This window comes from Pseudomonas sp. FG29 (assembly GCF_057809355.1).
In genome coordinates this window covers 223,472-277,736 of sequence record NZ_JBMDJU010000001.1, presented here as the reverse complement: position 1 = coordinate 277,736, position 54,265 = coordinate 223,472, and the positions used below count along the sequence as shown (strand labels likewise).

The 54,265-nt window shown below is 63.9% G+C and carries 59 protein-coding genes (2 of these 59 cut by a window edge); 29 read left to right on the top strand and 30 right to left on the bottom strand.

The annotated features are described in order from the left end of the window. Together ACODS1_RS01395 and ACODS1_RS01390 are read right to left on the bottom strand one after the other, a co-directional pair. Positions 1–1,141: the 5' portion of a restriction endonuclease subunit S gene (locus tag ACODS1_RS01395; RefSeq protein WP_489084234.1), read on the bottom strand. 212 nt of this gene lie to the left of the window's left edge; only the first 1,141 of its 1,353 coding nucleotides appear in the window; its start codon is at positions 1,139–1,141; its stop codon lies off the left edge, out of view. After that, positions 1,138–3,060: a type I restriction-modification system subunit M gene (locus ACODS1_RS01390; protein ID WP_489084233.1), complete on the bottom strand. Its 1,923-nt coding sequence runs from the start codon at positions 3,058–3,060 to the stop codon at positions 1,138–1,140. Before ACODS1_RS01390 ends, ACODS1_RS01395 begins: the two co-directional genes overlap by 4 nt. 320 nt (positions 3,061–3,380) lie before the next feature. Here ACODS1_RS01390 and ACODS1_RS01385 point away from each other — a divergent pair, with 320 nt between their 5' ends. From ACODS1_RS01385 to ACODS1_RS01355, 7 genes are read left to right on the top strand one after another with little or no spacing between them, the layout of a single operon-like run. Further along, entirely contained in the window at positions 3,381–4,070 is a 690-nt protein-coding gene (locus ACODS1_RS01385) for a thermostable hemolysin (RefSeq protein WP_489084232.1), read from the top strand. Further along, on the top strand, positions 4,054–5,502 hold the full coding sequence (locus ACODS1_RS01380) for an AMP-binding protein (RefSeq protein WP_489084231.1): 1,449 nt from the start codon (positions 4,054–4,056) through the stop codon (positions 5,500–5,502). The genes ACODS1_RS01385 and ACODS1_RS01380 overlap by 17 nt, the downstream gene beginning before the upstream one ends. Then, a complete protein-coding gene (locus ACODS1_RS01375) occupies positions 5,499–6,158 on the top strand; it encodes an iron-containing redox enzyme family protein (protein ID WP_489084230.1) in 660 nt (219 codons plus the stop codon). The genes ACODS1_RS01380 and ACODS1_RS01375 overlap by 4 nt, the downstream gene beginning before the upstream one ends. A 4-nt stretch (positions 6,159–6,162) precedes the next feature. Next, positions 6,163–6,954: an SDR family oxidoreductase gene (locus ACODS1_RS01370; RefSeq protein WP_322981676.1), complete on the top strand. Its 792-nt coding sequence runs from the start codon at positions 6,163–6,165 to the stop codon at positions 6,952–6,954. A gap of 11 nt (positions 6,955–6,965) precedes the next feature. Further along, the gene (locus ACODS1_RS01365) at positions 6,966–7,616 is read left to right on the top strand and encodes a tetratricopeptide repeat protein (RefSeq protein ID WP_489084229.1); all 651 of its coding nucleotides are present in this window, start codon (positions 6,966–6,968) and stop codon (positions 7,614–7,616) included. A gap of 24 nt (positions 7,617–7,640) precedes the next feature. Then, positions 7,641–8,297 carry a response regulator gene (locus ACODS1_RS01360; RefSeq protein ID WP_159973319.1) on the top strand — a complete coding sequence of 219 codons (657 nt, stop codon included), beginning with the start codon at positions 7,641–7,643 and terminating at the stop codon, positions 8,295–8,297. Further along, positions 8,294–9,772 carry a sensor histidine kinase gene (locus ACODS1_RS01355; protein WP_322981674.1) on the top strand — a complete coding sequence of 493 codons (1,479 nt, stop codon included), beginning with the start codon at positions 8,294–8,296 and terminating at the stop codon, positions 9,770–9,772. The genes ACODS1_RS01360 and ACODS1_RS01355 overlap by 4 nt, the downstream gene beginning before the upstream one ends. Positions 9,773–9,999: 227 nt before the next feature. On the opposite strand, the gene ACODS1_RS01350 is transcribed toward ACODS1_RS01355, so the two are convergent. The 10 genes from ACODS1_RS01350 to ACODS1_RS01305 form a co-directional block, all read right to left on the bottom strand. Further along, the gene (locus tag ACODS1_RS01350; RefSeq protein ID WP_489084228.1) at positions 10,000–10,302 is read right to left on the bottom strand and encodes a ribbon-helix-helix domain-containing protein; all 303 of its coding nucleotides are present in this window, start codon (positions 10,300–10,302) and stop codon (positions 10,000–10,002) included. A 95-nt stretch (positions 10,303–10,397) separates the two neighbouring features. Further along, entirely contained in the window at positions 10,398–10,982 is a 585-nt protein-coding gene (locus ACODS1_RS01345) for a DJ-1/PfpI family protein (RefSeq protein WP_489084540.1), read from the bottom strand. Positions 10,983–11,059: 77 nt separating this feature from the next. Beyond that, a complete protein-coding gene (locus ACODS1_RS01340) occupies positions 11,060–11,668 on the bottom strand; it encodes a DUF2846 domain-containing protein (RefSeq protein ID WP_489084227.1) in 609 nt (202 codons plus the stop codon). Between the two features lie 291 nt (positions 11,669–11,959). Next, entirely contained in the window at positions 11,960–12,871 is a 912-nt protein-coding gene (locus ACODS1_RS01335; protein ID WP_322981671.1) for an SDR family oxidoreductase, read from the bottom strand. A 120-nt stretch (positions 12,872–12,991) separates the two neighbouring features. Further along, positions 12,992–13,333: a hypothetical protein gene (locus tag ACODS1_RS01330; protein ID WP_489084226.1), complete on the bottom strand. Its 342-nt coding sequence runs from the start codon at positions 13,331–13,333 to the stop codon at positions 12,992–12,994. Between the two features lie 102 nt (positions 13,334–13,435). After that, complete coding sequence (locus ACODS1_RS01325; protein WP_489084225.1) at positions 13,436–13,966, bottom strand: DUF1569 domain-containing protein; 531 nt, start codon at positions 13,964–13,966, stop codon at positions 13,436–13,438. After that, on the bottom strand, positions 13,945–14,856 hold the full coding sequence (locus tag ACODS1_RS01320; protein WP_489084224.1) for an alpha/beta fold hydrolase: 912 nt from the start codon (positions 14,854–14,856) through the stop codon (positions 13,945–13,947). The genes ACODS1_RS01325 and ACODS1_RS01320 overlap by 22 nt, the downstream gene beginning before the upstream one ends. Then, on the bottom strand, positions 14,853–15,629 hold the full coding sequence (locus ACODS1_RS01315; RefSeq protein ID WP_489084223.1) for a class II aldolase/adducin family protein: 777 nt from the start codon (positions 15,627–15,629) through the stop codon (positions 14,853–14,855). The genes ACODS1_RS01320 and ACODS1_RS01315 overlap by 4 nt, the downstream gene beginning before the upstream one ends. A 147-nt stretch (positions 15,630–15,776) precedes the next feature. Further along, entirely contained in the window at positions 15,777–16,463 is a 687-nt protein-coding gene (locus ACODS1_RS01310) for an LrgB family protein (protein WP_489084222.1), read from the bottom strand. After that, the gene (locus tag ACODS1_RS01305) at positions 16,453–16,833 is read right to left on the bottom strand and encodes a CidA/LrgA family protein (protein WP_489084221.1); all 381 of its coding nucleotides are present in this window, start codon (positions 16,831–16,833) and stop codon (positions 16,453–16,455) included. Before ACODS1_RS01305 ends, ACODS1_RS01310 begins: the two co-directional genes overlap by 11 nt. Positions 16,834–16,920: 87 nt before the next feature. Here ACODS1_RS01305 and ACODS1_RS01300 point away from each other — a divergent pair, with 87 nt between their 5' ends. Beyond that, complete coding sequence (locus ACODS1_RS01300; RefSeq protein ID WP_489084220.1) at positions 16,921–17,853, top strand: LysR family transcriptional regulator; 933 nt, start codon at positions 16,921–16,923, stop codon at positions 17,851–17,853. A gap of 110 nt (positions 17,854–17,963) precedes the next feature. On the opposite strand, the gene ACODS1_RS01295 is transcribed toward ACODS1_RS01300, so the two are convergent. Then, complete coding sequence (locus ACODS1_RS01295; protein WP_489084219.1) at positions 17,964–18,413, bottom strand: flavodoxin; 450 nt, start codon at positions 18,411–18,413, stop codon at positions 17,964–17,966. A gap of 101 nt (positions 18,414–18,514) precedes the next feature. Between ACODS1_RS01295 and ACODS1_RS01290 the strand changes: the two genes are divergently transcribed. Further along, positions 18,515–18,961: a PAS domain-containing protein gene (locus tag ACODS1_RS01290; RefSeq protein ID WP_276487160.1), complete on the top strand. Its 447-nt coding sequence runs from the start codon at positions 18,515–18,517 to the stop codon at positions 18,959–18,961. A gap of 38 nt (positions 18,962–18,999) precedes the next feature. After that, positions 19,000–19,635: a hypothetical protein gene (locus ACODS1_RS01285; RefSeq protein WP_489084218.1), complete on the top strand. Its 636-nt coding sequence runs from the start codon at positions 19,000–19,002 to the stop codon at positions 19,633–19,635. A 5-nt stretch (positions 19,636–19,640) separates the two neighbouring features. Here the strand turns inward: ACODS1_RS01285 and ACODS1_RS01280 are convergent, their stop codons facing one another. Further along, complete coding sequence (locus ACODS1_RS01280; RefSeq protein WP_276487162.1) at positions 19,641–20,594, bottom strand: MerR family transcriptional regulator; 954 nt, start codon at positions 20,592–20,594, stop codon at positions 19,641–19,643. Positions 20,595–20,683: 89 nt separating this feature from the next. On the opposite strand from ACODS1_RS01280, the gene ACODS1_RS01275 reads away from it, so the two are divergent. The 8 genes from ACODS1_RS01275 (at position 20,684) to ACODS1_RS01240 (ending at position 25,247) form a co-directional block, all read left to right on the top strand. Further along, complete coding sequence (locus tag ACODS1_RS01275; protein ID WP_489084217.1) at positions 20,684–21,121, top strand: thiol-disulfide oxidoreductase DCC family protein; 438 nt, start codon at positions 20,684–20,686, stop codon at positions 21,119–21,121. A gap of 113 nt (positions 21,122–21,234) precedes the next feature. Further along, positions 21,235–21,801 carry an antibiotic biosynthesis monooxygenase gene (locus ACODS1_RS01270; RefSeq protein ID WP_489084216.1) on the top strand — a complete coding sequence of 189 codons (567 nt, stop codon included), beginning with the start codon at positions 21,235–21,237 and terminating at the stop codon, positions 21,799–21,801. A gap of 319 nt (positions 21,802–22,120) precedes the next feature. Further along, complete coding sequence (gene folM, locus ACODS1_RS01265) at positions 22,121–22,831, top strand: dihydromonapterin reductase (protein WP_489084215.1); 711 nt, start codon at positions 22,121–22,123, stop codon at positions 22,829–22,831. Between the two features lie 21 nt (positions 22,832–22,852). After that, positions 22,853–23,413, top strand: a complete 561-nt coding sequence (folE, locus tag ACODS1_RS01260; RefSeq protein WP_322981659.1) for a GTP cyclohydrolase I FolE — start codon at positions 22,853–22,855, stop codon at positions 23,411–23,413. Beyond that, the gene (gene folX, locus ACODS1_RS01255) at positions 23,413–23,784 is read left to right on the top strand and encodes a dihydroneopterin triphosphate 2'-epimerase (protein ID WP_322981658.1); all 372 of its coding nucleotides are present in this window, start codon (positions 23,413–23,415) and stop codon (positions 23,782–23,784) included. The genes folE and folX overlap by 1 nt, the downstream gene beginning before the upstream one ends. An 80-nt stretch (positions 23,785–23,864) precedes the next feature. Then, the gene (locus ACODS1_RS01250; RefSeq protein ID WP_489084214.1) at positions 23,865–24,158 is read left to right on the top strand and encodes a DUF1244 domain-containing protein; all 294 of its coding nucleotides are present in this window, start codon (positions 23,865–23,867) and stop codon (positions 24,156–24,158) included. Continuing rightward, complete coding sequence (locus ACODS1_RS01245; RefSeq protein ID WP_489084213.1) at positions 24,155–24,496, top strand: HopJ type III effector protein; 342 nt, start codon at positions 24,155–24,157, stop codon at positions 24,494–24,496. Before ACODS1_RS01250 ends, ACODS1_RS01245 begins: the two co-directional genes overlap by 4 nt. A 163-nt stretch (positions 24,497–24,659) precedes the next feature. After that, a complete protein-coding gene (locus ACODS1_RS01240; protein WP_489084212.1) occupies positions 24,660–25,247 on the top strand; it encodes a putative glycolipid-binding domain-containing protein in 588 nt (195 codons plus the stop codon). Between the two features lie 8 nt (positions 25,248–25,255). Here the strand turns inward: ACODS1_RS01240 and ACODS1_RS01235 are convergent, their stop codons facing one another. The 4 genes from ACODS1_RS01235 to ACODS1_RS01220 all read right to left on the bottom strand — a co-directional run bounded on the left by ACODS1_RS01235 (position 25,256) and on the right by ACODS1_RS01220 (position 27,753). Further along, positions 25,256–25,585: an AzlD domain-containing protein gene (locus ACODS1_RS01235; protein WP_489084211.1), complete on the bottom strand. Its 330-nt coding sequence runs from the start codon at positions 25,583–25,585 to the stop codon at positions 25,256–25,258. After that, positions 25,585–26,295 carry an AzlC family ABC transporter permease gene (locus ACODS1_RS01230; protein ID WP_489084210.1) on the bottom strand — a complete coding sequence of 237 codons (711 nt, stop codon included), beginning with the start codon at positions 26,293–26,295 and terminating at the stop codon, positions 25,585–25,587. Before ACODS1_RS01230 ends, ACODS1_RS01235 begins: the two co-directional genes overlap by 1 nt. A 64-nt stretch (positions 26,296–26,359) precedes the next feature. Beyond that, a complete protein-coding gene (locus ACODS1_RS01225; RefSeq protein WP_489084209.1) occupies positions 26,360–27,181 on the bottom strand; it encodes a helix-turn-helix transcriptional regulator in 822 nt (273 codons plus the stop codon). Between the two features lie 2 nt (positions 27,182–27,183). Then, a complete protein-coding gene (locus ACODS1_RS01220; RefSeq protein WP_489084208.1) occupies positions 27,184–27,753 on the bottom strand; it encodes a GNAT family N-acetyltransferase in 570 nt (189 codons plus the stop codon). A 195-nt stretch (positions 27,754–27,948) separates the two neighbouring features. On the opposite strand from ACODS1_RS01220, the gene ACODS1_RS01215 reads away from it, so the two are divergent. The 3 genes from ACODS1_RS01215 (at position 27,949) to ACODS1_RS01205 (ending at position 33,974) form a co-directional block, all read left to right on the top strand. After that, positions 27,949–31,437: a hybrid sensor histidine kinase/response regulator gene (locus tag ACODS1_RS01215; protein ID WP_489084207.1), complete on the top strand. Its 3,489-nt coding sequence runs from the start codon at positions 27,949–27,951 to the stop codon at positions 31,435–31,437. 81 nt (positions 31,438–31,518) lie between these two features. Continuing rightward, positions 31,519–32,775: an MgtC/SapB family protein gene (locus tag ACODS1_RS01210; RefSeq protein WP_489084206.1), complete on the top strand. Its 1,257-nt coding sequence runs from the start codon at positions 31,519–31,521 to the stop codon at positions 32,773–32,775. A 251-nt stretch (positions 32,776–33,026) separates the two neighbouring features. Beyond that, positions 33,027–33,974 carry an alpha/beta fold hydrolase gene (locus ACODS1_RS01205; protein ID WP_489084205.1) on the top strand — a complete coding sequence of 316 codons (948 nt, stop codon included), beginning with the start codon at positions 33,027–33,029 and terminating at the stop codon, positions 33,972–33,974. Between the two features lie 184 nt (positions 33,975–34,158). On the opposite strand, the gene ACODS1_RS01200 is transcribed toward ACODS1_RS01205, so the two are convergent. The 4 genes from ACODS1_RS01200 to ACODS1_RS01185 all read right to left on the bottom strand — a co-directional run bounded on the left by ACODS1_RS01200 (position 34,159) and on the right by ACODS1_RS01185 (position 37,528). Further along, entirely contained in the window at positions 34,159–35,520 is a 1,362-nt protein-coding gene (locus tag ACODS1_RS01200) for a DNA recombination protein RmuC (protein ID WP_322981726.1), read from the bottom strand. Between the two features lie 178 nt (positions 35,521–35,698). Continuing rightward, positions 35,699–35,950: an SEL1-like repeat protein gene (locus ACODS1_RS01195; protein WP_322981647.1), complete on the bottom strand. Its 252-nt coding sequence runs from the start codon at positions 35,948–35,950 to the stop codon at positions 35,699–35,701. A 439-nt stretch (positions 35,951–36,389) separates the two neighbouring features. Then, positions 36,390–37,142 carry an RES family NAD+ phosphorylase gene (locus ACODS1_RS01190; protein WP_489084204.1) on the bottom strand — a complete coding sequence of 251 codons (753 nt, stop codon included), beginning with the start codon at positions 37,140–37,142 and terminating at the stop codon, positions 36,390–36,392. Between the two features lie 17 nt (positions 37,143–37,159). Then, positions 37,160–37,528, bottom strand: coding sequence for an antitoxin Xre/MbcA/ParS toxin-binding domain-containing protein (locus ACODS1_RS01185; RefSeq protein WP_322981646.1), 369 nt, complete (start codon positions 37,526–37,528; stop codon positions 37,160–37,162). Positions 37,529–37,661: 133 nt separating this feature from the next. Here ACODS1_RS01185 and ACODS1_RS01180 point away from each other — a divergent pair, with 133 nt between their 5' ends. The 3 genes from ACODS1_RS01180 to ACODS1_RS01170 are packed head-to-tail and all read left to right on the top strand — an operon-like array spanning position 37,662 to position 40,762. After that, the gene (locus tag ACODS1_RS01180; RefSeq protein WP_489084203.1) at positions 37,662–40,193 is read left to right on the top strand and encodes an intermembrane phospholipid transport YdbH family protein; all 2,532 of its coding nucleotides are present in this window, start codon (positions 37,662–37,664) and stop codon (positions 40,191–40,193) included. A 4-nt stretch (positions 40,194–40,197) separates the two neighbouring features. Next, positions 40,198–40,389, top strand: coding sequence for a YnbE family lipoprotein (locus ACODS1_RS01175; RefSeq protein ID WP_322981644.1), 192 nt, complete (start codon positions 40,198–40,200; stop codon positions 40,387–40,389). Positions 40,390–40,423: 34 nt separating this feature from the next. Next, entirely contained in the window at positions 40,424–40,762 is a 339-nt protein-coding gene (locus ACODS1_RS01170) for a YdbL family probable chaperone protein (protein WP_489084202.1), read from the top strand. Positions 40,763–40,827: 65 nt separating this feature from the next. Here ACODS1_RS01170 and grxD read toward each other — a convergent pair whose 3' ends face one another. The 3 genes from grxD to ACODS1_RS01155 form a co-directional block, all read right to left on the bottom strand. Then, positions 40,828–41,154: a Grx4 family monothiol glutaredoxin gene (grxD, locus tag ACODS1_RS01165; RefSeq protein WP_489084201.1), complete on the bottom strand. Its 327-nt coding sequence runs from the start codon at positions 41,152–41,154 to the stop codon at positions 40,828–40,830. Between the two features lie 226 nt (positions 41,155–41,380). After that, the gene (locus ACODS1_RS01160; RefSeq protein ID WP_489084200.1) at positions 41,381–43,489 is read right to left on the bottom strand and encodes a molybdopterin oxidoreductase family protein; all 2,109 of its coding nucleotides are present in this window, start codon (positions 43,487–43,489) and stop codon (positions 41,381–41,383) included. Positions 43,490–43,633: 144 nt separating this feature from the next. Next, on the bottom strand, positions 43,634–44,065 hold the full coding sequence (locus ACODS1_RS01155; protein WP_047588458.1) for a hypothetical protein: 432 nt from the start codon (positions 44,063–44,065) through the stop codon (positions 43,634–43,636). 335 nt (positions 44,066–44,400) lie between these two features. On the opposite strand from ACODS1_RS01155, the gene argF reads away from it, so the two are divergent. Together argF and ACODS1_RS01145 are read left to right on the top strand one after the other, a co-directional pair. Next, positions 44,401–45,321, top strand: a complete 921-nt coding sequence (argF, locus tag ACODS1_RS01150; protein ID WP_322981640.1) for an ornithine carbamoyltransferase — start codon at positions 44,401–44,403, stop codon at positions 45,319–45,321. Next, a complete protein-coding gene (locus tag ACODS1_RS01145; protein WP_489084199.1) occupies positions 45,318–46,421 on the top strand; it encodes an ABC transporter ATP-binding protein in 1,104 nt (367 codons plus the stop codon). Before argF ends, ACODS1_RS01145 begins: the two co-directional genes overlap by 4 nt. Before the next feature lie 3 nt (positions 46,422–46,424). Here ACODS1_RS01145 and ACODS1_RS01140 read toward each other — a convergent pair whose 3' ends face one another. The 4 genes from ACODS1_RS01140 to ybaK form a co-directional block, all read right to left on the bottom strand. Further along, entirely contained in the window at positions 46,425–47,231 is an 807-nt protein-coding gene (locus ACODS1_RS01140) for a PhzF family phenazine biosynthesis protein (protein WP_489084198.1), read from the bottom strand. 90 nt (positions 47,232–47,321) lie between these two features. Continuing rightward, on the bottom strand, positions 47,322–48,080 hold the full coding sequence (locus ACODS1_RS01135) for a substrate-binding periplasmic protein (protein ID WP_489084197.1): 759 nt from the start codon (positions 48,078–48,080) through the stop codon (positions 47,322–47,324). An 8-nt stretch (positions 48,081–48,088) separates the two neighbouring features. Beyond that, positions 48,089–49,576: a glycerol kinase GlpK gene (gene glpK / locus ACODS1_RS01130; protein ID WP_489084196.1), complete on the bottom strand. Its 1,488-nt coding sequence runs from the start codon at positions 49,574–49,576 to the stop codon at positions 48,089–48,091. Positions 49,577–49,658: 82 nt separating this feature from the next. Then, positions 49,659–50,129, bottom strand: coding sequence for a Cys-tRNA(Pro) deacylase (gene ybaK / locus ACODS1_RS01125; RefSeq protein ID WP_322981635.1), 471 nt, complete (start codon positions 50,127–50,129; stop codon positions 49,659–49,661). 98 nt (positions 50,130–50,227) lie between these two features. Here ybaK and ACODS1_RS01120 point away from each other — a divergent pair, with 98 nt between their 5' ends. From ACODS1_RS01120 to bfr, 3 genes are all read left to right on the top strand, one after another. Further along, the gene (locus ACODS1_RS01120; RefSeq protein ID WP_489084195.1) at positions 50,228–50,986 is read left to right on the top strand and encodes a DeoR/GlpR family DNA-binding transcription regulator; all 759 of its coding nucleotides are present in this window, start codon (positions 50,228–50,230) and stop codon (positions 50,984–50,986) included. Between the two features lie 199 nt (positions 50,987–51,185). After that, a complete protein-coding gene (glpD, locus tag ACODS1_RS01115; RefSeq protein ID WP_489084194.1) occupies positions 51,186–52,712 on the top strand; it encodes a glycerol-3-phosphate dehydrogenase in 1,527 nt (508 codons plus the stop codon). Between the two features lie 276 nt (positions 52,713–52,988). Further along, a complete protein-coding gene (bfr, locus tag ACODS1_RS01110; RefSeq protein ID WP_489084193.1) occupies positions 52,989–53,459 on the top strand; it encodes a bacterioferritin in 471 nt (156 codons plus the stop codon). A 121-nt stretch (positions 53,460–53,580) separates the two neighbouring features. Here the strand turns inward: bfr and ACODS1_RS01105 are convergent, their stop codons facing one another. Continuing rightward, positions 53,581–54,265, bottom strand: the 3' portion of a protein-coding gene (locus ACODS1_RS01105; RefSeq protein WP_489084192.1) for an efflux RND transporter permease subunit. The gene runs 2,387 nt beyond the window's last position; only the last 685 of its 3,072 coding nucleotides appear in the window; the start codon falls outside the window, past its right edge; its stop codon occupies positions 53,581–53,583.

Here is a 54,265-nt window from a genome sequence, read left to right as displayed (position 1 = left end):
GGTTCGCCATCGTTGCCCCTACTGACGCCAGATTCAGCCACTCACGGGCATATCGCGACTGCAGGACAGTATGAATATATCCAGTTAGAGCCTGAAGAGGATTGGGGCGCACTCGCAGTGATCCGGTACCACAGATCCAACCATCCTGCTCATCAAAGATAACCGCAGCACGCCCAAGTTCGCCACGACGCGCAGTAACCAAATCGCCTGCGCGCATTGCCCAGAAACTCAGCCGTTCTGCAGTGTCCGCCGATACCGTGATATCCGGATCGGGGCTGCATTGCTCATCAACGATGTGCGAGGGATTGATCACGGGAACGCCCCCCGTAACGTAATCCTCATTACCCAGTGCCGTACCAAACGGGCCTGTGGAAATGCTGATGCAGATATCACGGAAGCGTTTAATCACCCAATGCTCCGGCACTTCCCCCAACCACTCCACGCCGGAATCTTTCATCTTCACATTCGGGTCAAGCCCCTTGGTGACGGCATGGGTGATCAGCGCCTGGCGCTTTTCGCGCAGCAGTTCGATAAAGCGGGTTTTCTTTTCGATCAGCGCATCGATGCGGGTGGTTTCGCGGTCGAGTTGGGAAAGCAGCAAGTCAATTTCTACTTCAGGCGGCACTACTACGGGCAGTTCCATGATGCTGCTGGAAGAAATGGAGGCCAGATTGGTGCTCTGTTTCGCGCGCCCCATGAAATAGAACTGAGCCGTAAGCGAACCGGTAAAGGCGTTCAGCCAGGCCGATGACACGCCAGAAGGCCTTACGGCAAACACATGATTCTGGTGAATGCAGGGTTCGATCTCACCTTGCCACACGCTGCCACGTCCCAACTTATCGAAGTCCCCTCCTTCGTTCATCAATACATCGCCGGGCTGCAAGCTATAACGTGCCAACTCTTCGCGCGGGATCTCCATTGTCGCTACGTCATCCAGCGATAAATAGCCATCCTGAACATTGGCAACGCGCAGGTAGGGCACCTCGATGGTGTCCTTACCTTCATGATCCTTGCCTTTCGCCATACCGGTTTGCACGGTAGCGATATGCTTGAGGCGTTTCACCTGCCAATGCTCCGGCACCCGCCCCAACCACTCCACCCCGGAGTCCTTATAGGCCGGATAGGGTTTGTAGTGACTCACGCCGTCACCTCACCCAGCAGCGCGGCGATCTCGGCCTCTACGGCCTTGAGGTCGGCATCGATCTCGGCCAGCGGGCGCGGCGGCTGGTAGACGTAGAAGTAGCGGTTGAAGTTGATCTCGTAGCCGACGATGCCCACCTGGCCGTCCTTGGGGTCGAGCTTGCCGGTGTCGATCCAGGCGTCGGGCACGTGGGGCAGCACTTCACGGGCAAAGTAGTCATCGATGTGCTGGTTCAGCGGCACATTCTCGAACTCGCGCAGGTCGGGGTCGGGCTGCGGCTTGCCCTTGTCATCGAGCATCAGCTGGGCGTTGGGGTCACGCTCGCCGAAGCAGGCCAGCGCGGCTTTCAGCGCGCCCTTGCCAAGTTTCTTGATACCAGCGGCCTTGAGAAAAGCAGGCAGATTGTCGAACTCGCCGCTCACGCTGGCGAAGGCGTCGATCTGATCAGCACCCTTGGCCTCGCGGTAGGCGGCGAGCTTTTCCGCGGTGACGCTAAAGCGCAGGCGCAGCGGGCGCTCGACGGTAATGCGGCGGTAGCCGAAGTCACTGGTGGCGAAGATTTTCGACTGGGCGCCTTGCTCGCAGGCTTCGTGCAGCTTGGCGATTTCGGCGATCTGCGCCTCGGACAGGTACTTGCGCTTGTTGCCCAAGCTCTTGCGCATGGGCGCGTGCATGCCGGTGGCGTCGATCAGTTGCACCTTGCCTTTGCGCAGTTCGTCCTTGTGGTTGGACAGCACCCAGACATAGGTGCCGATGCCGGTGTTGTAGAACAGGTCATTGGGTAGAGCGATGATCGCCTCCAGCCAATCGTTTTCCAGTATCCAGCGGCGAATCTCCGACTCGCCCGAGCCGGCACCGCCGTTAAACAGCGGCGAGCCTGACAGCACGATGCCGATACGGGTGCCGCCCTCCTCCGGTGGCTTGCGCTTGGACAGCAGGTGCATGAGAAACAGCAGCGAACCATCGCCCACACGCGGCAGGCCAGGGCCAAAGCGCCCGTAGAAGCCATGCTGGCTGTGCTCGGCCTGCACCTGCGGCTGCACCTTCTCCCACTTCACGCCGAACGGCGGGTTGGCCAGGCAGTAGTCGAAGCGCTCGGCGGGCAGCAGGTCGTTGGACAGGGTGTTGCCAAGCTTGATGTTCTTGGTCTCGAAGCCCTGGATGAGTTTGTCCGCCACGGAGATGGCGTAGGTTTCCGGGTTCAGCTCCTGGGCGTAGGGCACGATGCGCGCCGGAGCCTTCCATTCATCCTTGACCAGTTCGATGGCCGAAGACAGAAAACCGCCCGTACCGGCGGCGCAGTCGTACACGGTGCGCACCGCGCCTTCCTGATTGAGGGCGCGATGATCCGGGGCGAATACCAGGGTGGTGGTCAGGCGCACCACGTCACGCGGGGTGAAGAACTCCCCGGCGGTATCGTTGGCGGATTCGGCGAACTTGCGGATCAGGTGCTCGAACACCAGGCCCATTTCGTGGTTGCTCAGCACCTCGGGGTGCAGGTCGATGGCAGCGAATTTCTGCGTGACCAGGTACAACAATTTGGCCTTGTCGAGCTGCACCAGCCAGTCGGAAAAGGCGAAGTGCTCGAACACCTGGCGGGCGTTGGCGGAAAACTTGGCGATGTAGTCTTCGAGGTTGGCGCGGGTATCGGTGGCGCCCAGGGTAGCCAGGTCGAATTGCGAGACATTGTAGAAGGTGGCCTTGGCCGTGGCGGGCAGGATCAGATCCAGATCAACGCTGCTGGATTTCATCGCCTGATGCTGGGCACGCACCGCGTCACGGGTTGGCTCCAGCACACACTCCAGACGACGCAGCAAGGTGAAGGGCAGGATGATGCGGCCATAGATGGATTGCTTGAAGTCGCCGCGCAGCACATCGGCCACGTTCCAGATGAAGTCGGCGAGGTTTTGCTGGTTCACGCGTGTATTCCTTGAGCGAATGCCGCAAGGCGCCTTGCGCGCCTGCCTGCGAGGTGTTTCTAACGATGGCGAACCTTACCCGCTCCCCCGCTCATGAGCCAGTGTCAGAGCGGAGCGGCTTCAGCCGCGATAGAAAAGCTCGCCGCTAAAGCGCCTCCTACGGGTGCTGAGCCTGACCGCTGGCCTCCGCTGCCGCACGGCCTGTAGGAAGGGGCTTCAGCCGCGATAACCCAACGCCCGAAACATTCTGCAAAGCCTTAATACAGCGTTAAGCCAGCCCTCCCAGAATCACCCCCAGGCCAATCACCGAGGTTCCGACGATGGAACTACCCTGGGCGCATCACGACCGTCCCGTTGCCCGTATCGGGCGCGGCGATACTTACGAACTCCACCTGGCTTCCCCCGGCAGCGCGCGGCGCGAAATGCTGGAGCAGTTCATCCGCCAGCGCTTCGAGTTGCAGCACGGTGCTCGCATCCGTCACTTCATGCCCTGCCTGTTCGGCCTGGAAAACCAGGCCGGGCAACTGCTCGGTGCGGTGGGCGTGCGCGGTGGCAATAGCGGGGCGCTGTTTCTTGAGCGCTACCTGAACGAGCCGATCGAAACCGCTATCGGCTGCCGCCTGGGTTATGTCGAACCCGGTCGTGGCGAAGTGGTGGAAGTTGGCAACCTGGCCGCTGACAGCCCCGGCGCGGCGCGTCTGCTGATCGTTGCGCTGACCGACTTGCTGGTAGCCCTGGGTTTTCGCTGGGTCACCTTCACCGGTACGCCGACGCTGCTCAACAGCTTCCAGCGCCTGGGCCTGACCCCCATCGCCCTCGGCGAGGCAGACCCGACCCGCATGGGCGAAGAGCTTGCCGACTGGGGCAGTTATTACGACAGCCGCCCGCTGGTGATGGCCGGCGACATCCATGGCGGCCATCAGCGTCTGCTGCAACTGGGCGCCTACCCCCGTCTCGGTCACCAACCACTCTATGCCCTGGAGGACATGCCCCATGTGGTCTGCAGCTGAATCCTTCTTCGAGCGTCTGGCCGCCTTTGGCCCGCGCACGGCGCTGGTCGAGGATAGCCACGAACTCACCTATGACGGTCTGCTGGCGGCCGTGGCCAGTCGCAGCCGCCATCTGCGCGAGCTGGGCGCCCAGCGCGTGGCACTGGCGCTGGATAACGGCATCGACTGGGTGCTGTGGGATCTGGCGGCGCTGCATGCCGGCCTGGTTTGCGTGCCGGTGCCGGGGTTCTTCTCCGCCGATCAGCAGCGCCATGTACTCGACAGTGCCGGCATCGACTGCCTGATCGGCGCCGGCGCCCCCGGCTTCGCCACCGTCGAGAACGACATTCATCGCCGCACCGTGGCCCAGCCGCCCGAGCTGCATGCCGGCACCTGCAAAATCACCTACACCTCCGGCACCACCGGTCAGCCCAAGGGCGTGTGCCTGGATCTGGCCACGCAACTGGCCGTGGCTGACAGCCTGGTCAAGGCCAGCGCCAGCCGCGAAGTGGAACGCCATCTGTGCATCCTGCCGCTGGCGACCCTGCTGGAGAACATCGCCGGCGTCTACGCGCCTTTGCTGGCCGGCGCGCGAGTGGAACTGATGCCCATGGCGCAGATCGGCCTGAGCGGCGCTAGTGGCTTCGACCTGATGCGCTTTCTGCAGGCGCTGCAAGCCGCTCAGCCGAACAGCCTGATCCTGCTGCCGCAATTGCTGCTGGCGCTGGTCAGTGCGGCCGAGCGCAAACTGCCGGTACCGAACTCGCTGCGCTTCGTCGCCGTCGGTGGCGGGCGCGTCTCCGCCCAGTTGCTGCAACGCGCCGATGCACTAGGTCTGCCAATCTTCGAGGGTTACGGGCTGTCCGAGTGCGCCTCGGTGGTCTGCCTGAACACCCCCGAGCAGCGCCATATCGGCAGCACCGGCAAACCGCTGGAGCATCTGCAAATTCGCCTGACGGATGACGGCGAGGTGCTGGTCAAGGGCGCGCGCATGCTCGGCTACATCGGCGACCCGGCGCCACAGGGCGAATGGTTGCGCACCGGCGACCTCGGTCATTTCGAGGACGGTTTCCTGGTGCTGCACGGGCGCAAGAAGCATCAGTTCATCACCGCCTACGGGCGTAACGTCAACCCGGAATGGGTCGAGTCCGAGCTGGTGCAGCAGTTGCCCATCGCCCAGGCCTGGCTGCACGGCGAGGCGCTGCCAGCCAACGTCGCGGTGCTGGTGCCGCGCTACCCCAATACCCCTGACGCGCAGTTGCAGGCGGCCGTGGACGCCGTCAATCACGGCCTGCCGGACTACGCCCGCGTGCACCACTGGCTGCGCGCCGATGCCCCCTTCAACGCGAGCAACGACCTGGCCACGGCCAACGGTCGCCTGCGTCGCACCGCCCTGTTCAACCATTACCAAGCCGCCATCGAAGCCTTGATGGCAGAAGGAGTACACGCATGAGCTTCTACGAATCCCTGCTGGCCCAGACCCAAGCCGAACGCGACTACCTGCTCGGTGCGCCGATCATCCAGCAGGCCATGACCGGTCAGGTCGCCCTGCACAGCTACATCGCCTTCCTCACCGAGGCCTACCACCACGTCAAGCACACCGTGCCGCTGCTGATGGCCTGCGGCGCGCGTCTGCCGGAGCGCCTGGAGTGGCTGCGCGAAGCCATCGCCGAGTACATCGAAGAAGAAACCGGCCACCAGGAGTGGGTGCTCAACGACATCGCCGCCTGCGGTGCGGACAAGGAGGCGGTACGCCATGGCACGCCGCACATGGCCACCGAGCTGATGGTGGCCTACGTCTACGACCGCATCGCCCGGCACAACCCGGTGAGCTTCTTTGGCATGGTCAACGTGCTCGAAGGCACCAGCATCGCCCTGGCCACCCAGGCCGCCGGCATCATCCAGGACAAGCTGCAACTGCCGAACAAGGCCTTCAGCTACCTCAACTCCCACGGCAGCCTGGATCTGGAGCACATCGAGTTCTTCAAGAAGCTGATGAACCGCCTGGACAACGACGATGACAAGGCCGCCGTGGTGCACACCGCCAAGGTCGTCTACCGTCTGTACGGCGACATGTTCCGCAGCCTGCCGCTTTCCGCTCAGGAGTGATGCCATGCAACCTACGGATTGCCGTGCCCTGATCACCGGTGCCAGTGGTGGCATCGGCCAGGCGCTGGTGTACGCCTTGGCCAATGAAGGTGCCCACCTGCTCCTGGCAGGCCGTCACCTGGACGCCTTGCAGCCGCTGCTCAAGCGCTTCCCGCAGCAGATCCAGCTGGTGCAGGCCGATATCGGCACCCGCGCCGGGCGTGATGCGCTGGTGGCCGCCGCGCAGAACTTCGGCGGGCTCAATTGCGTGATCAATGCCGCCGGGGTTAACCGCTTCGGCCTGCTCGACCAGCAGGACGAGCAGCAGATCGCCGAGCTGATCGGCCTCAACGTCACCGCCACGCTGCAACTCACCCAGCGCCTGCTGCCCTTGCTGCGCGCGCAGCGCCGTGCCCTGCTGATCAACGTCGGCTCCACCTTCGGCACCATTGGCTATCCGGGCTTCGCCGCCTACTGCGCCAGCAAGTTCGCCCTGCGCGGTTTCTCCGAAGCACTGCGCCGCGAGCTGGCTGACACCAATGTGCGCGTTCTGTACTTCGCCCCACGCGCCACCCGCACGGCGATGAACGCTCCCAGCGTGGTGGCGATGAACGACGAACTGGGCGTGGCCATGGATGACCCGGAAAAGGTCGCCGCCGAGTTGCTGCAAGCCATCCGCCACGAGCAGGAAGAGCGCTATCTGGGCTGGCCGGAGCGCCTGTTCGTGCGCCTCAACGGCCTGCTACCACGCGTGGTCGACCAGGCCCTGCGCAAGCAGTTGCCGATCATCCAACGCTTCGCCCGTCATAAACACTGAGGAAACTGCCCGTGAACGCATTGCGTACCCTGATCATCGCCACGCTCGGCTTCAGCACCCTGCCCGCCTTCGCCCTCAGCGAGAGCGGCGAAGCGCAGTTGCACCAGTTGCAGACGCGCTGGGCCGAGATCAACTACCAGACGCCGGAAAAGCAGCGTGAGGAAGCCTTCGCCAAGCTGGTCACCCAGGCAGACGCGGCCCTGGCCAGCGAGCCGAAAGCCCCCGAGCTGCTGATCTGGCGCGGCATCATTCTCAGCACCGAGGCCGGCGCCAAAGGTGGCCTCGGCGCACTGAGCCTGGTCAAGGAAGCCAAGAGCAACCTGGAACAGGCCCTGGCCATCGACCCGCAGGCGCTGGGCGGCTCGGCCTACACCAGCCTCGGCAGCCTCTACTACCAGGTGCCGGGCTGGCCGATCGGTTTCGGCGATGACGAACAGGCCGAGAAGATGCTCAAGCAGGCGCTGGCGATCAATCCGGACGGCATCGACCCCAACTACTTCTACGGCGACTTCCTGCAACGGCAGAAGCGCTTTGAGGAAGCCCGCGCCGCGCTGGAAAAAGCCCTGGCCGCCAAGGATCGCCCAGGCCGCGAACTCGCCGACAAGGGCCGTCGCGCAGAAGCCCAGGCGCTTTTGCAGCAGGTCGAGAGTAAACTCAAGTAACTCGGACCGCTTACAGGAGTAGCCATGCGCATTCTTCTCGTCGAAGACGACCAGGCATTGGGCGAAGGCATTCGCACCGCATTGAAACCGGAGGGCTACACCGTCGACTGGCTGCAGGACGGTGCCAGCGCGCTGCATGCGCTGAGCCACGAGAGTTTCGAGCTGGCCATCCTCGATCTGGGCTTGCCGCGCATGGACGGCCTGCAGGTGCTCAAGCACCTGCGTGCCGCGGCCAACCCGGTGCCGGTGCTGGTGCTCACGGCGCGTGACGCCACCAGCGACCGCATCGCCGGCCTCGATGCCGGCGCCGACGACTACCTGATCAAACCCTTCGATGTCGCCGAACTCAAGGCGCGCCTGCGTGCACTGCTGCGGCGTAGCTTCCAGCGCCCCGAACCGGCGCTGGAATACCGTGGCATCCGCCTCGACCCGGCCAGCCAGGTGGTCGAGTACCAGGGCAATACCGTCAGCCTGCCGCGCAAGGAATTCCTGCTCCTGCATGAGCTGTTGATCCAGCCCGGTCGCGTACTGACCCGCGACAAGCTGCAGCAGGCGCTCTATGGCTGGGACGAAGAAGTGGAAAGCAACGCCCTGGAAGTGCACGTGCACCACCTGCGCAAGAAATTCTTCCCGGAGCTGATCCGTACCGTGCGTGGCGTCGGCTATCTGGTGGACAAATGAGGCTGCTGAAAGTCCTCGGCTCCATCCGTACCCGCCTGCTGGTTCTCCTGTTGCTGATGCTGGCCGCCAGCTTCGGCCTGATCAGCCACAAGATCTACAACGACTCGGTGCATGAGGTGCGCGAGCTGTTCGACGCGCAGCTCTCGCAGACCGCGCGCCTGCTCATGGGCCTGGTGCGCCACGACCTCGATGATGAAGGCCGCCGTGAGATGCAGGCGGTGCTCGATGAAGCGCTGCTGCTGCATAAGTCGCAGAACCCGGACAACCTGCTGGGCCACGAATACGAAGGCAAGCTGGCCTTCCAGATGCTCGATGACGACGGCAAGCTGCTGTTCCAATCCGCCAGCGCCCCGCCAGGCTTGCTCAACGACATGATCGAACAGCTCGGCCTGGTACTACCCAACGATGGCCAGCCCATGCGCGAGCGCCTGGCACAACTGGCCCGCTACCTGATCGGTTACCACACGCTGAGCATCGGCGAACATCGCTGGCGCGTATTCGTCCTGCATGACAGCCGCGACTACCACTGGGTACTGGCCGGTGAGCGTGAGGACGTGCGCGGCGAGTTGATCGGCAAGATCGCCCAGCGCAGCCTGCAACCCCTGCTGGTCGGCCTGCCGCTGGTCGGTCTGCTGCTGTGGCTGGCGGTGGGCTGGGGCCTGAACCCGCTGCAACGAATGGCCGATGCCATCCGTGGCCGGGCACCGGATAGCCTGGCACCGCTGGTCTTCCCGCCCTTGCCGACTGAACTGGAGCCGATGGCGGCGGCGCTCAACCGCCTGCTGATGCAGGTCAACCAGTTGCTCGACCAGGAAAAGCGCTTCATCGCCGACGCGGCCCATGAGCTGCGCACACCGCTGGCGGTGCTGCGTATCCACGCGCAGAACGCACTTGAAGCACCCGATGCCGGCGACCGCGACGAAGCCCTGCGCCAGTTGGCAGGCGGCGTCGACCGCGCCACCCGCGTGGTCGCGCAACTGCTCACCCTGGCCCGCCTCGACCCCAACAGCGTGCGCCTGAGCATGGGCAATCTGGATCTGCTGGCGTTCCTGCGTGGTGAGCTGGCCGAGCTGACGCCACTGGCGCTCAATCGCCAACAGGATCTGATTCTCGAAGCCGGCGAAGGCGGCAACTACCAGCTGATCGCCGACGCACCGAGCCTGGGCATCCTGCTGCAGAACCTGATCAGCAATGCCGTGCAATACACCCCGGCCGGCGGCTGCATCCAGGTGCATTTGCTGGCCGATGCGCAGGCGCTAGTGCTGCAGGTGCAGGACAGTGGTCCGGGCGTACCGGCCGACATGCGCGAGCGTCTGTTCGAGCGTTTCTTCCGCCTCGGCGAAGGCCAGGGCGCGGGGCTCGGACTGTCGATCGTGCGCCGCGTGGTGGAACTGCATCAGGGCAGCATCAGCCTGGAAGACTCCCCGCTGGGCGGCCTGCAGGTCAGCGTACGCCTGCCAAGGCGCACGGCCTGAGGCGCGGATAGATCCGCGCCTCCCTTCTGATAAAACTATTGATCAGATAGAGACAATCCGTTTTCTCAATCGTCCTTCCCCATCGATCATGGCCGCCTGTTCGTCACCACTCACAGGAGCCCGCCCCATGAGCCTAATCAAACGTTTCTTCCAGCCGACCCGCCCCGCTCAGCAAGCCGTTACGCCGAGCGTGGAAGATCACCCGAATTTCTGGATGTACCCGTGATTCAACCGGCCGCGCCGAGCAGCCGCAGCGGCACCGGGCGCCCGGCCTTCTGCGCCAGGTAGCGGGTGCAGCTGACGCGCAGGAAGGAGGCGAAATTGACCACCTCGCCACGGAAGTCCATCACCTCTTCATAAAGCTTGGCGATCAGCTGGTTGGTGGTCATGCCATCGACCTCGGCGATTTCGCTGAGGATGTCCCAGAACTGGTTTTCCAGGCGCAAGGTGGTCACCACGCCCCGAATGCGCAGCGAGCGTGAGCGCGATTCGTAGAGGATGGGGTCGGCCTTCACATAGAGTTCGCACATCAGGTGTGTCCTCAAAGGTAGGGCGGGTGCAACCCGCCACGCGTGGACTGACGAATGTCCATGATGCGCCCCGGGCTGAGTACGGGCTACGGGCTTTACAGGCGAATTTCCGTGCCCAGCACCTTGAGAAACGCCGCCAGCCAGGCGGGGTGCGCAGGCCAAGCCGGCGCAGTGACCAGCTTGCCCTGGACGTGGGTCTGATCCACCGGGATGTCGACATAGGTGCCACCTGCCAGGCTGACTTCCGGCCCGCAGGCCGGATAGGCACTGCACTCACGCCCCTGCAGCACACCGGCTGCTGCCAGCAACTGGGCGCCGTGACAGACGGCAGCGATGGGCTTGTCGGCGCTGGCGAAGGCCTTGACCAAGGCGATTACCTCGGCATTCAGGCGCAGATATTCCGGCGCGCGGCCACCGGGAATAACCAGGGCATCGTAATCTTCGACACGTACCTTGGCGAAGTCGAAGTTCAGCGCAAAATTGTGCCCCGGCTTCTCGCTGTAGGTCTGGTCACCCTCGAAATCGTGGATGGCGGTGCGCACCGTTTGCCCGGCGCTCTTGCCCGGACAGACCGCATGCACGATGTGACCGACCATCTGCAATGCCTGGAAGGGCACCATGGTCTCGTAGTCCTCGGCGTAGTCGCCGACCAGCATCAGAATCTTCTTGGCAGCCATGATCGTCTCCTGAAGGTGGGGGAACGGGCTCATTATTCGCCTGCTTTTCCACCCTCGGGTAACAACCGGGTACTACGTGTTCAGATCCCGACCTTGTCCAGCGCCTGGCCAATCGAGCGCCAGAAGCCTCGCTGTGGCCGCTCCGGGTCTTCCTGGCTGGCGGCGATATGCTCCGGCGGCTGCACCCGTCGAGTGGCACCGAGTTCGCTCTCGGCCAACTCGGCGGACACCCGCAGCAGCGGCCCCTCGCCGGCACTGTCCAGACCGCTGCTGCTGGGCGGCGGGCCGTCCTCGTCATAGCGCAGGTAATAGCTGGCACCGACGGCGGCATCGAGGGTAAAGCTGGCGATCAGGGTGAAATCCAGCGGCCCGTCGGCCAGCAACGTCCAGAAACTGCCCGCCAGCGGGCGGCGCATCTCCAGTTTGTAGCTGGCAGCGTCGACCTCCAGCAGCAGATGGCCGTTGCTCGGCAGGCTGCCAACCAGGCGGTTGTCGATAAACAATCCTGGCGCCTCCAGCTCCTGGTCGGCCCAGTCGCTGCGCGGGCGGTAGAGGTAGACCAGCGCATGGTTTTCGTCGCTTAGCTGCTGCGGCGAGAAGGCCTCACCATCCAGTTCACCGAAGAAGGCACCAGGGGTCGAGCAACCGGCGAGCAGAGCGACGGGCAATGACAGCAGCAGATGGCGCATCGAGGCTTCCCTGTTGTTAGAACCTGTTCACGATCTGCTGCGCGTCGGCCATGCTGCGTTGAAACCAGCCTCAAAATGCTCATTTACAACTCGTAAACTGCGCTTTTTCGCCTGGTTTCGCCTTGCCTGGCTCTAGCTCGCGAGATCGTGAACAGGTCTCTTAGGCAGATGCACCGAGCTTAGTCGGCCAGCGAGGCGCAGGCACCCGACGAAAGTGCGGGTCGCGATCTATGCGGATCGCTCACGAAAAAGGCCGGCATCGCTGCCGGCCTTGTGCGGTTCGCCTACTGCTTAGAGCGCGTATTTCTGCAGGTTCGCCATCATTTCCTTGAGCGCCTCGACGTTGTCAGCCGGGTGCGCGGCACCTTCGAAATCACAGATGCGCTGCCACTGCGCGGCAACGTCATCGGGGCTGAAGCCGGCCTTGGGATCGAAGCCGGCGCCCAGGCTGCGCTCCCAGCGCACCTTGCCGACCCAGCCACCGCCGACCTCGAACAGGCCGCCGGTGTCCTGGCAGGCGGCGCTACCGAGGTACACCACCAGCGGGCTGACCAGCTCGGGTTTGAGCTGTTCGAACACCTGTGGCGGGATCAGCCCTTCGGTCATGCGCGTGGCACCGGTCGGGGCGATGGCGTTGACCAGGATGTTGTTCTTGCGCCCTTCGATGGCCAGGGTGCGGGTCAGGCCGTACAGGCCAAGCTTGGCCATGCCGTAGTTGCTCTGGCCGAAGTTGCCGTAGATGCCGGAGGTGGACGAGGTGAAGATCACCCGGCCGAAGTTCTGTTCGCGCAGGTGAGGCCAAGCGGCGTGGGTGGTCTTGTAGGCCCCCTCGACGTGCACCTTGTAGACCAGATCCCAGTCGGCGTCCTCCATCTTGTGGAAGCTCTTGTCGCGCAGGATGCCGGCGTTGTTGACCAGCACGTCGATGCGGCCGAAATGATCCAGCGCGGTCTGCACGATCTTGTCGCCATCGGTCACCGAGTCATGGTTGGCCACGGCGGTGCCACCGAAGGCGCGAATCTCTTCGACCACCTTGTCGGCGGCCGAGGCGTTGGCCCCCTCGCCGTGGGTGCTGCCCCCCAGATCGTTGACCACCACCTTGGCGCCATGACGGGCGAACAGCAGCGCATGGGCACGGCCCAAACCACCGCCGGCACCGGTGACTATCACCACTTGATCTTCGAAACGGACGGTATCGTTCATCGGGCAGGCTCCTCGGGCAGATTGCGAATGTCCCGAGTGTCAGGCAGCCCCGCGGGCTTCACAAGGCCGCGCGGGGCACCTGAATGACGGCCGATAATACGACCTTATAGGGCTCGGTTGTCAGTTGCCGGAACCGGAGCCCGAGCTGGAACCCGATCCAGAACCGGAGCCGGAGCCGGAGCCGGCGCCATCATCGCCCGAGCCCGTACCATTGCCCCGCCCTGGGCCACCATCGTTGCCAGGGTTGCCGTCCCGCGAGGGGCCGCCGCCCTGAGGCATGGCGGGCGGAATCTGCGAGCCGTCGTCATTGCCCTGCGGCATCGAACCGGGCTGGCCTGGTGGCGTCGGCAAGGTCTGACCAGGCGTAGGGCTGCCATTGTCATCGTCGTCAGCGGCCAGGGCTGGCAATGTCAGGGTGCTGAGCATCCCGCCGAGCAGGAAAGCAGACAGTAACTTGTTCATGGATCACCTCGACTTTTTCCGTGATTGACAGAAGTAGTGAGTGACCGACTCGGCAGGACGTTCGATAAAAATCTTCGGCGTTCAGCAGGCGCCTGAGCACCTTCACGCCGTGCGCAGCAGGCTCAGGTGGTTGTACAGGTGCATCACGTGCGCTTCGGCATACTCGGCATGGGTCAGCGCGCCATAGGCGAAATGCGGCTGCAGTTCCCCCGAATAGGCCGCGAAGCGTTCGAAGGCTGCGCGCAGGCGCTGCAGTGCCGCCTCCTGGCTGCTCGGTTCGGCCAGCGGGGCTGCACCGGGAATGGCTTCATCCAGCGCATGACGCATCGCACCCCGGGCGCTGAACACGGCAAAGGCCGCCGGGCCGAGACTGCTGCGGAACCAGGTCGGCTTGAGCTGCGGATAGCCATCGATGGAGTAGTCGATGCTCTGCGCGCAGTGGTTGAACACCTCGCTCGGGCTCCAGCCACGGATGCTGCTGAGCTGCCGCCCGGCCAGCGAATCCAGCACCTGACGTGCGCCATCCAGCGTCAGCGCGGCCGGACGTGGGCCGCTGGGCAATGCCCAGAAGCCCGCACCCAGCGCGGCCACACCGCCCAGGGCGGCACCTTTCAGAAGCGTTCTGCGTTGCATGCCATGGACTCCAGGCGATCACGAAATTGCAGGTAATGCCCGAGCACCTCGGCGGGTGCCTCGAGCTGTGGATAATGGCCGATGCCGTCGAGCAGAACGGTGTCGGGGTTTTCGATCAGTTCGCGGTAGCGCGCCACCATATGGGCACCGGAGATCGGGTCGAAGGCGCCGTCGATGACCCGCATCGGCACGCGCGTGGCCTGCATAGCCGCCACCCAGCGCTCGCGCTGCTGGCGCCGCTCGGGCATGTAGCGGATCAGGCGGTGCATCACCGCTGGGCCGGCGTTGTATTCGACCAGCCGCCACAGGTCGTCCAGCTCGTCAGCGCTGGCCTGAGTCTGCGAGCCGAAGATGCGGGCAAAGCTCTGCGCCAGGCTGCGCCGCGAGAACAGCCGGCCGATCAGCGGCCCGAACGGCCCGAGCAACAGCTTCTGCACGCGCACCGGATGATGGGTTTCGGGGAACAGGCCGCCATTGAGGAACACGCAACTGGCCAGTGCCAGGCGCCCGTCCTGATGCCGAGCGATCAGTTCCTGCGCCACGCTGTCGCCATAGTCATGAGCCAGCACGTGCAGAGGGCGCTGCTCGCCGATATGCGCCAGCAACGCCTGCTGCAGGTCGGCCTGCTCCAGCAGGCTGTAGGCATGACCACGGGGCTTGGCGGAATAGCCGAAGCCGAGCATGTCACAGGCGATCAGGCGATAGCGCTCGGCCAGCGGCGCCCACAGGCGGTGCCAGTCCCAGCTCGCGGTAGGGAAACCGTGGATCAGCAGTAGCGGCTCGGCCTCGGCGTCACCGGCGACCCAGTAACGGATGGCATGGCCGTGAAAATCCAGCGTCCGGCTCCGAGCGCGCCAGTCCTCCAGGGCGATCCCTGGCAAGTCGCTCACTGGTCGTAACCCGGCATCTGCTGGTCGAGCTTGCGCAGTAACGCCGGCCAGGGCAGCGAGCCACCCATGCCCTGTGGCGTCTTCATCACGCCCGCGATCATCGCCTGGGCGCCATCGAGAATCTGCTGTGGAATATGGATCAGCTCGGCGCCACCGCTCTGCGCCATGACCTGGATCTCGCAGGCACGCTGCATGATGAACATGCCGAGGAAGGCATCAGCGATATTGCCGAAAGCGGTGAGCAGGCCATGGTTGGGCAGGATCATGAAGTTCTTGTCGCCCAGATCCGCCTGCAGCCGCGCCTTCTCGTCGTGGTTCAGCGCCACCCCTTCATAGCCGTGATAGGCCAGGCTGGCGAGGACGAACAGCGACTGCTGCGACAGCGGCAGCAAGCCCTGTTTCTGCGCCGACACAGCGATGCCGGCCGCCGTGTGGATATGCAGCACGCAGCCGACATCGGGGCGCACCTCATGCACGGCACTGTGGATGGTGTAGCCCGCCGGGTTGATGTCGAAGGGGCTGTCCATCAGCTTGTTGCCGGCCAGGTCGACCTTGATCAGGCTCGAAGCGGTGATCTCGTGGAACATCAGGCCGTAGGGGTTGATGAGAAAATCCTCGGTACCCGGCACCTTGGCGGAGATATGGGTGAAGATCAGGTCGTCCCAGCCATACAGCGCAATCAGCCGGTAGCAGGCGGCCAGGTCGACACGGGCGCGCCATTCGGCTTCGGAAACCTGATTCTTGACGACGGGCAGTTGTAACGGAGCGTTCACGGCGGACACCTCGATCTTGTTATGGGTCGGTGGTGTCGGCAGTCTAGCTGTGGCGCCAGGGCGTGGTAGTCGCCCTGGCAGCCATCTTCATGGCTTTGCAGGTCAGAAGGCCGGCGGGACGCTGCGATAGCAGGATATTCGCCTTCGTTATAGGAGCAGGAGCAACAGCGGCGCGGCGAAGAAATTGAGCAATCCCATCAGCACCATCACCAGCCCGGCCACGGTACCCTCCTCGTTGCCCACCTCCAGCGCCCTGGCCACGCCGGCACCGTGGGCGCCGACGCCGAGCAACGCGCCACGCGCCAATGCCGTCTTCAGCGGCAACCAACGCAGCAGTAGGCCACCGGCGGCCGCACCGAAAACGCCGGTGAGCATGACGAAGATCGCCGTCAGTTCGGCCACACCGCCGAGGCGTTGCGCGATGGGCATGGCGAAGGGCGTGGTGATCGAACGCGGCACCAGCGAACGACTGACCTCGCTGTCCAGGGCCAGGGCACCGGCCAGCCACCAGGAACTGGCGATGGCAATCGTGCTCCCCACCAGCATGCCACCGAGCAACGCTGGCCAGTGCCGCGCCAGCAATGCCCGCTGCTGCCAGATGGGCACGGCGAAAGCGACCGTGGCAGGCCCGAGCATCATCATCAGCCAATGGGTATTGCCGATGTACTCTGCGTAGCGCGTGTGCAGCGGAATGGCCAGCGCCAGCAACAGCAGCGGTACCAGGATCAGCGGCGAGAGCAGATAACGGCCACTGCGCCGATACAGCCAGCGGCTCAGGCCATAGGCTCCCAGGGTCAGGGCCAGCCACAGCAGGGGCATGGGTTCAAGGCTCATGGCGCAAGCTCCTGCGGCACAACAGCTCCACGGTCAGGGCGGTGAATACCATCACCAATAGTGTGCTGCTGCCGATCACCAGCAGAATGCGCCAGCCTTCGCTGCGCAGCAGGCTGCCATAGTCGAGCAGGCTCATCAGTGCCGGGATGAAGAACAGCAGCATCTCCGCCAGCAGCAAACCCGCGCCCAGTTGTAGCGCTGCCGGCTCGACCCGGCTACTGGCAAAAGCCGCCAGCAGCAAACCCAGCCCGATGACGCCACCGGGAACCGGCCAGCCCAGATAGGCAGCTAGCCAGCTACCGAACAGATACAGGCCGATCAGGATCGCCAGTTCGAAGCAAAGACGGGAAAAACGGCGGATGCGAGCCATGCGTAAAGCTCCAGAGGATATGGCCGACAGCTTATTCCCCGGCCTATCATCACCAAAGCGAATTGTCAGAATCGAGGCCATTCCATAATGGAATTCAAACAACTGCGCAGCTTTGCCGAGGTGGTGCGTCAGGGCGGTTTCACCCAGGCCGCCGCCGTGCTGCATACCAGTCAGTCGGCCGTCAGCAAACAGGTCGCCCAACTGGAGTCTCGCCTGGGTGTCCGTCTGCTGGAACGGCACGGCCCGCACCTGCGCCTGACCGATGCCGGCGAGGTGGTGCGCCGTCGCGCCGAGGACTTCCTGCGCCTGCAGCAGGAGCTGTCGCGCGAACTCGACGACCTGAACCAGCTGGTTCGCGGTGAACTGCGTCTGGGCTTGCCCATGCTCGGTAGCGACGCACTGTTCGCCGGCCTGTTCGCTGAATACCGACGCCGTTATCCAAAGATCACCATCAGCCTCGCCGAGGGGGGCAGCAAGATGGTCGAGCGCATGGTGCTCAACGGCGAACTGGAGATCGGCGCAGCCCTGCAGCCGAGCGATCCGTCTTTCGCCTACCGACCGTTCTGCAACGAACCCCTGGATATCCTCCTGCCCGCCCAGCATCCACTGGCAGGCCAGCAGGGCCTGCGCCTGGAACAGTTGGCCGAGACGCCCTTTCTGCTCTACCAGCAGAGCTTCACCCTCAATGATCGCCTGCTCCTGGCCTGCCAGCGCCTGGGTTTCACCCCGCAGGAGGGTGGACGCAGCGGCCAGGCGGACTTCCTTGCCGCCCTGGTGGCCGCCGGTCAGGGCGTGGTGCTGCTACCCCGCGTAGTGGCGCGCAGCCTCGAGCGGCCCGGCGTGGTCAGAAGAACGCTGCTGGGCTCGGATCTGCGCTGGGATATCGCATTCATCTGGCGCCGCGACGCCTACCTGTCGCGAGCCGCGCAGGCCTGGCTCGACCTGCTCGCTCCAGCACAGGACACCGCTGAAAACCTGGGCGAGGCAGCCAGCGCAAGGCACAACGAGCAACGGGAGTGACAAACGAGGGCTACCCGGAGCAGGCGTTAGCGAATCACAAGAGGAGAGGTTTAGCGGTACCCTCAAAGCCAATAGCCATCACCGCTCAGCCGCGACGGCCAACGCGACTATCAGGCCTGCAGCGCCTTGGCGAAGGCCTGCAGCCAGGGTTCGGCATCGCTTTCCGGGGTGACGGTTTCGCTCGCATCTAGGCGCAGCATCTCAACCACCTCGCGCAACCCCAGCTCGGCATAGAGTTCGCGGATCAGCTCACCGCCGCCGCAATAGGTGTCGTAGCTGGAATCGCCGAGGGCCAGCACCGCCGCCGGACGGCCACTCCAGGCCGGCAGGCGGTCGCGGATTTCGCTGTACAGCGGCAGCAGGTTGTCAGGCAGTTCGCCCATGCCGGTGGTGGAGGTCACGGTGAGCAATGCATCCGGCGCAAAGGCCAGCAGTTCTTCCAGGCTCATGTTCGACTTGTGCCAGGCTTCCAGCCCGGCGGCCTTGAGCTGGCGCTCGGCATGGCGAGCAACTTCTTCGGCCGTACCGTAGACCGAGCCCGAGAGGATGGCGACTTTCATGACAACTCCGGATACAGGAAAAACGCCGCGCATTATGCCGCAAGTGGACAGCCTGACCCGATGTTTTAGAATGCAGCGATACTTCTCGCGGAATTGCCTCCATGATCAATGCCAAACTGCTGCAACTGGTAGTCGACGCCTCCAACGATGGAATCGTGGTGGCCGAGCAGGAGGGCGATGACAATATCCTGATCTACGCCAATGCTGCGTTCGAACGCCTGACCGGCTATGCCAGCGACGACATCCTCTACCAGGATTGCCGCTTCCTGCAGGCCGGAGACCGCGCCCAGATCGGCCTGCAAGCCATTCGCGAGGCGGTCAAGGCCAACAAACCCTGCCGCCAGATCATCCGCAACTACCGCAAGGATGGCAGCCCGTTCTGGAACGAACTGTCGATCACCCCGGTGCTCAACGAAAGCGACCAGCTCACCTACTACATCGGCATCCAGAAGGACGTCACCGAGCAGGTGGAAGCCCAGCAGCGCGTGCGCGAGCTGGAAAGCGAAGTGGCGGCGCTGAAAGCCGAGATCGAACGCCTGAAAAACTGACGAACGTACAAAACTAACGGCCCGAGGCACGGTCTGCTGTGAGTGAACCTCTTGCAGTGACCGTCATGCGCAACGACACACTCCTGACCCAGGCTGAAATCGACTTCATCCAGACCCTGAGCACGCAGCCCAGCCCAAGGGCGGCGTTGCCGGAAGACGCCAAGCTCGCCATCGGCGAACAGCTCGGCGAGCTGTTGGAGCGCCTTGGCGCCGACGAACAGCTCAGCCTGGACACCCACAGCCAGAACGAGCACCTCAGCTATCCCCTGCGCCTGGTGCGTACAGGACGCCAACCCGCACGCCTGGAACTGGGCGCGCCACTGATTCTGGAAACGGGCGAAGTCGAAAGGCCGTGGCGCCTGCGCCTGCCGCAAGCCCTGCCGTTACTGGACAACCATGGCCAAGCGGTGCCTGATCTGATGGTGCTGGAACTGTCGAGCAACGGCATGCTGCTGCGGCAACGCACAGTGATGCCAGCGGAGCGCCTGCTGCGTGGCAGCCTGCAGCTGTCGGAAACGGTTTGCGTACGGATCGAAGGGCACCTGGTCAGACGCGTCGGACGTGGCCGTTACGCCTATCACCTGCAACCGCTGTGCGCACAGGACGAGCAGCAGTTGCGGGAATTTCTCTTCGAGCATCACCGTGCTGGGCAGCTCAGCGAAGCGATCGCCTGAGCGGCTCAGGTGTCCAGATGGCCAGCGAGAAACTGCCGCAGCCGCCGTTGCATCAAGCGCCCTTCATTGCCCAGGCACGCGATAGGCGAACCGGCTAGCGCGTCTTCGGCCAGATCCGAGCTGTCGCCCGCCAGCAACAGCGGGCAATCCAGGCTGAGCGCCAAACGTGCCAGTTGCCGCGGAAATTCATCGCCCGGCGGCTGGTTGCTGAAGACCACCAGGGCCTGAGGCCGCATGCGCTCGCAGATCAATGCCAGATCGGTGAACGGAATACCGGGGCCCATGACCGTGGCCTGAGTATCATGGCCACTCAGCATCAACGCAGCTACCAGCAGTTCCAGCTCGCGACAATGGCCGGGCAGTGCCGTCAGCAGAATCGACTCGCGCGTATCGTCACGCCCAAGCTGCAGTCGCTGCCAGCAACGCCCGCGCAGAAAGCCATCGAGCATCAGCCACTCGCTACGCTGGCCGACCTCATCCTGGCGCAGGAGCAACTCCTGCCACAGCGGCATGAAGATGTCCTGGAACACCACCGGCAAGGGGTAGCAGGAGAAGATCTGCCCGTACAGCCGTTCCAGTCGTCGTTCATCGAAGCCTTGCAGGGCAAGCCGCACCTGCTCCTGCCACTGCCCCCAGTCATCGCTGCTGACCTCCTCGTAGGCGGGCGTGACGACGCTGCGGTTGCTGGCGCTCTTGGCCAGGATCGAACCGACCTTGCTGACCGCGACGCCGCGTTCGATCCAGGCGAGGATGCTGCGTACCGCATCGATATCGGCCTGCGAATACAAGCGATGGCCGCTGTCGGTTCGGGTCGGCTGAATCAGACCATAACGCCGCTCCCAGGCACGCAGCGTCACCGGGTTGACCCCGGTAAGACGGGAAACCTCGCGGATGGGGAACAGCTCTTCCTGCTTCAAAGCGCTGGACGCTAGCGATGTGACGGAGGCGAGTTCGGGCATGGCTTCGGGCATCGTGGCAACGAATGTACGGGGATTGTAACCCAGCTTTACCGGGCTTACATTGTGCAAAAGTTATACAAGGCAATCTCATGCACAACCCTGCCTGGCCATTGACCCTTTATTTCGACGGAGATTGCCCGCTCTGCGCGCGTGAAATCCGCATGCTCAGCCGCCACGCAGCGCCGGAGCGTCTGCTTCTGGTGGATATTTCTGCCGAGGACTTCGATCCACTGCCGCTGGGCCACTCACTGACGGCGATGCAGGATCGCCTGCACGCCCGCTGGGCCGATGGCACCTGGTTGCTGGGCCTCGATGCCAGCCTCTGGAGCTGGGAAGCCGCGGGCCTGGGAGCCTGGGTGGCGCCCTTGCGCTGGCGAGCGCTGCGCCCCCTGCTGGAATGGGGCTATCGACTGTTTTGCCGCCTGCGCCCTCACCTGGCGCGGTTACCGCACCCTGACGGTGCAGCGCGCTGCCGAAAAGGCGGCGCCTGTTCAACCCAACGCCCACCGTCAGCGGGCGCTGGCTAATTTTCGCAAAACGGGAATAATCCTTGCTGCATTGTTCGTCGAGCACATCACCCCGTGCTCGACCACGCCCAACGCCCTACCCCGGCTGACGGCAACACTCGAGGAGATACACAATGTCCCCCGTTACCCTGATGGTGGCGCGCCGCGTCGCCGATGGCCGTTATCACGACTTCATCACCTGGCTGCGCGAAGGCGAGCATCTGGCCACCGACTTTCCAGGCTACCTGGGCTCCGGCGTGCTGGCACCACCGCCGGGCGATGATGAATTCCAGATCGTGTTCCGTTTCAGCGATGAGCAAACCATGGCGGCCTGGGAGCATTCAGCCTCGCGCCAGGCCTGGCTCACACGCGGCAGCGGCCTGTTCGCCCAACCCCAGGAAAAACGTGCAGTCGGCCTCGATGCCTGGTTCGGCAGCGCCCATCGCCAGCCCCCTCGCTGGAAGCAGAGCGTGGCCATCTGGCTGGCGTTCTTTCCGGTATCGCTGGCGTTCAACCTGCTGTTCGGCACCTGGCTCGGCGAGCTCTCGCTGGTCACGCGCATCCTGCTCTCAACCCTGGCGCTGACGCCACTGATGACCTACCTGTTCATCCCACTGTCGACACGCCTGCTGGAACCCTGGTTACACGCCCCGACCAGCCACCGCCCTCCTCGTCAGGCGGCCAGCATCGGTAAATCCTGATCGCCATGCAGCACCTCCTCGGCCAGCTTGATGCTGGCCGATTTCGTTCTGACGCCGAAAGCCCAGACCTGTACAAAACAATCACCAAGTACAGGATAAGTACAAAATGACAGGCCGCCACTTTGCGAACAAAAAGCCTTTTATCTCAATAAAATAGGCCTCTTCCGCACTGCCAGCCGCAAAACCACATATCACGCAGGGTTGTACAAAATAGGACTCTGGTATAACTTTGTCCTCGGCCTGGTGAGTACCGCCTGCCACTGGTCAGGTATCCCGAGGCGGTACAGCCAGGCCTTCATCTTTCCTGCACGAGTCGCACATGAGCGCTGCCAGCTTTCCCATTCTGATTACCGGCGCCGGCCAACGGGTCGGCCTGTACTGCGCCGAGCGCCTGCTCGACGAAGGCCAGTCGGTGATCGTCAGCTACCGCCAGGAGCGCGACAGCATCGTGCGCCTGCGTGAGCGCGGCGCCATCGCCCTGCAGGCAGACTTCGGTGACGAGGCCGGCATCCTGGCATTCGTCGAACAGCTAAAGGGGCAATGCAGCGGCCTGCGCGCCATCGTCCACAACGCCTCGCAATGGCTCGCCGAAACACCGGGCGAGGAAGCCGAAGCCTTCCGCCAGCTGTTCAGCGTGCACATGCTCGCGCCCTACCTGATCAACCTGCATTGCAGCGACCTGCTGCTGCAGTCGGCGCAGGCCGATATCGTCCATGTCAGCGATGACGTGGTACGCAAGGGCAGCGCCAATCGTCCGGCCTACTGTGCCAGCAAGGCGGGGCTGGAAAGCCTCACGCTGTCGTTCGCTGCGCGCCTGGCGCCCCGCATCAAGGTCAATGCCATCGCCCCGGCATTGCTGATGTTCAACGACACGGACGACGATGCTTACAGAACAAAGACCCTGGCCAAATCGGCACTGGGCATCGAGCCTGGGCCACAAGCGTTCTACCAGAGCTTGCGCTACCTGCTGGACAACCCCTACGTCACCGGAACAACCCTTACCCTCAACGGCGGCCGTCACCTCAAGTGACGCTCTGCCCAGGACACTGCCATGAGCGAACCCCTCTCCCAACACTATCGCGAGATTCTTGTCGGCCTCGGTGAAAACCCGGAACGCGAAGGCCTGCTCGACACGCCCAAGCGCGCGGCCAAAGCCATGCAGTACCTTTGCCATGGCTACCAGCAGTCGCTGGAAGAAATCGTCAACGGCGCGCTGTTCGAGTCCGATAACGACGAGATGGTGATCGTCAAGGACATCGAGCTGTACTCGCTGTGTGAGCATCACCTGCTGCCCTTCATCGGCAAGGCGCACGTGGCTTACATCCCCACCGGCAAGGTACTGGGGCTGTCCAAGGTCGCTCGCATCGTCGACATGTTCGCTCGCCGCCTGCAGATCCAGGAAAACCTCACCAAGCAGATCGCCGATGCCATCCAGCGTGTCACCAACGCGGCAGGCGTGGCCGTGGTGATCGAAGCCAAGCACATGTGCATGATGATGCGCGGCGTGGAGAAGCAGAACTCGGTGATGAGCAGCTCGGTGATGCTGGGTGCCTTCCGCGAGTCTTGCAACACTCGCCATGAATTCCTGCAACTGATCGGACGGAACAACTGATGCCGCGACTGGAACCCGGAATGGCGCGCATCCGCGTCAAGGATCTGCGCCTGCGCACCTACATCGGCATCAAGGAAGAGGAGATCAACAACAAGCAGGACGTGTTGATCAACCTGACCATCCTTTACCCGGCCGTGGACGCGGTGCAGGTCAATGACATCGAGCATGCCCTCAACTACCGCACCATCACCAAGGCGATCATCGCCCACGTGGAGGGCAACCGCTTCGCCCTGCTCGAACGCCTGACCCAGGAAATCCTCGACCTGATCATGACGCACCAGGCCGTGCGCTACGCCGAGGTCGAAGTGGACAAGCCGCACGCGCTGCGCTTCGCCGAGTCGGTCTCCATCACCCTGGCCGGTCACCGCTAGGCCGGCTTCGTGCCCGGCTTGCCGGCCTGCGGGGCGGCTTTATATCATCGCCGCCACCAACCGCCCACGGAGAGCCCAGCATGACCGAGCAAGAACGCCTCGAACTGGAAGCCGCCGCCTTTCGCGCCCTCGTGCAGCATCTGCGCAGCCGCCCCGATGTGCAGAACATCGACCTGATGAACCTGTCCGGCTTCTGCCGCAACTGTCTGTCCAAGTGGTACAAGGCCGCCGCCGACGACATCGGCGTCGAACTGAGCCCGGATCAGGCGCGAGAAGCGGTGTACGGCATGCCCTATGCCGACTGGAAAGCCAAGTACCAGAAAGAAGCCACCGCCGAGCAGCAAGCCGCTTTCGAAAAAGGAAAATCGCAATGACCACCCTCGCCGACCTGCGCAACCGCCTGCAGCAGGACGACTTCGCCTTCAGCGAGACTCTGGCCTTCGTTGCCGAGCATTACGACTATCAGCCCAGTGCCTTCCGTAATGGCGCAGTGGAAAACGCCGCCGGCCAGAACGAAGGCTCCTGCAAGACCCTGGGCCTGGCATTGCTCGAAGGGTTCAGCACGGATGAAGCGCTGCGCGCCTTTGGCGAGCACTACCGCAGCGTGCTCGCCACTCCCGAGGGCAGCGACCACGGCAATATTCGCGCCCTGATGAGCCACGGCCTGGAAGGCGTGCAGTTCGAGCGCCAGCCCCTGTCTCGCAAGGCCTGAAGATCCCCGGCAAAAACTTGCACAACTGTAGCAAAAGGCTGACAGACATCACTTAGCCATCACGCTATTCTGCGCGCCATCACGATTCATGGAACACGAGGGAATGTGTTCTGCGCGCAGTGGCTGCGCCCCTCCTGTTCCATGCCTGGCATGGAGTCGCCCGATGCAGCAGACCCTGGTATGGAAGCCCTGGTACACCCCCGGCGTGGAAACCCTGCGCCTCAGCCATGATGCCAGTGGCATCCACGCCACCAGCCATCTCATGCAGGTGGTCAAGGGCGACAGCATCGTCGCCAACTACCTCATCGACTGTGATTCACGCTGGCGCTTCCGCCGCCTCTGGCTCAAGGTGGACAATCACGGCCAGCGTAGCCTGTGCCTGCAACGTGATCTGCGCGGCAACTGGCTGCTAGACGGTCAGCCCCGCCCCGACTTGCAGGACTGTCAGCACGTCATGCTCTCGGCCTCGCCCTTCACCCACACGCCGATCCTGCAGCGCAGTGCCCTGGAAGCCGGGCAGAGCGAGGAGCTTCAGGTCGCCTACGTGGACATGCTGAGCCTGAAGGTCGAACCCCGCTGGAAGCGCTACCGCTGCGTGCACCATCAGGCTGGCGAAAGCCTGTACCACAGCCAGGTGGAAGGTCGTGCCGACGAGGAACTCAGCGTCGACGACCAGGCCCTGCTGCTCAAGGTCAGCGAGAAGTACCTGCGCCTCAGCCAGCGCGACCTGAAGGTCAGCGCGCTGGTGTAAGGCTCAGCCTAAATAGGCAGTTGCCCGAACATCCAGCGCAGCAGGAAGAACACCAGCAAACCGCCGCCGATAGTCGCCAGCAGATGCCGGCTGAAGGCCGCAATGCCGATGGCCACCAGACCGGCGATCAGGTAGGCGTTGTCCACTTCGAACGCCCAGTGCTGGCCGTCGGGCATCAGCATGCCGGGCACCACGATCGCCGTCAGCACGGCGGTAGGTACGTAGTGCAGGCCCTGACGTACCAACGGCGGAAAGCGCAGATCAGGAAAGGCGAACAGGCTGTAACGGGTGGCGAAGGTGATCGCCAGCATGCCGAGAATCAACCACCAGATGTCCATCACGCGCCCTCCTCCATCGCCGGCAGCCCGCGCCGTTCCAGCCACACACCGACGAGGATGCCACTGGCGGCAGCCGCCATCAGCCCGAGCTTGTACGGCAAACCGTGGCAGATCAGCGCCACGCCCGCCGCAACCAGCGCCGCAGCCACCTGCGGACGATTGCGCAGCATCGGCACGACGATGCCGATGAAGGTCGCCAGCATGGCGAAATCCAGCCCCCAGTCGCCGATATTCGGGATCGCCCGGCCGAACAGGACGCCGATCAGGGTGCATGCCAGCCAGTTCACGTACATAGCCAGCGCCGCGCCGAGGAAATACCAATGCCGATACTCGGCCTGATCGCCGCGCAGGTAGCGCTGCTGCACCACCGCATAGGCTTCGTCGGTCAGCCAGAACGCCAGCGGCATGCGCCAGCGCTTGGGCAGATGACGTACGTAGGGCTGCAGACTGGCGCTGTACAGGGCATGCCGCAGGTTGACCACGACCGTGGTCAGCAGCACCACGGCAACGCCGGCACCACCGCTCAGCAGGCTGATGGCGATGAATTGCGCCGAACCGGCGAAGACCAGCGCCGACATGCCCAGGGTCTGCAGCGGGTCGAGCCCGGCGGCGCCGGCCAGGCTGCCGAAAATGATGCCGAAAGGCATGGCGCCGAGCAGCATCGGCAGCATGTCGCGCATGCCCTGAGTGAATTCGTGATGACGAGACATGGAACCTCCTTGATCCAGCGAGGGTAACCGCTGCCAGAGGGGAGGTCTTGAACGTTCTTGCGCCTCAGCGCTGGCAAGCCCGCCGGTATTCGCCGGGCGCGATACCGTAGGCCTGCTTGAACTGACGCGACAGGTGGCTCTGATCGGCGAAGCCCAACTGCATCGCCAGCGCAAGCGGCGCGCAGCCTTCGCTCAACAGGGCGCGCGCCTGCTCCAGGCGACGCTGCTTGAGCCAGGTATGCGGCGGCAGGCCTGTCGCGCGGCGAAAGGTGCGGGCGAAATGGAACGGCGAAAGTCCCACCTCTCCAGCCAGCTCGTCCAGGGAAGGCGGATCGATCAGGCGCGCGCTCATCAGCTCACGCGCCCGCGCCACGGCCAGCGGTTCGCGGCCAGCCGGACGCGGCTCGCCAACCCGCGCATACCGGCGAAACAGCAGGAGCAAGGCCTCGCGCCAGGCCAGTTGCTGCTCCAGTGCACTGGCGCCCTGCTCGGACAACTGGTGCAACGCGACGAAATGCCCGGCAACCTGCGGATCATGCAACACGCTGCTGGCAAAGCCCGGTAACCCGCCCGTGGCAATGTCCAGCTCCTTCAGCACGCTACCGACCGCTTCCAGTTCGGGATAGAAGGCGCGGTAGCGCCAACCCTGCTCATGCGCCTTGGAACCCGTGTGCAGCTCATCGGGGTTGATCAACACCATGCTGCCCAACGCCGCCAGATGATCGCTGCCACGGTGACGAAAGCGCTGCGCCCCGGACTCGATCACCGTGAACACGTAACCCGCATGTACATGTGGGGCGAAACGCTGCTCACGGTAATGGGCATGCAACAATTCCACCTTGCCCAGAGCGCTGGCGCGCCAGAAGCGTGTGCGCTCACCACTCATGATCAGCTACCGAAGCCAGCCTCCAGCGCCTGGCGCACCTGCGGCCACTCCTGATCGGTGATGCTGTACATCACGGTATCGTCGAGGCGGCCGTCGGCCAGGCGGCGGTGATTACGCAACAGGCCTTCGCGCACCGCCCCCAGTTTTTCGATGGCGCGTTGCGAGCGCAGGTTGCTGGCCGCGGTCTTCAGTTGCACGCGCACCATGCCCCAGTTATCGAAGGCGTGCCTGAGCATCAGGTACTTGATGGTGGCGTTCAGGCCGCTGCCATGCTGTGCCTGGTCGAGCCAGGTCCAGCCGATCTCGCAGGCCGGCAGGGCGTTGAGGAAGTCGGCGAAACGCGTAGTGCCCACCAGTTGGTCACCCAGGCGAATGACGAAAGGCAGGGCGCGCTGTTCGCGCATGTCGGCCAGGGCGCTGCGGTACCAGTCCAGGCGCAGGGTTCCGTTCATGTACAGCAGCGCTTCACGGTTGGCCTCGGCCAATGTCACCAGAGCCGGAATATCGGCATCGGCCAGCGGCTCCAGGCGCAGCGCTCCGCGCTGCAGCGTTACCAGTTGCGGCTTGAACATCCTTTCCCCCGGCGAGATTACGAGCAGCTCACGCTATCAGGCACACGCCTGCGGCACAATTGGCCGCTGCGGCAATCGGTCCGTGCGACCTTGGTCGCAACTGACGGACTCGCGCTTTGGTGCAACACTGCACCTGTTCCCGCGCCACACCGAGTGCGCGGCCCCATTCGTATACCTGCGTTCCGGAGTGTCCGCATGTCGCTGTCCACCGGGCTGATCGCTGCGGTCGCCCTGATCTACATGACCGTCCTCTTCTCCATCGCCTTCTATGGCGACCGGCGCAGCACCCCCATGCCGCCGAAGGTACGCGCCTGGGTCTATTCACTGTCGCTGGCAGTGTACTGCACCAGTTGGACCTTCTTCGGCGCAGTCGGCCAGGCGGCCGAGCAGCTGTGGTCGTTCCTGCCGATCTACCTGGGGCCGATCATTCTGATGCTGACCATGCCCTGGGTGCTGCAGAAGATGGTGATGATCAGCAAGCAGGAGAACATCACCTCCATCGCCGACTTCATCGCCGCCCGCTACGGCAAATCGCAGTCGCTGGCCGTGGTCGTGGCGCTGATCTGCCTGGTCGGCGTGCTGCCCTACATCGCCCTGCAGCTCAAGGGCATCGTCCTCGGCGTCAACCTGCTGATCGGCGTCGACTCGCAGACCATCAGCACCAGCGCCCAGGACACCGCCCTGATCGTGTCGCTGGCCCTGGCCCTGTTCACCATCCTGTTCGGTACGCGCAACCTGGACGTCACCGAGCACCATCGCGGCATGGTGCTGGCCATCGCCTTCGAGTCGCTGGTCAAGTTGCTGGCCTTCCTCGCCGTCGGCGCCTTCGTCACCTTCGGCCTGTATAACGGTTTCAACGACCTGATCGCCCAGGCCCACGAGGCCCCGGAGCTGGAGGCATTCTGGAACGAGGCCGTGAACTGGCCGGCGATGCTGGTGCAGACCGGCATGGCGATGATTGCCATCGTTTGTCTGCCCCGGCAGTTCCACGTCAGCGTGGTGGAAAACATCGAGCCCAAGGATCTGCGCCTGGCCCGCTGGGTGTTCCCGGCCTACCTGGTGCTGGCGGCGCTGTTCGTGGTGCCCATCGCCCTGGCCGGACAGATATTGCTGCCGAGCGGCGTCACCCCGGACTCCTTCGTCATCAGCCTGCCGCTGGCCGAGGCGCACCCGGGCCTGGCGGTGCTGGCCTTCATCGGCGGAGCGTCGGCCGCCACCGGCATGGTGATCGTCGCCTCGGTGGCGCTGTCGACCATGATCTCCAACGACATGCTGCTGCCCTGGCTGCTGCGTCGGCAGAACACCGAGCGCCCGTTCGAGGCCTTCCGCCACTGGATGCTGACGGCGCGGCGCGTGAGCATCGTGCTGATCCTGCTGCTGGCCTACGTTTGTTACCGCCTGCTCGGCGAAGGCACCAGCCTGGCCACCATCGGCCAGGTGTCCTTCGCCGCCATCGGTCAGTTGGCGCCGGCCATGTTCGGCGCGCTGCTGTGGAAGCAGGCCAACCGCCGTGGTGTGTTCGCCGGACTGATCGTCGGTTCGCTGCTGTGGTTCTACACCCTGGTGCTGCCGCTGGCCGCACGCGGCATGGGCTGGTCGCTGGCCAGCTTCCCCGGCCTGACCACCCTGCTGCATGCCCCCATCGGCCTGCATGTCGACCCGTTGACCCGTGGCGTGGTGCTGTCGCTGGCCGGCAACATGCTGCTGTTCGCCTGGGTATCGTGGTTCTCCCGCACGCGCGTGTCCGAGCACTGGCAGGCCGGGCGTTTCATCGGCCATGACCTGGGCACCAAGCCCAGCGGCCGCAGCCTGCTGGCGGTGCAGGTAGCCGACCTGCTGATCCTGTCCAGTCGTTTCGTTGGCGAGGAACGCGCCCGCCAGAGCTTCACCCGCTTCGCCCTGCGCCAGGGCAAAGGCAAGGACTTCGACCCCAACCAGCCGGCCAACAGTGAATGGATCGCCCATACCGAGCGCCTGCTCGCCGGTGTGCTGGGCGCCTCCAGCACCCGCGCGGTGGTCAAGGCAGCCATCGAAGGGCGCGAGATGCAGGTCGAGGACGTGGTGCGCATCGTCGACGAAGCCAGCGAGGTGCTGCAGTTCAACCGCGCCCTGCTCCAGGGCGCCATCGAGAACATCACCCAGGGCATCAGCGTGGTCGACCAGAACCTGCGCCTGGTGGCCTGGAACCAGCGCTACCTGGAACTGTTCGAGTATCCCGACGGGCTGGTCTACGTCGGCCGGCCGATTGCCGAGATCATCCGCTTCAATGCCGAACGCGGCATGCTCGGCAGCGGCGATGTCGAGGAGAACGTGGCCAAGCGCCTGTACTGGATGCGCCAGGGCACGGCCCACAGCTATGAGCGGGTATTCCCCAACGGCCGGGTGATCGAGCTGATCGGCAACCCCATGCCGGGCGGCGGTTTCGTCATGAGCTTCACCGACATCACCGAGTTCCGCCAGGCCGAGCGCGCGCTGAAGGAAGCCAACGAGAGCCTGGAACGCCGCGTCGCCGAACGCACCTTCGAACTGTCGCAGCTGAACCAGGCACTGACCGAAGCCAAGGCCCATGCCGAAGCCGCCAACCAGTCCAAGACGCGCTTTCTCGCCGCAGTCAGTCATGACCTGATGCAGCCGCTGAACGCCGCTCGGCTGTTCTCCGCCGCGCTCTCGCACCAGGAGGACGCGCTGCCCGGTGAAGCCCAGGAACTGGTGCGCCACCTCGACAGCTCGCTGCGCTCGGCTGAGGATCTGATCACCGACCTGCTCGACATCTCGCGCCTGGAGAACGGCCGTATCACCCCGGATCGTCACCCGGTCGCCCTTTCCAGCCTGTTCGACACCCTCGCCGCCGAATTCGGCGTGCTGGCTGCCGAACAGGGCATCGATCTGCGCGTGCACGGCAGCCGACAGTGGATCGACAGCGACATCAAGCTGCTGCGCCGGGTGCTGCAGAACTTCCTGACCAATGCCTTCCGCTACGCCAAGGGCCGCGTGGTGCTGGGCGTGCGCCGTGAAGGCAAGCAGTTGCGCCTGGAAGTCTGGGATCGCGGCATGGGCATCCCCGAGGACAAGCGCAAGGTGATCTTCGAGGAGTTCAAGCGCCTGGACAGCCACCAGACCCGCGCCGAAAAAGGCCTGGGCCTGGGGCTGGCGATTGCCGACGGCCTGTGCCGGGTACTCGGCCACCGCCTGGAGGTACGCTCCTGGCCAGGCAAGGGCAGTGTGTTCAGCGTCAGCGTGCCGCTGGCCCGCAAGCCTGCGCCGAAACCTCAGGGCGTCCCCTCACCGGCCAGCGATGGCCAGCCCCTGCAGGGCACCCAGGTGATCTGCATCGACAACGAGGACAGCATCCTCACCGGTATGCACAGCCTGCTGTCACGCTGGGGCTGCCAGGTGTGGACGGCGCGCAACCGCCTGGAATGCGAGCACCTGCTGAGCGAGGAAGTGCGCCCACAACTGGCACTGATCGACTACCACCTCGACGAAGGCGAGACCGGCACCGAGCTGATGGCCTGGCTGCGCACACGCCTGGGCGAGCCAGTACCTGGTGTGGTGATCAGCGCCGATGGCCGCCCGGAACTGGTCGCCGAAGTGCACGCCGCCGGCCTCGACTACCTGCCCAAACCAGTCAAGCCGGCCGCGCTGCGCGCCCTGCTCAGCCGCCACCTGCCCCTGCGCGGCTGAAGCAGAGGCTGACTTGGAGCAAAGGCGCCTTCAGTGGCCACGACTAGACTGTTCGCAGTCCTGCCGCCCCAAGGATGCCCCATGTCCGATGCCCTGCAGTTGCTGCTCAACTTCGCCAGCGCCCTGGCAGCAGGGCTATTGATCGGTGCCGAGCGCGGTTGGCAGGAGCGCAATCACGACGATGCGCGCCTGGCGGCAGGCATCCGTACCTTTGGCCTGGCCGGGCTGCTCGGTGGCTTCGCCATGTTGCTCGGCGAGCGCTTCGGCGTACTGGCCTGGGCCGCCATGTTCATCGGTTTCACGGCGCTGGTGCTGGCGTCCTATATCGGCGATCTGATTCAGCGTCAGGAGCTGGGCATGACCAGCGAGGTGGCGTTGCTGATCACCTTCGCCCTTGGCAGCCTGGCGGTTGCAGACCAGGCCTCGCTGGCGGCCGCCGGGGCGGTGGCGGTGGCCTTGTTGCTGAGCCTCAAGCGTACGCTGCATGGCGCCTTGCAGCATTTGAGTGAAAATGAACTGCTCGGTGCCCTGAAGCTGCTGTTCATCTCCCTGGTGCTGTTGCCTGCCCTGCCCGATCAGGGCTATGGCCCCTGGGACGTGTTCAATCCGTACGTGATCTGGTGGATGGTGGTGGCCATCGCCGCCATCGGTTTTGCCGCCTACGTCGCCATCCGCCTAGTGGGCACGCGCCACGGCCTGCTGATCACGGCGCTGCTCGGCGGGATCGTCTCCTCTACCGCCATGACCCTCACCCTGGCACGCCTGCAGGGCGAACGCCAGCTGCTGGCGCTGCTCGCCTGCGGCTTGCTGGCGACCTCGGCGCTGATGTTTCCCCGGGTGTTGCTGGAGGTGGGGCTGGTCAACCACGGCCTACTCATGCAGTTGGCCTGGCCGCTGCTCAGCGCCGCGCTGGTCTACGCGGGCGGCGCCCTGCTCTTCTATCGCCTGGCCGGTCGCGAGCCAGCCAACGCCGGCGAGCCACCGCTGAAGAACCCATTCGAGCTGGCACCCGCACTGCGCTTCGCCGCCCTGTTGCTGCTCATCCTGTTCCTCGTCGAGGCCGCCCAACATGGCGTAGGCGATGCTGGCGTGTATCTGGTGGCGCTGCTCTCAGGGCTGGCGGACGTCGACGCCATCACCCTATCGCTGGCCCGCAGCGCCTCGGGGGAACTGGATCCGCAGGTGGCTGTGCGCGGCATCTTTCTCGCGGCGTTGAGCAACAGCCTGGTCAAGGGCGGGCTGATCGCCCTGATCGGCGGGCGCCACCTGGCCATCCGCACATTGCCGATCATGGCGCTCGGCCTGCTCATCGGAGCCAGCACACTGCTCCTGCTCTGAGCCGCTGTCCACTCACCCGAACCAAGGGCTGGACTTGCCTCCGCCCAAGCGGTGCGCATCGCCCCTGATTTTCCCGCAGAGCCGCGTGCCAGAGCCGTTGCAGCGCTGCGGTAACGGCTCCACACGCTCATCCCGATGGCTAGGCAAGCCAGGCATTGGGCACAACAATGCCGGCGAGCGTTCTCCCCCATCCCTTGCGCGGAGCCGAACATGTCGAGCTTTCCCCACAACCGAGCCGAGTGGACTGCATCGTGAACACAGCACTGGCGCGACCTCTACAGCCCGCGCGGCGCCTGATCGTGCGTGGCGACGGCGTGAATCTGGCGGTGCAATGCTGGGGCCGGACTGGCGCGACACCCTTGTTGCTGGTGCACGGCTACCCGGATCAGCATGGCGTATGGCTGTCGTTGATCGATGCGCTGGCCGCCGACTTCCAGCTGATCACCTATGATGTGCGCGGTTTCGGCGCCTCGGACAAGCCTCGCCAGTGCCAGGCCTACCGCCTGCAGCACCTGGCACGCGACCTCGAAGCGGTGATCCTGGCCACCAGCCCGGATCGCCCCGTGCACCTGGTCGCGCACGACTGGGGCTCGATCCAGGCCTGGGAGGCGGTGACCGAACCGCATATGCAGCCCTTGCTGGCGTCCTATACCAGCCTGTCCGGCCCTTGCCTGGATCATGTCGGCCATTGGCTGCGCGAGCGCCTGGGCCAACGCCGCCTGCGCCCCTGGCTGCAAGCGGGCGGGCAATTGCTCAGTTCCTGGTACATCGCCTTCTTCCATCTGCCACTGCTGCCCGAGCTGAGCTGGCGTCTGGGCCTGGATCGCGCCTGGCCCTGGCTGCTGCGCCAGTTCGAAGGTGTCGAAGCGCCACACCGCTCAGCCAGCCAGCGCGCCGATGGCATGCATGGCGTGCAGCTGTATCGCGCCAACTTCCTCGACTGCCTGCTCAGGCCGCGCCGGCGCTCGACTCGGGTACCGGTGCAGTTGATCGTGGCGCGCCATGATCGCTTCGTAAGGCCGCAACTGTTCGAGGACTTGCAGCAATGGGCGCCGCTGCTGACCCGACGCGAGATCGCCGCCGGCCACTGGCAGCCATTGGCCAAGCCTCATGAGTTGGCCGGCTGGCTGCGTGACTATGTCGGGCAATTGGAAGGCAGCGGTGCCTGCGAGCGGCCGGCACGGGCCATGACGAGCTAGGTTCTGTACGAAAAGTGCCTGCACTTGGTGATGCTTCGTTAAAAACAGGCTGGAACGCCAGCCCGGTCGAATGCTCATTTACAGCTCGTAAACTCGAATGCGAGCCCAGTCCGTTCCTCACCTGTTTTTGCGGGGCCGCCATCGGTATCGCCTGACCTTCGCTCGACGACTTTTCGTACAGAGCCTAGTCTGGCAACTCGTCCAGCGCCGGCAGGTCGGCCGAGCGCTCGAGCAGGTCAGCCGGCAGGTTCTTGCTCGCGCGAGCGCCCAGCAAGCGCAGGTTCTCGACTCGCCCGACCAGATTGCCGCGCCCATCGACCAGCTTGTTGCGGGCGGCGCCATAGGCTTTGTCCAATTGCTGCAGACGGCTGCCCATTTCGTCGAGGTCGGCGATGAAGGCCACGAACTTGTCGTAGAGCTGGCCAGCACGCTCGGCGATCTCACGGGCGTTCTGCCCCTGACGCTCCTGGCGCCAGAGGCTGTCGATCACGCGCAGGGTCGCCAGCAGGGTGGTCGGGCTGACGATCACCACCTGCTGCTCGAAAGCTTCCTGGAACAGATCCGGCTCGGCCTGCAGGGCTGTGGCGAAGGCGGCTTCGATGGGCACGAAGAGCAGCACGAAATCCAGACTGTGCAAGCCTTCCAGGCGCTGGTAATCCTTGCCGGAAAGTCCTTTGAGGTGGCTGCGCAACGACACCAGGTGCTGGCGCAGCGCCTGCTGGCGGCTGGCCTCATCCTCGGCCGCGACGAACTGCTGATAGGCGCTGAGGCTGACCTTGGCGTCGACGATCACCTGGCGATCACCCGGCAGATTGACCAGCACATCCGGCTGGTAACGCTCGCCACTGGCGCTCTTCAGGCTGACCTGGGTGCGATATTCGCGGCCCTTCTCCAGGCCGGCGTGCTCCAGCACCCGCTCCAGCACCAGCTCGCCCCAGTTGCCCTGGGTCTTCTGCCCTTTCAGGGCGCGGGTCAGGTTGGTGGCCTCATCGCCCAGGCGCTGGTTGAGCTGCTGCAGGCGCTCCAACTCCTTGCCGAGGGAGAAACGCTCGCGCGCTTCCTGCTGATAGCTCTCGTCGACGCGCTTCTCGAAGGCCTGGATGCGTTCCTTGAGCGGGTCGAGCAATTGCCCGAGGCGCTGCTGGCTGGTCTCGGCGAAACGCTGCTCGCGCTCGTCGAAGATCTTCGTCGCCAACTCGGAGAACTGCGCACGCAACTCATCACGCGCGCCCTGCAGATCATCCAGGCGCTGTTGCTGGTTCTCGCGATTTTCCTGCAGCTCGGCGGACAGCGCCGCACATTCGGCGGTCAGTCGGCGCAGTTCGGCCTCGCTGCGCTCACGCTGCTGGTTCCAGGATTGCGCCGCCTCACGGGCGATCTGCCGCTCCTGCTGCAGCAATTCATTCTCGCGGCGCAGGCCAGCCAGTTCGGTCTGTTGCTCGACCTTGATCTCACTGACCTCGGCCAGCTCGGCGCGGCAGGCATCGAGTTGGGCGAGCAGGCCGGCCTGGCTCAGCTGGGCATGCTCCAGGCGCTCCTGCAGCAGCGCTTGCTCGCTCTGCTCATGGCCAATGCGGCGCTGCAACGACCAGACAGCAGCCAGCAGCGGAACCAGTGCGACGGTGACGCCAATGACGAGGGAAAGGGGATCGACGGGCATAGACACTCCATGTTTGAGCGCCGGGAGTATACCCAGCCGGCCTCGTGCATGGGGCCAGCACGGCTCAGCGCGACAGGCGATCCAGCTCCTGCTGGGCACCGGAGTCGCCGGCGCGGGCAGCCTGACGCAGCAATTCCAGGCCGATGCGGCGATCACGGGTGTTGCCACAATCACGGCACAGCAGTTGGCCGAGGCGACTTTGCGCCTGCACGCAGCCTTTGCGCGCCGGTTGCTTGAGCAGGTTGCCAGCGATGCGTTTGACACTGGGCGCCTGACCCAGGCGCGGACGGTCGAGCAGCCACAGCGCGACACGCATGGGCAGACGGGCACGGTTGGAACGCGTTACGGACGATGGAGCTGGTAGAGCGCGAGGCATAAATAAAGGGGGGGTTGCTGCCGGGGCGCGCCACTCTACTCCTTTTTTCGCCAAGGTAAAGACTTGCCAGACGGCCCGACTCGCGTTCCAGAGCGCTTGCTTGGCACAATCCACAGAACCTGTGGATAACTCCGTGAACAACTTGGGCGAAAGGCGCTTGAAGGCCGATGAAATGGGGCTTCCAGACAAACTGTCGATTTTTTCACCAATGAAAAAATTGCATATTTTTCATTGACTTATTGAGGCTCCACGAAAAATCAAACGGTTACGACACTTTCTGACAGTGACATGACAGGCTGCGCCGCCATTGTGCACAAGTCTGTGCGGCAAATCCGCGCAGCGCTCTGTTTCAGGGCATAGGAGGGCTTTTGCTGATCGTTCAGGCAGGCTGCGGCAGCCGTCCCTGCACCAGAAACTGCTCGCGGTAAAACAGACGAGGCTGATCCGGTGCCTGGGCATGCTTGAAGGCCACGTAGTCGACCGTGGTTTCGCACAGCCAGGGGGTCAGATTGCGTGGTTTCTTCTCGGCAAAGGCCGAAGGTGCATACAGCGCGACATTACTGCCGCCGACCGGGCAGCGCGCCGAGCGAAACTGGAACGCCTGCACCTCGGCTGCGCGCATGGCCATGCCAATGGCCTGAGTCGCTCGGTAATCGCTGGGGTGCGCCAGCACTGCCTGGTGCTCACTGAAGGGTGGCAGCTGCAATTGAATGCCACGCTCGACGCGGTAACGCGCCTCGAAGGTGGAATGCTCGGAGAGGATGCGCCCGCTGGGCGGCGGGCTGGCCATGCCGACCCACAGCACGAAGCGGTAATAGGCGGCTTCGGCCAGCACCGTGTCCAGGCGCTGCGCGGCATAGAACAGGCTGGGCTCATGCACGCTGCCGAAGCGCGACCCCCACCGTAGCGGCGGATAACGAAACGGCGTCTTCAGCAAGTAATGCAGCGGCTCGCTACCGGTCGGCAATGGCGGCTTGCTGCCTTCCAGCAACTCCTCGAGCAGGGCCTGCTCGGCCAGGTTATCCACCAGTTGCAGGGTCGCCACCTGCACCTGGCTCTCCACCATGCGCAACAAGGTGCCGCCCAACGGGCGAATCTGTCGCTCGCCCTCACATGCCTGCCAGATGTCCATGGCCATGCCACCCGTCATCACAGCTTGCCGCGTATCGCGTCGAGGTATTCCACCACCCGCACCAGCCCCTGCACCTGCCCCATCAGTTGCAGCGGTACGCCGGCCAGATGGTGGTTCTCGGTGCGCAAGAAATGGCGCATGTCCTGCTGGTTGCCGCCGAACAGGGCGAACAGGGCGCGGTACACGCGAATCAACAGCAGGGCCAGTTCACCGCTCTTGCTCTGTGGGCGTAGACCACCCTCTCCCCAGCGGCTGATGGCACTGCGGTGCACACCGACGATGGCAGCCAGCTCCTGCTGGGTCAGGCCCAGTTGTTCACGGGTATTGAGCAGCGCCTTGGCCAATACGGCGTCGGCATCCGGCAACTGCTGGCTGATGGCACTCATGCTCATCTCCTGCGTCTGTTTTAATCAATACTAGCTCATAAAGTTGCATTTTCACAAAGCAGAATCCCCCTGGCCTGGCACTCATCAGCCCCTTGGGGTACCGTCGCCGGGAATCCGCTCAAGAGGACAAGGAATGGGCAGCCGGCGACCCTGGCTGAGAAGCCTGGCAGGACTGCTGGTCGTGCTGGTGGGGCTGGGTAGCTACGCCAGCTACCGCCTGCAGCGCCTGCTGGACGAGCAAGGCCTGCAGCTCGACTGGCGCAGCCTTGGCCCGACGCTGCACGGTGTGCGGATGCATGACCTGACGCTGCGACGCCTGGACGGTAGCCTGCAGGTGCACGCCGGCCAGGCTCAATGGCAACTGTGGCCGCGCTCGCGCCTGCTGCTAGACGATCTGCAACTGGATCTGCAACCAGCCTCGCCGCAAAGGCAGGACAGCAGCACCGCTCTCGACTGGCAGTCGCTGGGCAAAGCGCTCGCCTGGCTGCCGAGCCAGATCCAGCTACAGCGCTTCACCGCCCTGCTGCCCTGCGCCAGCGGCCACTGCCTGCTCGAAGGCGACCTGGAACTGTCACACCGTGAAGAGGCCTTGCACCTACACACTCACCTGCTGCGTGGCGAGCACGACGCCGAACTGGACGCCACGCTTCAGGGGCTGCAGCCCGCCGCCCTGAGCGCCCGCCATCTGTCGGCCGAACTGCGGCTCGACGGCCAGGCGCAACTGCAACTGGACACGCAGGTGCAGCGTCGTGACGAGCACCTGCAGTGGCAGGGGCGGCTCAATACGCCAGGCACTACCGATATCGCCTGGTTCGTCGCCTGGCTGGGCGAGTGGTCGCTGCTCGATACCCAATCGTTGAGCAACCTGCCGCAACAAGCGGCGCTCAATGCGCAGTGGCAGGTACAGCTCGATGCAGCCACCCCCCTGCAACAGCTATTGGCGTCACCCGGCTGGCTGAATCTGGATGCACGCCTGCCGCAGCCCTGGCCGGTGCCGGCAATGGGCCTGCTCAGCGGCAAGCTGACACTGAACCTGATCAACGACAGCGGGCGCTGGCAAGCGCACCGCGCCGAGGGCGAATTGCAGCTCAATCCGCAGAGCGCCCCTTGGCTAGCTGACGTCATCCAGGGGCTGCAACCCGGCTTGCTGACGCTCGATCTGGCCGCACTACCGGCAACAGAAGACGCCAACCTCGGTGTACACCTGCAACTGACCAGCCAGGGATCGTTGCATTTGCAAGGCGAAGCCACGTTGCTACTCGGACAGCAGCCGGACTGGTCGCTGCAGATCGCCGCTGCACGCCTGCAGGCAAGCAGCGAGCGCCTGAGCCTGGCAGACGGCCAGCTCGACAAGGCCGGCGTTGACCTGCAACTGAGCGGCAAGCTCGATGCACAGCAACTGAGCCTGCAACTGTTGCCGGACTCACGCCTGCAGATCCAACGCCTGCAAGGAGAAGGCATCCAGGCGCAACGCCTGGCAGTCGAGCTGAGTGGTCTGCATATCGGGGGGACGCCGCAAGCCCCCGAGCTGCTGGGGCCGCTGCAGTTCAGCATCGGCGACCTGCAACACGCAGCGCTGCACACCCAGGGTTGGCAATGGCAAAGCCAGCTACAGGCCACTCTCCAGGCTCAGTCACTGCAGGGCCCGCTACTGGCCGACTCCGGCCTGCAACTGGAACTGCACCTGCAACGTGAACAGACCGGCAAGCTGCAGCTGGACGCACGCCTCGACGAGCTGTTCCTGCGCGCCGGCAACCCGTTGCCGACCACTCTGGCCGACTGGCCACCGCTGCTGACGCTGGACAATGGCCGCCTGCAGGGCAGCGCCCGCCTCGACCTGACCAGCGGGCAACCGCTGCGCCTGAAGGCCGAGCTGGTCGCCAAGGGCCTCGCCGGCATCTATGACCGCAGCACCCTGAGCGGCCTCGACGCTACCCTGCAGTTGAACCAGCAGGGCCAGAAACTGAATCTGCAACTACCGAGCCTCAGCGCCCGCGAAATCAACCCCGGCATCGCCCTTGGCCCGCTGCATCTGCAGGGCGAATACCAGGCTGCGGCGAGCGCCCCGGCACGTGGCAACGTCCACCTGCAACGTGCCGATCTGGGTGTGCTCGGCGGTCAGCTCAGCCTGGATGCCGCTCAGTGGGATCTGGCGCAGCCTGAACAGGTGCTGCCGCTGAAACTCAGCGGCCTGGATCTGCAGACGCTGTTTCGCGTCTACCCTGCCGAAGGCCTGGCCGGCAACGGGCGACTCGATGGCACCCTGCCCTTGCGCCTGGGCCAGGGCATCAGCATCGAGCAGGGCCATATCGAGGCGCGCGCGCCCGGTGGACAGCTCAGCTTTCACTCGCCACGCATTCGCGCCATGGGCCAGGCCAACCCCGGCATGAAGCTGGTCACCGATGCCCTGGAAAACTTCCACTACGACCTGCTCAGCAGTAGCCTCGACTACCAACCGTCCGGCACACTGCGTCTTGGTATGCGCCTGCACGGACAGAACCCCGCTATCGAGCAGGGCCGGCCGATTCACTTCAGCATCAACCTGGAAGAAGACATTCCAACCCTGCTGGCCAGCCTGCAGTTGACCGACAAGGTCAGTGACATCATCCAGCAACGGATTCAGCAACGGATGCGCCAGCGTGTCCCCCATGAAAACAAGGAGTAGCGCCATGCCTCTGTGCCGCTTGCTCGCAGTCCTGGGTCTGGGACTGTCGATACTGGCCTGCACCCCGACCGTGCAGCTGGCCATGCCCAACGAGCCGATCAATATCAACCTCAACGTCAAGGTCGAGCACGAGATCTACATCAAGGTGGACAAGGCGCTGGACAACGTATTCAACGAAGACAGCGGCCTGTTCTGAGCCCGGCCACCCACGGATTCCAAGGAGCGAGACGATGATGCGATACCTGTCGACCCTGTTGCTGGCGCTGACCCTGAGCCTGCCGGCCTATGCGCTGAACCTCAACCAGGCCATGAGCGCCCTGGGCGACGCCAAGGCCGGCGGTCAGTTGGGCGAGCAGCCCAATGGTTACCTCGGCGTGGTCAAGCCGGGCGCTCAGGCCGAGGAGATTGCCCGTCTGATCAACCAGGCGCGGCGCGCCGAATACCAGAAGGTGGCCAAGGACAACGGCATCGCCCTTGGTGACGTCGAAGCCATTGCCGGCAAGAAAGCCCTCGAGCGTACGCCCAAAGGCCAGTTCATCCAGCTGAACGGCCAGTGGGTGCAGAAATAACGCCCAGGCCAACCGCAGAAACGAAAGAACCCGCCGAGGCGGGTTCTTTTTTGCGAGAGCGGCGATCAGGCGCCAGTTTTGCTCACGGCATCCTTGATCAGGGTCTGCAGCTCGCCCTTCTCGTACATCTCGGAGAGGATGTCGCTACCGCCGACCAGCTCACCACCCACCCACAGCTGCGGGAAGGTCGGCCAGTTGGCGTACTTGGGCAGGTTGGCGCGGATTTCCGGATTTTGCAGGATGTCGACGTAGGCGAACTTCTCGCCGCAGCCCATCACAGCCTGTGCAGCACGGGCGGAGAAGCCACACTGCGGGGCGTTGGGCGAGCCTTTCATGTACAGCAGAACGGTGTTGTTGGCGATCTGCTCTTTGATGGTTTCGATGATATCCATGGGGCACCTCAGCATAGACTTCGCGACCCGACGGTCGCCACGGTGGCGCGATTGTAGCGAAAAGCCGAGCACAATGCTCGGCCTTGCCGTCATCCCTAGAGCTGTTTACGACCTAGCGAGCTAGAGCCATGCAAGGCAAAAACAGGCGAGGACGCGGAGTTTACAAGTTGTAAATGAGCAGTCTGAGCCTGTTTTTAACGCAGCAGGGCCGACGCGCAGCAGGTCGTTACGCAGCCACTACCTCCACCGGCACCCCATTGAGCACCGCATTGCCAGACAAGGCATCGAGCTGGCGCTCGTCGGTCAGGTCGTTGGCGCTGGCGCCGGGTTGGGCGCGGGCGATATCCATCTGCACGCCGGGGCGTGCATGCCCCCAGCCGTGCGGCAAACTGACCACACCGGCCATCACCTCGTCGCTGGCTGCCACTTCAACCTCGATGCAGCCAACACGTGAGCGAACCTGCACACGCTGACCGTCGACCAGGCCACGGCTGGCCAGATCCGCCGGGTTCATCAGCAACTGATGGCGCGGCTTGCCCTTCACCAGACGGTGATAGTTGTGCATCCAGGAATTGTTGCTGCGCACGTGGCGGCGACCGATCAGCAGCAGCTCATGCTCGCTCGGCTGTTCCTGCTCGGCAAAACGCGCAAGATCGGCCAGCAACAACTCGGGAGCAGCCTGCACGGCCTTGCTCGGGGTTTTCAGGCGGGCGGCCAGATTTGGCTGCAAAGGCCCCAGATCCAACCCGTGCGGATGTTCGCGCAGGGCTGCCAGGCTGAGTTTGTGCTCGCTGCGATCACCATAGGGGCCGAAGCGCAGGCCCATGTCGATCATCTGCTCCGGCGCCATGGTCGGTTTTAGTTCGAGGTTGTTGCGCGCGGCGAATGCCTTGGCCAGGCCGACGAAGATTTCCCAGTCGTGCAGCGCACCGTCCGGCTTGGCCAGCACCGCCTCGTTGAAACGAGTGACATTGCGCACCGCGAACACATTGAAGGTGGTGTCGTAGTGGTCATGTTCCAGCGGCGCGGTCGGCGGCAGGATCAGGTCGGCATGACGCGTCGTCTCGTTGATGTAGAAATCCACCGAGAGCATGAAATCCAGACCGTCCAGCGCCTGCTCCAACTGGCGACCGTTGGGCGTGGACAGCACCGGGTTACCGGCCACCGTGACCAGCGCCTGAATCTGCCCCTGACCCGGCGTCAGCATCTCCTCGGCCAGCGCCGAGACCGGCAACTCGCCGCCATATTCCGGCAGGCCGGACACGCGGCTCTGCCAGCGATTGAAATGCCCACCCGAGGTGCTGGCGACCAGATCAACCGCCGGCGAGGTGCAGAGCACACCGCCCACGCGATCGAGATTGCCGGTGACCAGGTTGATCACCTGCACCAACCACTGGCACAGGGTACCGAAGGCCTGAGTGGAGACGCCCATGCGTCCGTAGCACACCGCCTTGTCGGCAGCGGCGAAGTCACGCGCCAGTTGGCGGATAATCTGCGCCGGCACGCCACAGCGAGCGCTCATGGCCTCGGCGTGGAAGCCGGCGATGGCGGCACGCACCTGTTCCAGCCCGTCCACGGGCAGATGGCTGTCGCGCGTCAGGCCTTCCTCGAACAGGGTATTGAGCATGCCCAGCAGCAAGGCAGCATCGCTGCCGGGCCGCACGAACAGATGCTGATCGGCGATGGCGGCCGTTTCACTGCGCCGCGGGTCGACCACCACCACCTTGCCGCCGCGAGCCTGGATGGCCTTCAGGCGCTTTTCCACATCCGGCACGGTCATGATGCTGCCATTGGACGCCAGCGGGTTGCCGCCGAGGATCAGCATGAAATCGGTGTGATCGATGTCAGGGATCGGTATCAGCAGGCCGTGGCCATACATGAGGTGGCTGGTCAGGTGATGCGGCAATTGATCCACCGAAGTGGCGGAGAAACGGCTGCGGGTTTTCAGCAGACCGAGGAAATAGTTGCTGTGGGTCATCAACCCATAGTTATGCACGCTGGGGTTGCCCTGATAGACCGCCACGGCGTTCGCGCCGTGTTCGGCCTGGATCGCACTCAGGCGTTCGGCTACCAACGCGAAGGCGTCATCCCAGTCGATGGCGTGCCACTGCTCACCAATGCGGCGCATGGGTTGGCGGATACGGTCGGGATCGTGCTGGATGTCTTGCAGGGCCACGGCCTTGGGGCAGATGTGACCACGGCTGAAACTGTCCTGAGGATCGCCCTTGATCGAGCGAATCTGCGTGCTGCCGTCAGGCTGGGTTTCGGTTTCGATGGCGAGGCCGCAGATGGCTTCGCACAAATGGCATGCACGGTAATGGAGGGACTTGGTCATGGCCTGGCCTCTTGTTCTGATCCGAGACGACCGGTCAGGTCGCAGGTCTGGAACTATGGGCCGGGCGAGACGACGACGCCAGCAGCGTTCGTCTCATGAATCGGCAGGCATCAAGCCTGCCGATTCAGGCAATTACCGATCCGATCAACGGATGGAGGTAACGGTGCCTTTCTTGCCGGTAACGCTGACGTTAACGGTCTTGAATACGAAGTAATCCTGAACGTTCACTTCGTAACGCGGGGCGACGATCACGTCAGCACCCGAGGCCTTGACTGCCTTGTAAGCAGCTGCGGACTTGGCGGAAGCGACCGGGTCCAGACCCAGCGCGAAACCACCCTCGCCACCACCGTAGGTCACGCCGTCGGCGAACTGAGTGTCGCCACCCAGCTTCAGAACACCGAACAGGATGTTCACAGAGGATTGACCGGAGATGGATTCGCCGACCTTGACGTCTGCCTTCAGGTTAGTTTCAACACCACCGCCCAGGGGCAGAGTGGGTTGGCTAACGTTCTGGCTGGCACAGCCAGTCAGCAGGGCGAGAGCGGAGAAGGCTGCGGCGTAGGCTACGTGTTTCATGCAAAACTCCTTTGCACAATTTTTCCATGGGTACCCCATTACGGGGGCAATGCATTGCCTTGGAAAGGCGGCGCAATCCTAGAAGCGCGTGCTAGAGCGGTGCAAGCGAGAATGTCAGTTTTGTGACATCTCGCACGCGCCTTTGGGAAAAGGCTTACAAAACAGGAATTTGTCGGTTATGGGGCGGCAATTTGCGCCGTCTCGTCATTTCCTTATAAGATCGCGCCTCCCCCTGTTTCGTCGCATCCTGCGGCCTCTTGCCGCAAGTTTCGCCGTTTTCAGCGGTTACGCCGAAGGCCCAAACTTGCGAACTGTAGTCATATAGGTAGTTAACGATGAGCGTCAGACACTTTCTCTCGATGATGGATTACACACCGGACGAACTGGTGGGGCTGATCCGCCGAGCCATCGAGCTGAAGGATCTGCGCAATCGCGGCGTGCTGTTCGAGCCGCTGAAGAATCGCGTGCTGGGCATGATCTTCGAGAAGGCCTCGACCCGTACTCGTCTGTCCTTCGAGGCCGGCATGATCCAGCTCGGCGGCCAGGCCATCTTCCTTTCGCCACGCGATACCCAGTTGGGCCGTGGCGAGCCGATCGGCGACGCTGCCATCGTCATGTCGAGCATGCTCGATGCCGTGATGATCCGCACCTTCGCCCACAGCAACCTCACCGAGTTCGCCGCCAAATCCAGAGTACCGGTGATCAATGGCCTGTCCGATGACCTGCACCCCTGCCAGTTGCTGGCCGACATGCAGACCTTCCTCGAGCACCGCGGCAGCATCGCTGGCAAGACGGTGGCCTGGATCGGCGACGGCAACAACATGTGCAATTCCTACATCGAGTCGGCGATCCAGTTCGACTTCCAGTTGAAGGTCGCCTGCCCAGAAGGCTACGAGCCGGACGCGCGCTTCCTGGCCCTGGCTGGTGACCGCGTGCAGGTCGTGCGCGATCCGCGCGAAGCCGTGGCCGGCGCTCACCTGGTCAGCACCGACGTGTGGGCGTCGATGGGCCAGGAAGATGAAGCCGAGCAGCGCATGGCGCTGTTCCGCCCCTATCAGGTCACCCCTGCCCTGCTCGATCTCGCCGCCGATGACGTGCTGTTCATGCACTGCCTGCCGGCGCACCGTGGCGAAGAAATCAGCGTCGACCTGCTCGACGATCCGCGCTCGGTCGCCTGGAATCAGGCCGAGAACCGCCTGCACGCGCAGAAGGCGCTGCTGGAACTGCTGGTCGAGCCGGCGTACCACCACGCATGAGTGTATTGCTGCAGCTGCGCGGGCTGAGCTGCGGCTACCACGCGCACACCGTGGTGCAGAAACTCGATCTGCACCTCAACGCCGGCGATATCGGCTGCTTGCTCGGCCCCTCTGGCTGCGGCAAGACCACCACCCTGCGCGCCATCGCCGGCTTCGAGCCGATCCTGACCGGCGAGATCGAACTGGGTGGCGAGATCATCTCTCGTCCCGGCTTCACTCTGGCGCCGGAGAAACGCCGCATCGGCATGGTGTTCCAGGACTACGCCCTCTTCCCGCACCTGAACGTGGCACAGAACGTCGCCTTCGGCATCCGCCAGCAAGCTGACGCCGAGCGCGTCACCCAGGAACTGCTCGATCTGGTCAAGCTCGGCCATCTGGCCAAGCGCTACCCACACGAGCTGTCTGGCGGTCAGCAACAGCGTGTCGCCCTGGCTCGCGCGCTGGCACCCTCACCGCAACTGTTGCTGCTCGACGAGCCGTTCTCCAACCTCGATGGCGAACTGCGCCGACGCCTGAGCCATGAGGTACGCGAGATTCTCAAGGCGCGTGGCACCAGCGCCATTCTGGTCACTCACGATCAGGAAGAAGCCTTCGCCGTCAGCGATCACGTCGGCGTGTTCAAGAGCGGACACCTGGAGCAGTGGGACACCCCCTTCAACCTCTACCATGAGCCGCTGACACCTTTCGTCGCCAGCTTCATCGGTCAGGGTTACTTCATCCGTGGCCAATTGCGCAGCCCGGACACGGTGCAGACCGAGCTGGGCGAGATTCGTGGCAACCGTGCCTATACCTGGGCAACAGGCAGCGCGGTCGACGTACTGCTGCGCCCGGACGACATCGTGCCGGACGAAGGCAGCCCACTGAAGGCGCGCATCGTCGGCAAGACCTTCCTCGGCGCCGCCACCCTGTATCGCCTGCAACTGCCCACCGGCAGTCAGCTGGAGTCGATATTCCCCAGCCATGCCGACCACCAGCCGGGCGACGAAGTGGGCATCCGCATCGCTGCCGACCATCTGGTGGCGTTCCCGGCTCAGGGCAGCGTGGCCGCCCAGATTAGCCTCGGCGAGCCCAGCGGCGTGCGCCGGGCCAGCAGCGACTGAGCGTCAGACGAACAACTGACCGCTGGCGACATGCCGGGCATGCCCGGCGATCTTCACCCGCTCACCCTGCAGTTGGCAGTGCAGCTCGCCACCACGCGCCGAGCACTGGAAGGCGTTGAAGCGCTCATGCCCAAGCTGCTCGGCCCAGTAAGGCACCAGCATGCAGTGCGTCGAGCCGGTGACCGGGTCTTCGTTGATACCGATAGCTGGGGCGAAATAACGCGAGACGAAATCATGCCGCTCACCTGGCGCAGTGATCAGCACACCGAGCCCCGGCAGGGCCGCCAGCGCCTGCAGGTCAGGCTCGAATGTGCGCACCTCTGCCTCGCTGCTCAGCACGGCCATCAACTCCTGCACGCTACCGTCGGGATTGAGCAATGCGCGAATCTCGCGCGCCGGCCGGCCCAGCGCCGCCTCGACATCGGCCTGTAGCGCAGGCGTCACCGGCACGGTCGGGCGCACCGGGAAATCCAGCTCCAGGCGCTCGCCCTGACGGGTCACGCGCAGCGATCCGGACAGGCAGGTAAAGTCCAGCGCTTCGCCGGGTTCGTCATACAGATCGAACAGCACCTTGGCGGTCGCCAGCGTGGCATGCCCACATAGCGGCACTTCACTGCCGGGGGTGAACCAGCGGATATGCCAGACGTCGCCCTCCTTCACCACGAAGGCGGTTTCCGCCAGGTTATGTTCGGCGGCGATACGCTGCATCCGGGCCTCGTCGAGCCAGCTATCCAGGCGGTAGACCATGGCAGGATTACCGGCGAAGGGCTGGTCGGTGAAGGCATCGATCTGATGAAAGTCGAGGGGCATGGGCAGCGGTTCCTGGCTGAAAGACAAGTCGACCGAGCTTGCCTGCAAGCCAGCACGCAAACCAGACACAGCTGGCGCATAACAGTTGGGTCAGCGCATGCTGCTCACGCCGTAACGGCTCATCAGCGCCTGCAGGCGACCATCGGCCTGAAAGCGCTGCAGCCCCTGCTCGAAAAGCCGTGCATAGTCGGCGCTTCGCGGCAGGCGCGGCGAAAAGGCGAGATAGATGGGGATATCACCCTGTCGGCAGCCCACCTCGACAATTTCAGTGAACAGATGACGCTCGGCGAGCACGGCCTCCATCACCCAGGCGTTCTCCACCAGTACATCGACACGCCCGCGACGCAGCTTGCGCAGGTTGGTGGCCAGGGCCTTATCACCTGTCACCAGTTGCACCTGGGGCGATTGCAGATGACGGTTCAGATACAGATCCAGCTCGGCACCGTAGCTGTAGCCGTTGATCGCCCCCAGGCGCCGCTGCACCAAGGATTCCAAGCCCTGATATCGCCACGGATCGCCACGCAGAGCGTAGAAACACATGCGCGAGAGCCCCGGGGCGGTCGGCGTGAAGATGAAGTCAGGCGCATCCTGCACACCGGCGCCGATGACCGCCCCCAGGCGCCCGCTGCGGGTATCGGCGACGGCCCGCGCCCAATTGAGCACGCGGTATTCGACCTCGATGCCCGACTCGGCAAATATCTGCTGCGCCAATTCGACGAAGATTCCTGGGCGCTCGGCATCGGCTGCGCAGTTGACCGGGCACCACAGGTCACCGGCGATAACCAGGGTTTCGGCACGCAAGGTGCCGGCGCTCAGCAGCCATAGCATCGCCAGCAGCCAGGCGCGCATGGCGCTGCTCAGCCGCCGCTGCGCACGCGCTGCACGGCATCCAGCCAACCGGCGTACAGGCGCCCTCGCGTGGCCTCGTCCATCTTCGGCTCGAAGCGTTGCTGGCGATGCCAGTGGCGGGCGATGGCATCGAGATCGGCGTACAAGCCCAACTGCAGGCCAGCCAGGTAGGCCACGCCGAGCGCGGTGGTCTCGGTCACCTCAGGCCGCTCGACACTGACGCCGAGGATGTCGGCAAGAAACTGCATGACCCAGTTGTTCTCCACCATGCCGCCATCCACGCGCAAGGCGCTGGGCGCGGCCGCACCGTCCTGGCGCATGGCTTCGAGCAGATCGAGAGTCTGGTAGCACACCGATTGCAGGCCGGCAGTGACGATCTCCTTGATCCCGGTATCACGAGTCAGACCGAAGATCGCACCGCGCGCCTTGGGATCCCAGTACGGCGCACCGAGACCGGTGAAGGCCGGCACCAGGTAGACACCACATGCCTCGCCAGTGGCTTCGGCCAGCGCTTCGCTATCGCGAGCATGGCCAATCAGCTTGATCCCATCGCGCAACCATTGCACGGCCGCGCCCGCGACGAAGATGCTGCCCTCGACCGCATAGGTGACCTTGCCACCGAGGCGGTAACCAACCGTGGTGAGCAGGCGATTCTTCGAGCTGACCGGCTCGCTGCCGGTGTTCTGAATCATGAAGCAGCCCGTGCCATAGGTGCTCTTGACCATGCCCGGCTGGAAACAGGCCTGGCCGATCAAGGCGGCCTGCTGGTCGCCCGCCATGCCCAGCACGGCAATGGACGAACCGAGCAGCTCGGCATCGGTATGGCCGAACTCGGCGGCGCAGTCGAGCACCTCAGGCAGCAGGCTGGCGGGGATGTCGAACAGCTCCAGCAGCTTGTCGTCCCACTGCTGGGTATGGATGTTGAACATCAGGGTGCGCGAGGCATTGCTGGCATCGGTGCGGTGCACCTTGCCACCGGTCAGACGCCAGAGCAGGAAGCTGTCGACGGTGCCGAAGCGCAGCTCACCGCGCTCGGCCCGCTGGCGCGCACCTGGCACGTTCTCGAGGATCCAGCGCAGCTTGGTAGCCGAGAAATAGGGGTCGATCAACAAGCCCGTACGCGCCGTGACGTCGGCCTCGTGGCCATCGGCCTTGAGCCGCGCGCAATAGTCGGCGGTGCGACGATCCTGCCAGACGATGGCCGGATGAATGGCCTCGCCGCTGCTGGCATCCCACACCAGGGTGGTTTCCCGCTGATTGGTGATGCCGATGCCGGCGATCGCCTGGCTGCTCAGCCCACTGCTGGCGATGGCGCTGCGACAAACCTCGAGGGTGGACGCCCAGATCTCCTCGGCATCGTGCTCGACCCAGCCATCCTGTGGGAAAAACTGCCGGAACTCCTGCTGCGCGCGGGCCACCGGCCGCCCTTCGCGATCGAAAACGATGGCGCGCGAGCTGGTGGTGCCCTGATCGATGGCTAACAGGTAGTGAGACATGGCATTTCCTTGTTGTTATCGGCAACGTTCGCCGCTTTTGCCTACATGTTGAATCATTCTGAGGGGCAGCATAACCCGCTGCTCAAGCCTTGCCGATAGCAGCGAATTGTCCCTGCGTGTGCAGGGCCAGGGTTTCGGCCGCCAGTTCCAGCTCCAGTCCGCGGCGGCCGCCGCTGACATGGATGGTTGGGTACAACCGGGCCGACTCGTCGATGAAGGTGCGCAGACGTTTCTTCTGCCCCAATGGGCTGATGCCTCCGACCAGGTAACCGGTCGCCCGCTGCGCGGCGGCCGGGTCGGCCATGTCCGCCTTCTTCGCACCGGCCGCACTGGCCAGCGCCTTGAGGTCGAGGGTGCCGGCCACCGGCACCACTGCCACCAGCAGCTCGCCCTTCTCGGTGGCGGCGAGCAGCGTCTTGAACACCGTTTCCGGTGCCAGCCCCAGTTTTTCCGCTGCTTCCAGCCCGTAGGACGGTGCCTTGGGGTCGTGCTGGTAGCTGTGCACACGGTGTTCGGCCTTGGCCTTCTTCAACAGATCGATTGCAGGCGTCATGTTCGAATGTGAAAACGCGAGGGAAGATGCCTTACAGTAGCAGGCGGAAAACGCCCATCGCTACACCCTATAATGGGCAACCTTCACAGGAAGCGCTCATGAACCTCGCTCCGCGCCAGCACGACATCCTCAATCTCGCCCGCGAACGCGGCTACGTCAGCATCGACGAACTGGCCCAGGCCTTCGCCGTCACGCCGCAGACCATCCGCCGCGATATAAATCAGTTGGCCGAGCATGGCTTGCTGCGACGCACTCACGGCGGTGCGGCCTGCGAGGCTTCGAGCATCCAGAACACCGCCTACGGCATGCGTGCCGGACAGATGCGGGAGGAGAAACAGCGCATCGCCGAAGCCGTGGCAGCGCAGATCCCTGATCATGCCTCGCTGTTCATCAACATCGGCACCACCACCGAAGCCATCGCTCGCGAGCTGCAGAACCACAAGGACCTGAAGATCATCACCAACAACCTGCATGTCGCCGCCCAACTCAGTGCCAAGGCGGACTTCGAAGTGCTGGTGGCCGGCGGCACGGTGCGCGGCGATGGCGGCATCGTCGGCCAGGCAGCGGTGGATTTCATCCAGCAGTTCAAGGTCGACTACGCCATCGTCGGCATCAGTGGCATCGACGAAGACGGCAGCCTGCTCGACTTCGACTATCAGGAAGTGCGCGTCTCCCAAGCCATCATCGACAATGCCCGGCAGGTTTTCCTGGCTGCCGACTCGAGCAAGTTCGGCCGCAACGCCGTGGTACGCCTGGGCTCCATCACCCTGGTCGACCGCGTCTTCACCGATAGCGAGCCACCCAGCGCGGTGCAACGCCTGCTGCGGGCCAACAAGGTTCAGCTCGACCTGGTTTGATTGACGCAGGTTTCAAGTAGGGCTGGCGCAACCCGCCATCAACACGCCGGCGGGTTGCACCCGCCCCACAGCAAACCTATCCCTGACTACCGCTCGGCGCGTCACTGTGCAGCCGACTGGCGGAAGCGCACATCTTCGTCTAGCATATTTTCGAAAGTGAACATCACTACATTCGAATTCAATAGCCGAGCGTGCCGCCATGCCTCACGACCATCTCGCCAGCCCAGTTGCAGAAGTCTATGACCTCGCCGTCGTCGGCGGTGGTATCAATGGTGTGGGGATCGCCGCCGATGCGGCGGGTCGAGGGCTATCCGTGTTCCTTTGCGAAAAGGACGACCTGGCCAGCCATACCTCCTCGGCCAGCAGCAAGCTGATCCATGGCGGCCTGCGCTATCTGGAGCATCACGAATTTCGCCTGGTGCGCGAGGCTCTGGCCGAGCGCGAAGTATTGCTGGCCAAGGCACCGCACATCGTCAAACCCATGCGCTTCGTCCTGCCGCACCGCCCGCACCTGCGCCCGGCCTGGATGATCCGCGCCGGGCTGTTCCTCTATGACCACCTGGGCAAGCGCGAACGTCTGCCGAGTTCGCGAGGCCTGCGCTTCGGTGCCGGCAGCCCGCTGAAACGCGAGATCACCCGCGGTTTCGAATACTCCGACTGCTGGGTGGACGATGCCCGCCTGGTGGTGCTCAACGCCATGGCCGCACGCGAGCACGGCGCACACATTCACCCGCGCACGCGCTGCGTCAGCGCCAGGCGCAGCAAGGGCCTCTGGCATGTGCATCTGGAGCGTGCCGATGGCAGCTTGTTCTCGATCCGCGCGCGCGGCCTGGTCAATGCCGCCGGCCCCTGGGTCGCGTGTCTGCTGCGCGAAGACTTCAAGCAGCAATCGCCTTATGGCATTCGTTTGATCCAGGGCAGCCATATCGTGGTGCCCAAGCTCTACGAGGGCGAACAGGCCTATATCCTGCAGAACGAGGATCGGCGCATCGTCTTCGCCATTCCCTACCTGGAGCGCTTCACCCTGATCGGCACGACTGATCGCGAGTACCAGGGCGACCCGGCCAAGGTGACGATCACTGCCGAGGAGACCGACTACCTGCTCAAGGTGGTCAACGACCATTTCCGCAAGCAGCTTACGCGTGACGATGTGCTGCACAGCTTCGCCGGGGTGCGCCCGCTGTGCGATGACGAGTCCGACGAACCCTCGGCGATTACCCGTGACTACACCCTGGCGCTGGCCGGCGCTCCGGGCGAAGCGCCGCTGTTGTCGGTATTCGGCGGCAAGCTGACCACCTATCGCAAGCTGGCTGAATCGGCGATGAAACTGCTGCAACCGAGCTTTGCCCACATGGGCGGTAGCTGGACGGCCAGTGCCACGCTGCCCGGCGGCGAGCAGATGCAGGACGTTGCCAGCCTCAGCGAAGCGCTGAGCGCGCGTTTCGGCTGGCTGCCAAGCCCCTTGGCCCAGCGCTGGGCCAGCAGCTACGGCAGCCGGGCCTGGCGCCTGCTCGAAGGCGTGAACAACCTGACCGACCTCGGCGAACATCTGGGTGCAGGGCTCTATACCCGCGAAGTGGACTATCTCTGCCGCGAGGAATGGGCGCGCAGCAGCAGCGATATCCTCTGGCGGCGCAGCAAGCTCGGCCTGTTCATGAGCCCAGGCCAGCAAACGCGCCTGCAGCAGTACCTGCAACAACACCACCCCTCCGCTGTGGCGGCCTGACGACTTCTTGCGCACACCCAGGCCCCGCTCAGCGGGGCTTTTTATCGCGCGGCAGAAATTATTTTTTCTGTCATCTTTCGCCGTTTTTGACGCGGCGCGCCCTGCCCCGTTTTATTTGTTATTTGAATTCAGATACTTGCGCTTCGATGCGGAATCTAAACATTCTTATTCAGTTTTATTTTCGCTTATCTTTCAAATACTTAGGTTTGACAGTTGGTAGAACGAGGCTGAAAATCCCGTTCTGTAAACCTATCGGCTACATCAGCAGGAGCGACCATGAAAGGCGACAAGAAAGTTATCCAACACCTGAACAAGATCCTTGGTAACGAGCTGGTCGCGATCAACCAGTATTTTCTGCATGCGCGCATGTACGAAGATTGGGGCCTGAAGAAACTCGGCGAGCACGAGTATCACGAGTCCATCGACGAGATGAAGCATGCCGACAAGCTGATCAAGCGCATCCTGTTCCTCGAAGGCATTCCCAATCTGCAGGATCTGGGCAAGATCCTGATCGGTGAAAACACCAAGGAAATGCTCGAGTGCGACCTGAAGATCGAGCACAAGGCCCATGCCGACCTGAAAGCCGCCATTGCCTACTGCGAAAGTGCCGGTGACTACGCCAGCCGCGAGCTGCTGGAAGACATTCTGGAGTCCGAGGAAGAGCATATCGACTGGCTGGAAACCCAGCTGAGCCTGATCGAAGCCGTTGGCCTGCAGAACTACCTGCAATCGCAGATGGACGAGTAAGGCCATCCGCAATACGAAAAACGGGAGCCAAGGGCTCCCGTTTTTTATTGCCGCTATCCGCTTGCAAGGCATGGCATGGGAAGGCTTCAGCCACGACAACCGCTGAAGCACCTCATGCCAATCAATGCGCTTCGTTTTCCTTGACCCGGAACCAGGCCGCATACAGCGCCGGCAGGAACAGCAAGGTCAATGCCGTGGCGACGATCAGGCCGCCCATGATGGCGACCGCCATCGGCCCGAAGAATACGCTGCGCGACAGCGGAATCATCGCCAGCACGGCGGCCAGGGCCGTCAGCACGATGGGGCGGAAACGCCTGACGGTGGCCTCGATGATGGCCTGCCAGCGACCCAGCCCATGGCTGATGTCCTGTTCGATCTGGTCGACCAGAATCACCGAGTTACGCATGATCATCCCCGCCAGGGCGATGGTGCCGAGCATGGCAACGAAGCCGAACGGCTGACGGAAGAGCAGCAGGAACAGGGTCACCCCGATCAGCCCGAGCGGCGCGGTGAGGAACACCATGGCCGAACGCGAGAAGCTACGCAACTGCAGCATCAGCAGGGTCAGCACCACCACGATGAACAGCGGGATACCCGCATTGACCGACTTCTGCCCGCGTGCGGAGTCCTCCACGGTACCGCCGACTTCCAGCAGGTAGCCACTGGGCAGTTCGGCGCGGATCGGATCCAGCGTCGGAGATATCTGCATCACCAGGCTGGCCGGCTGCTCCTTGCCATAAACATCGGCGCGCACGGTCACGGTGGGCAGGCGGTTGCGGTGCCAGATGATGCCCTCCTCGAAGCCG

What these genes read in the sequence shown, in the direction of transcription:
- ACODS1_RS01385 (WP_489084232.1), top strand. Translation starts at nt 3,381, where the DNA reads ATGGAACTACCCTGGGCGCATCACGACCGTCCCGTTGCCCGTATCGGG.
- ACODS1_RS01380 (WP_489084231.1), top strand. Translation starts at nt 4,054, where the DNA reads ATGTGGTCTGCAGCTGAATCCTTCTTCGAGCGTCTGGCCGCCTTTGGC.
- ACODS1_RS01375 (WP_489084230.1), top strand. Translation starts at nt 5,499, where the DNA reads ATGAGCTTCTACGAATCCCTGCTGGCCCAGACCCAAGCCGAACGCGAC.
- ACODS1_RS01370 (WP_322981676.1), top strand. Translation starts at nt 6,163, where the DNA reads ATGCAACCTACGGATTGCCGTGCCCTGATCACCGGTGCCAGTGGTGGC.
- ACODS1_RS01360 (WP_159973319.1), top strand. Translation starts at nt 7,641, where the DNA reads ATGCGCATTCTTCTCGTCGAAGACGACCAGGCATTGGGCGAAGGCATT.
- ACODS1_RS01355 (WP_322981674.1), top strand. Translation starts at nt 8,294, where the DNA reads ATGAGGCTGCTGAAAGTCCTCGGCTCCATCCGTACCCGCCTGCTGGTT.
- ACODS1_RS01350 (WP_489084228.1), bottom strand. Translation starts at nt 10,302, where the DNA reads ATGTGCGAACTCTATGTGAAGGCCGACCCCATCCTCTACGAATCGCGC.
- ACODS1_RS01340 (WP_489084227.1), bottom strand. Translation starts at nt 11,668, where the DNA reads ATGCGCCATCTGCTGCTGTCATTGCCCGTCGCTCTGCTCGCCGGTTGC.
- ACODS1_RS01335 (WP_322981671.1), bottom strand. Translation starts at nt 12,871, where the DNA reads ATGAACGATACCGTCCGTTTCGAAGATCAAGTGGTGATAGTCACCGGT.
- ACODS1_RS01330 (WP_489084226.1), bottom strand. Translation starts at nt 13,333, where the DNA reads ATGAACAAGTTACTGTCTGCTTTCCTGCTCGGCGGGATGCTCAGCACC.
- ACODS1_RS01325 (WP_489084225.1), bottom strand. Translation starts at nt 13,966, where the DNA reads ATGCAACGCAGAACGCTTCTGAAAGGTGCCGCCCTGGGCGGTGTGGCC.
- ACODS1_RS01310 (WP_489084222.1), bottom strand. Translation starts at nt 16,463, where the DNA reads ATGAGCCTTGAACCCATGCCCCTGCTGTGGCTGGCCCTGACCCTGGGA.
- ACODS1_RS01305 (WP_489084221.1), bottom strand. Translation starts at nt 16,833, where the DNA reads ATGGCTCGCATCCGCCGTTTTTCCCGTCTTTGCTTCGAACTGGCGATC.
- ACODS1_RS01300 (WP_489084220.1), top strand. Translation starts at nt 16,921, where the DNA reads ATGGAATTCAAACAACTGCGCAGCTTTGCCGAGGTGGTGCGTCAGGGC.
- ACODS1_RS01295 (WP_489084219.1), bottom strand. Translation starts at nt 18,413, where the DNA reads ATGAAAGTCGCCATCCTCTCGGGCTCGGTCTACGGTACGGCCGAAGAA.
- ACODS1_RS01290 (WP_276487160.1), top strand. Translation starts at nt 18,515, where the DNA reads ATGATCAATGCCAAACTGCTGCAACTGGTAGTCGACGCCTCCAACGAT.
- ACODS1_RS01280 (WP_276487162.1), bottom strand. Translation starts at nt 20,594, where the DNA reads ATGCCCGAACTCGCCTCCGTCACATCGCTAGCGTCCAGCGCTTTGAAG.
- ACODS1_RS01275 (WP_489084217.1), top strand. Translation starts at nt 20,684, where the DNA reads ATGCACAACCCTGCCTGGCCATTGACCCTTTATTTCGACGGAGATTGC.
- ACODS1_RS01270 (WP_489084216.1), top strand. Translation starts at nt 21,235, where the DNA reads ATGTCCCCCGTTACCCTGATGGTGGCGCGCCGCGTCGCCGATGGCCGT.
- folM (WP_489084215.1), top strand. Translation starts at nt 22,121, where the DNA reads ATGAGCGCTGCCAGCTTTCCCATTCTGATTACCGGCGCCGGCCAACGG.
- folE (WP_322981659.1), top strand. Translation starts at nt 22,853, where the DNA reads ATGAGCGAACCCCTCTCCCAACACTATCGCGAGATTCTTGTCGGCCTC.
- folX (WP_322981658.1), top strand. Translation starts at nt 23,413, where the DNA reads ATGCCGCGACTGGAACCCGGAATGGCGCGCATCCGCGTCAAGGATCTG.
- ACODS1_RS01250 (WP_489084214.1), top strand. Translation starts at nt 23,865, where the DNA reads ATGACCGAGCAAGAACGCCTCGAACTGGAAGCCGCCGCCTTTCGCGCC.
- ACODS1_RS01245 (WP_489084213.1), top strand. Translation starts at nt 24,155, where the DNA reads ATGACCACCCTCGCCGACCTGCGCAACCGCCTGCAGCAGGACGACTTC.
- ACODS1_RS01240 (WP_489084212.1), top strand. Translation starts at nt 24,660, where the DNA reads ATGCAGCAGACCCTGGTATGGAAGCCCTGGTACACCCCCGGCGTGGAA.
- ACODS1_RS01235 (WP_489084211.1), bottom strand. Translation starts at nt 25,585, where the DNA reads ATGGACATCTGGTGGTTGATTCTCGGCATGCTGGCGATCACCTTCGCC.
- ACODS1_RS01230 (WP_489084210.1), bottom strand. Translation starts at nt 26,295, where the DNA reads ATGTCTCGTCATCACGAATTCACTCAGGGCATGCGCGACATGCTGCCG.
- ACODS1_RS01225 (WP_489084209.1), bottom strand. Translation starts at nt 27,181, where the DNA reads ATGAGTGGTGAGCGCACACGCTTCTGGCGCGCCAGCGCTCTGGGCAAG.
- ACODS1_RS01220 (WP_489084208.1), bottom strand. Translation starts at nt 27,753, where the DNA reads ATGTTCAAGCCGCAACTGGTAACGCTGCAGCGCGGAGCGCTGCGCCTG.
- ACODS1_RS01215 (WP_489084207.1), top strand. Translation starts at nt 27,949, where the DNA reads ATGTCGCTGTCCACCGGGCTGATCGCTGCGGTCGCCCTGATCTACATG.
- ACODS1_RS01210 (WP_489084206.1), top strand. Translation starts at nt 31,519, where the DNA reads ATGTCCGATGCCCTGCAGTTGCTGCTCAACTTCGCCAGCGCCCTGGCA.
- ACODS1_RS01195 (WP_322981647.1), bottom strand. Translation starts at nt 35,950, where the DNA reads ATGCGTGTCGCGCTGTGGCTGCTCGACCGTCCGCGCCTGGGTCAGGCG.
- ACODS1_RS01190 (WP_489084204.1), bottom strand. Translation starts at nt 37,142, where the DNA reads ATGGACATCTGGCAGGCATGTGAGGGCGAGCGACAGATTCGCCCGTTG.
- ACODS1_RS01185 (WP_322981646.1), bottom strand. Translation starts at nt 37,528, where the DNA reads ATGAGTGCCATCAGCCAGCAGTTGCCGGATGCCGACGCCGTATTGGCC.
- ACODS1_RS01180 (WP_489084203.1), top strand. Translation starts at nt 37,662, where the DNA reads ATGGGCAGCCGGCGACCCTGGCTGAGAAGCCTGGCAGGACTGCTGGTC.
- ACODS1_RS01175 (WP_322981644.1), top strand. Translation starts at nt 40,198, where the DNA reads ATGCCTCTGTGCCGCTTGCTCGCAGTCCTGGGTCTGGGACTGTCGATA.
- ACODS1_RS01170 (WP_489084202.1), top strand. Translation starts at nt 40,424, where the DNA reads ATGATGCGATACCTGTCGACCCTGTTGCTGGCGCTGACCCTGAGCCTG.
- grxD (WP_489084201.1), bottom strand. Translation starts at nt 41,154, where the DNA reads ATGGATATCATCGAAACCATCAAAGAGCAGATCGCCAACAACACCGTT.
- ACODS1_RS01160 (WP_489084200.1), bottom strand. Translation starts at nt 43,489, where the DNA reads ATGACCAAGTCCCTCCATTACCGTGCATGCCATTTGTGCGAAGCCATC.
- ACODS1_RS01155 (WP_047588458.1), bottom strand. Translation starts at nt 44,065, where the DNA reads ATGAAACACGTAGCCTACGCCGCAGCCTTCTCCGCTCTCGCCCTGCTG.
- argF (WP_322981640.1), top strand. Translation starts at nt 44,401, where the DNA reads ATGAGCGTCAGACACTTTCTCTCGATGATGGATTACACACCGGACGAA.
- ACODS1_RS01145 (WP_489084199.1), top strand. Translation starts at nt 45,318, where the DNA reads ATGAGTGTATTGCTGCAGCTGCGCGGGCTGAGCTGCGGCTACCACGCG.
- ACODS1_RS01140 (WP_489084198.1), bottom strand. Translation starts at nt 47,231, where the DNA reads ATGCCCCTCGACTTTCATCAGATCGATGCCTTCACCGACCAGCCCTTC.
- ACODS1_RS01135 (WP_489084197.1), bottom strand. Translation starts at nt 48,080, where the DNA reads ATGCGCGCCTGGCTGCTGGCGATGCTATGGCTGCTGAGCGCCGGCACC.
- glpK (WP_489084196.1), bottom strand. Translation starts at nt 49,576, where the DNA reads ATGTCTCACTACCTGTTAGCCATCGATCAGGGCACCACCAGCTCGCGC.
- ybaK (WP_322981635.1), bottom strand. Translation starts at nt 50,129, where the DNA reads ATGACGCCTGCAATCGATCTGTTGAAGAAGGCCAAGGCCGAACACCGT.
- ACODS1_RS01120 (WP_489084195.1), top strand. Translation starts at nt 50,228, where the DNA reads ATGAACCTCGCTCCGCGCCAGCACGACATCCTCAATCTCGCCCGCGAA.
- glpD (WP_489084194.1), top strand. Translation starts at nt 51,186, where the DNA reads ATGCCTCACGACCATCTCGCCAGCCCAGTTGCAGAAGTCTATGACCTC.
- bfr (WP_489084193.1), top strand. Translation starts at nt 52,989, where the DNA reads ATGAAAGGCGACAAGAAAGTTATCCAACACCTGAACAAGATCCTTGGT.